This is a genomic window from Oribacterium sp. P6A1 (genome assembly GCF_000702885.1).
Taxonomy (GTDB): domain Bacteria; phylum Bacillota; class Clostridia; order Lachnospirales; family Lachnospiraceae; genus Oribacterium.
The window spans coordinates 1-44,747 of record NZ_JNKO01000022.1 but is presented as its reverse complement, the minus strand read 5'-3'; the positions used below and the strand labels follow the sequence as shown (position 1 = coordinate 44,747).

General features: G+C 41.8%; 40 protein-coding genes, 1 other RNA gene and 1 pseudogene. 3 read left to right on the top strand and 39 right to left on the bottom strand.

All coding sequences use genetic code 11. The features are described 5' to 3' along the window. From T515_RS12510 to T515_RS12425, 18 genes and pseudogenes are all read right to left on the bottom strand, one after another. Positions 1-546, bottom strand: a pseudogene (locus T515_RS12510) (VirB4-like conjugal transfer ATPase, CD1110 family); the annotation flags it as partial. Between the two features lie 7 nt (positions 547-553). Then, positions 554-1,006 (bottom strand): PrgI family protein, encoded by a 453-nt coding sequence (locus T515_RS12505; protein ID WP_036611706.1) that lies wholly within the window; start codon positions 1,004-1,006, stop codon positions 554-556. A 13-nt stretch (positions 1,007-1,019) separates the two neighbouring features. Continuing rightward, positions 1,020-1,886, bottom strand: coding sequence for a VirB6/TrbL-like conjugal transfer protein, CD1112 family (locus tag T515_RS12500; RefSeq protein WP_036611703.1), 867 nt, complete (start codon positions 1,884-1,886; stop codon positions 1,020-1,022). Positions 1,887-1,985: 99 nt separating this feature from the next. After that, on the bottom strand, positions 1,986-2,201 hold the full coding sequence (locus T515_RS12495; RefSeq protein ID WP_036611700.1) for a Maff2 family mobile element protein: 216 nt from the start codon (positions 2,199-2,201) through the stop codon (positions 1,986-1,988). 237 nt (positions 2,202-2,438) lie between these two features. Next, a complete protein-coding gene (locus tag T515_RS12490) occupies positions 2,439-2,975 on the bottom strand; it encodes a hypothetical protein (RefSeq protein WP_036611698.1) in 537 nt (178 codons plus the stop codon). A 62-nt stretch (positions 2,976-3,037) separates the two neighbouring features. Then, a complete protein-coding gene (locus T515_RS12485) occupies positions 3,038-4,807 on the bottom strand; it encodes a VirD4-like conjugal transfer protein, CD1115 family (RefSeq protein WP_036611695.1) in 1,770 nt (589 codons plus the stop codon). Continuing rightward, a complete protein-coding gene (locus T515_RS12480) occupies positions 4,804-5,328 on the bottom strand; it encodes a PcfB family protein (RefSeq protein WP_051671706.1) in 525 nt (174 codons plus the stop codon). The genes T515_RS12485 and T515_RS12480 overlap by 4 nt, the downstream gene beginning before the upstream one ends. A gap of 44 nt (positions 5,329-5,372) precedes the next feature. Next, positions 5,373-5,822, bottom strand: a complete 450-nt coding sequence (locus T515_RS12475) for a hypothetical protein (protein ID WP_036611692.1) — start codon at positions 5,820-5,822, stop codon at positions 5,373-5,375. Positions 5,823-6,023: 201 nt separating this feature from the next. Continuing rightward, complete coding sequence (locus T515_RS12470) at positions 6,024-7,088, bottom strand: DUF5688 family protein (protein ID WP_036611690.1); 1,065 nt, start codon at positions 7,086-7,088, stop codon at positions 6,024-6,026. Positions 7,089-7,385: 297 nt separating this feature from the next. Continuing rightward, positions 7,386-7,700 carry a hypothetical protein gene (locus T515_RS12465; protein ID WP_036611686.1) on the bottom strand — a complete coding sequence of 105 codons (315 nt, stop codon included), beginning with the start codon at positions 7,698-7,700 and terminating at the stop codon, positions 7,386-7,388. Continuing rightward, positions 7,697-8,233, bottom strand: coding sequence for a hypothetical protein (locus T515_RS12460; protein ID WP_036611683.1), 537 nt, complete (start codon positions 8,231-8,233; stop codon positions 7,697-7,699). The genes T515_RS12465 and T515_RS12460 overlap by 4 nt, the downstream gene beginning before the upstream one ends. Positions 8,234-8,333: 100 nt before the next feature. Further along, complete coding sequence (locus T515_RS12455; protein ID WP_036611680.1) at positions 8,334-9,269, bottom strand: DUF6017 domain-containing protein; 936 nt, start codon at positions 9,267-9,269, stop codon at positions 8,334-8,336. Positions 9,270-9,316: 47 nt separating this feature from the next. Beyond that, positions 9,317-9,676 (bottom strand): replication initiator protein A, encoded by a 360-nt coding sequence (locus tag T515_RS12450; RefSeq protein WP_036611678.1) that lies wholly within the window; start codon positions 9,674-9,676, stop codon positions 9,317-9,319. A 21-nt stretch (positions 9,677-9,697) separates the two neighbouring features. After that, positions 9,698-10,597, bottom strand: coding sequence for a ParB/RepB/Spo0J family partition protein (locus T515_RS12445; protein ID WP_036611675.1), 900 nt, complete (start codon positions 10,595-10,597; stop codon positions 9,698-9,700). After that, the gene (locus T515_RS12440) at positions 10,587-11,372 is read right to left on the bottom strand and encodes a ParA family protein (protein ID WP_036611672.1); all 786 of its coding nucleotides are present in this window, start codon (positions 11,370-11,372) and stop codon (positions 10,587-10,589) included. The genes T515_RS12445 and T515_RS12440 overlap by 11 nt, the downstream gene beginning before the upstream one ends. Beyond that, positions 11,365-11,802 (bottom strand): plasmid mobilization protein, encoded by a 438-nt coding sequence (locus T515_RS12435; protein WP_242839376.1) that lies wholly within the window; start codon positions 11,800-11,802, stop codon positions 11,365-11,367. Before T515_RS12435 ends, T515_RS12440 begins: the two co-directional genes overlap by 8 nt. Beyond that, positions 11,780-12,880 carry a site-specific integrase gene (locus T515_RS12430; protein ID WP_036611669.1) on the bottom strand — a complete coding sequence of 367 codons (1,101 nt, stop codon included), beginning with the start codon at positions 12,878-12,880 and terminating at the stop codon, positions 11,780-11,782. Before T515_RS12430 ends, T515_RS12435 begins: the two co-directional genes overlap by 23 nt. Before the next feature lie 21 nt (positions 12,881-12,901). After that, a complete protein-coding gene (locus tag T515_RS12425; protein ID WP_036611666.1) occupies positions 12,902-13,090 on the bottom strand; it encodes a hypothetical protein in 189 nt (62 codons plus the stop codon). Between the two features lie 178 nt (positions 13,091-13,268). Here T515_RS12425 and T515_RS12420 point away from each other — a divergent pair, with 178 nt between their 5' ends. Continuing rightward, positions 13,269-13,892 carry a helix-turn-helix domain-containing protein gene (locus T515_RS12420; RefSeq protein WP_051671705.1) on the top strand — a complete coding sequence of 208 codons (624 nt, stop codon included), beginning with the start codon at positions 13,269-13,271 and terminating at the stop codon, positions 13,890-13,892. Positions 13,893-14,097: 205 nt separating this feature from the next. On the opposite strand, the gene guaA is transcribed toward T515_RS12420, so the two are convergent. The 3 genes from guaA to ssrA all read right to left on the bottom strand — a co-directional run bounded on the left by guaA (position 14,098) and on the right by ssrA (position 18,258). Further along, complete coding sequence (guaA, locus tag T515_RS12415; RefSeq protein WP_036611663.1) at positions 14,098-15,639, bottom strand: glutamine-hydrolyzing GMP synthase; 1,542 nt, start codon at positions 15,637-15,639, stop codon at positions 14,098-14,100. Between the two features lie 370 nt (positions 15,640-16,009). Further along, positions 16,010-17,383, bottom strand: coding sequence for an NCS2 family permease (locus tag T515_RS12410; protein WP_036611661.1), 1,374 nt, complete (start codon positions 17,381-17,383; stop codon positions 16,010-16,012). A 529-nt stretch (positions 17,384-17,912) separates the two neighbouring features. Continuing rightward, positions 17,913-18,258: a transfer-messenger RNA gene (gene ssrA / locus T515_RS17150) on the bottom strand. Between the two features lie 282 nt (positions 18,259-18,540). Between ssrA and T515_RS12405 the strand changes: the two genes are divergently transcribed. Further along, the gene (locus tag T515_RS12405; protein WP_036611660.1) at positions 18,541-19,044 is read left to right on the top strand and encodes a helix-turn-helix domain-containing protein; all 504 of its coding nucleotides are present in this window, start codon (positions 18,541-18,543) and stop codon (positions 19,042-19,044) included. 290 nt (positions 19,045-19,334) lie between these two features. Here the strand turns inward: T515_RS12405 and uvrA are convergent, their stop codons facing one another. The 18 genes from uvrA to T515_RS12305 all read right to left on the bottom strand — a co-directional run bounded on the left by uvrA (position 19,335) and on the right by T515_RS12305 (position 43,161). Then, complete coding sequence (uvrA, locus tag T515_RS12400; RefSeq protein ID WP_036611657.1) at positions 19,335-22,166, bottom strand: excinuclease ABC subunit UvrA; 2,832 nt, start codon at positions 22,164-22,166, stop codon at positions 19,335-19,337. A gap of 133 nt (positions 22,167-22,299) precedes the next feature. Then, on the bottom strand, positions 22,300-22,803 hold the full coding sequence (locus tag T515_RS12395) for a Gx transporter family protein (protein WP_242839375.1): 504 nt from the start codon (positions 22,801-22,803) through the stop codon (positions 22,300-22,302). Between the two features lie 199 nt (positions 22,804-23,002). Then, positions 23,003-23,200, bottom strand: coding sequence for a cold-shock protein (locus tag T515_RS12390; RefSeq protein WP_036611654.1), 198 nt, complete (start codon positions 23,198-23,200; stop codon positions 23,003-23,005). Positions 23,201-23,370: 170 nt separating this feature from the next. Continuing rightward, on the bottom strand, positions 23,371-24,312 hold the full coding sequence (gene hslO, locus T515_RS12385; protein ID WP_081832818.1) for an Hsp33 family molecular chaperone HslO: 942 nt from the start codon (positions 24,310-24,312) through the stop codon (positions 23,371-23,373). Further along, positions 24,312-24,866: an SEC-C metal-binding domain-containing protein gene (locus T515_RS12380; protein ID WP_036611652.1), complete on the bottom strand. Its 555-nt coding sequence runs from the start codon at positions 24,864-24,866 to the stop codon at positions 24,312-24,314. The genes hslO and T515_RS12380 overlap by 1 nt, the downstream gene beginning before the upstream one ends. A 90-nt stretch (positions 24,867-24,956) precedes the next feature. Then, positions 24,957-25,802, bottom strand: coding sequence for a 5-dehydro-4-deoxy-D-glucuronate isomerase (kduI, locus tag T515_RS12375; protein WP_036611649.1), 846 nt, complete (start codon positions 25,800-25,802; stop codon positions 24,957-24,959). A gap of 296 nt (positions 25,803-26,098) precedes the next feature. Beyond that, a complete protein-coding gene (locus T515_RS12365) occupies positions 26,099-27,418 on the bottom strand; it encodes an AI-2E family transporter (RefSeq protein WP_051671704.1) in 1,320 nt (439 codons plus the stop codon). 779 nt (positions 27,419-28,197) lie between these two features. Beyond that, positions 28,198-28,932 carry a thiamine diphosphokinase gene (locus T515_RS12355; protein WP_036611643.1) on the bottom strand — a complete coding sequence of 245 codons (735 nt, stop codon included), beginning with the start codon at positions 28,930-28,932 and terminating at the stop codon, positions 28,198-28,200. Then, on the bottom strand, positions 28,929-29,450 hold the full coding sequence (locus tag T515_RS12350) for a nucleoside deaminase (protein WP_155988375.1): 522 nt from the start codon (positions 29,448-29,450) through the stop codon (positions 28,929-28,931). The genes T515_RS12355 and T515_RS12350 overlap by 4 nt, the downstream gene beginning before the upstream one ends. Positions 29,451-29,455: 5 nt before the next feature. Continuing rightward, the gene (gene udp / locus T515_RS12345; RefSeq protein WP_036611640.1) at positions 29,456-30,229 is read right to left on the bottom strand and encodes a uridine phosphorylase; all 774 of its coding nucleotides are present in this window, start codon (positions 30,227-30,229) and stop codon (positions 29,456-29,458) included. Position 30,230: 1 nt separating this feature from the next. After that, positions 30,231-30,932 carry a purine-nucleoside phosphorylase gene (gene deoD, locus T515_RS12340; protein WP_036611639.1) on the bottom strand — a complete coding sequence of 234 codons (702 nt, stop codon included), beginning with the start codon at positions 30,930-30,932 and terminating at the stop codon, positions 30,231-30,233. Between the two features lie 82 nt (positions 30,933-31,014). Further along, complete coding sequence (gene cdd / locus T515_RS12335) at positions 31,015-31,434, bottom strand: cytidine deaminase (protein ID WP_036611638.1); 420 nt, start codon at positions 31,432-31,434, stop codon at positions 31,015-31,017. 53 nt (positions 31,435-31,487) lie between these two features. After that, the gene (locus tag T515_RS12330; protein WP_036611637.1) at positions 31,488-33,902 is read right to left on the bottom strand and encodes an AAA family ATPase; all 2,415 of its coding nucleotides are present in this window, start codon (positions 33,900-33,902) and stop codon (positions 31,488-31,490) included. 13 nt (positions 33,903-33,915) lie between these two features. Next, positions 33,916-34,713 (bottom strand): hypothetical protein, encoded by a 798-nt coding sequence (locus T515_RS12325; protein ID WP_036611636.1) that lies wholly within the window; start codon positions 34,711-34,713, stop codon positions 33,916-33,918. A 91-nt stretch (positions 34,714-34,804) separates the two neighbouring features. Then, positions 34,805-37,891 (bottom strand): HD domain-containing phosphohydrolase, encoded by a 3,087-nt coding sequence (locus T515_RS12320; RefSeq protein WP_036611635.1) that lies wholly within the window; start codon positions 37,889-37,891, stop codon positions 34,805-34,807. A 234-nt stretch (positions 37,892-38,125) separates the two neighbouring features. Then, entirely contained in the window at positions 38,126-39,013 is an 888-nt protein-coding gene (locus T515_RS12315) for a class C sortase (protein WP_051671703.1), read from the bottom strand. Next, on the bottom strand, positions 39,003-40,916 hold the full coding sequence (locus tag T515_RS12310; RefSeq protein ID WP_036611632.1) for an isopeptide-forming domain-containing fimbrial protein: 1,914 nt from the start codon (positions 40,914-40,916) through the stop codon (positions 39,003-39,005). The genes T515_RS12315 and T515_RS12310 overlap by 11 nt, the downstream gene beginning before the upstream one ends. 166 nt (positions 40,917-41,082) lie before the next feature. Then, the gene (locus T515_RS12305; RefSeq protein WP_197026445.1) at positions 41,083-43,161 is read right to left on the bottom strand and encodes a SpaA isopeptide-forming pilin-related protein; all 2,079 of its coding nucleotides are present in this window, start codon (positions 43,159-43,161) and stop codon (positions 41,083-41,085) included. A gap of 279 nt (positions 43,162-43,440) precedes the next feature. On the opposite strand from T515_RS12305, the gene T515_RS12300 reads away from it, so the two are divergent. Further along, entirely contained in the window at positions 43,441-44,616 is a 1,176-nt protein-coding gene (locus T515_RS12300; RefSeq protein WP_036609367.1) for an IS110 family transposase, read from the top strand. The last annotated feature ends 131 nt before the right edge of the window (positions 44,617-44,747 follow it).

The following is a 44,747-nucleotide window of genomic DNA, read 5'->3' as shown; positions in this document are numbered from 1 at the left end:
ACTGTGCATGAGTTCGAGACGCTCTGTGCCGTTCAGTGTCCGGGCCCTGACACCTATCCTTTTAAAATTATTCAGGATGTCTATCTCAAGATGTATGAGCCTTGGTTTCGCTGTCTTTATGGACTCTGCATGTATTCCGAAGGTAAGGTATTTGGTCTTTGTAAGGCCATTGTTGCCGGCTTCCATCTGATGCTTGAGCATTCCGGTGTATTCGTCTCTTACATCATTAAAGGAGTCTCTCTGATGAGGGATGGCGATGCTCTTCTCAAATTTCTCTGCATCAGTTGCCATGTTCATGAAGCTGAGCTGAAAATGCACCGAACTGTCAAAGAAGTTAAGGAAGGAACACCATTCTTCAAATATCTCTTTCTGATCCTCCTGCTGAGCCAGCTGATAATTGATATCCTGAAACTCTATGGTCTTCGTGTAATAATCATCCCCTATCCGGCAGATACCGTCCTGGAACATCCTGTCAAAGGGTATGCTGTCCTGAGCGGTCCTTGGAATACCGTCATCATCAGATATGGACTTTATGATGGCCCGTATCCTTTTCTTATCTTCTTTGCTCAGATCTTCCGGTATGGTCAGGATTCTTTCTTCTTTTTTTCTCAGTCCGAATATCGTTAATATCTTTCTTATGAGATCTGACAATCTTCTCTACCTCCTTTTCTGCCTTTGCCTTTTTATGTAAAAGGTCGTAATAGTTCCTTGTTCTGTAGACCCGTATCTTGGGTCTTATGAAATTAGCCTGAATGAAATATGACAGCGTCACTTCCAGCGGCTGCCCGTTCTTCTGATACATCCCTACGAAAAAGAGCGGCATCATGAGGACCATCATCCCCATTGCCGCAAAGCTGGTGTCTCCCACTTTTTTGAGCAAAAAAAATGACGGTACTCCGATGAGTGCCGCCAGTGAGAAACATACGAGCTGTCGTTTTGTAAGGTTGAAAATGAATTTACTTTTTACCTTCGTGAGATCACGAGGTACTGATATGTATGATGCCAAAATAAACCTCCTGTCAATGTCCCTGGAGCACTGCTTTTGCTATGGAACCTGATTTAAAGAGCATAAATGCAAGAAGAAATGTGATTGCCACTGCTCTCCAAAGTGATCCCATGATATCCGATGTGAACATTACCTCATGTATGAGTATCGCATAAATGCCGATACACACCATGATCATGAATCCCTGAAAGCCCAACGCAAATAGGGATCTCAGATAGTTCTGCCCCATCATGCTCTGCTCTCTGTTTCCAAATGTCGCAAATGGTATCGGTGCAAGACTTATGGTCAGGTATATCTCTATCATTCTGCCGTATACGATTACATAAATGACTATCGCCATGATGTTGAACATTAGCTGTACTATGAAAGTCCCCAGGAATATGGTGAACAATGGTCCTATATCCATTCCTTCCAGTGTTGTCTGCATGTTAGCAAGGTCTGCTGCATCAATCGTTGCCGAACCGGTGATCAGGTTACTGCTCTCAGATATGACATGCTGGGCTACATCGAATACTGCCATTGTAATATCAAATGTATGTGTGATCAGCTCTACTGCTACAAAGGTCTTAAAGACCCATTTGAAAAAGATCCAGGTCTCGAAGTTCGCAAGATTATTATGTGCTATGACGAGCTGTATCAGTTCATAGCACGCTATGAATGTAAGTAATATCCCGGCAATCGGCATGATGACATTCTCAGAAATATTCCTTATCATACTGAAGACTGCGGGCTGAAAATCCGATGGGGACTGGCCTAAACAGTTTGAAACTTCATCGATTCTTGAATTAAGAGTGTTGAAGGTATTTGTAAGGATATCCATGATACCCGAGACCAGGAGTCCTTTTATAAATTCGTTTATTTTCTCTATTAAGGTATCCAAACAGGACCTCCTCTCTGATTTGTTGAAGGGCCGGTGGTCTTAGATCCTGACCACCGGCCTTATCTTCATCTTTCAATATTCAGTTGTAGTTTTTCCGTATCAGCCGAAGAGACCGGAAAGAAGAGGAACAAGAGTTGTTCCGATGAGGGCAACTCCGCCTCCTGCCATGAGCTGCTTCATGCCCTGGGACTTAGCGCCGGGGTTGTCATTCCCGTAACCTTCCATGAGGTTTACTACTCCCCAGATTCCAAGACCTGCTCCAAGTGCGACTACGAGTGTCTGAAGTACCTGAACTGCGCTGTTAAAAAATGCCATAAATATTCCTCCAAAAAAGTGTAATTAAAAACGGACAGCCTCTGCTGCCCGACCCAATATGATTTATATAGTTTCAAAATATATTCCGATGACATGCTAATCGCCATCTTATAGAGCATTGATATGTACTGACAAAAAGCTTTCTGTTGGTGCTCTGGCCCAGTGTTTCATATTTCACTCCTTTTCATTCTGCATTTACATCAGGGTATTCCAATCATTTCTCTTCCACATCTGCTTTCAGACAGCCATTTCACTTGATTTAGTCTTTCCAGCTGCTTTCTTTACCGGCTGCCTGGCTGACTCCTTTTTCTTGTCTTCAAGGTTTTCAAGGAGTGATTCCTTGTTTCTTGTCTTGTAGACTTCCATCATTTCTTTCAGTTCTGTATTCGGGACATCTTTCACGTCTTTGTCCCACTCCTTCTTACCATTCTCCTTGGTTCCCACTACAAACGGCTTGCTGATCCTGGTCTTCCCATCTTCAGGAAGCTTCATCCATACACCATTTCCAAACTTATTGTCATGGATCATCTTTGGTGAAATCACGAAAGATGCCCATGGTGTCTTGTCCTCAGGATCCTGATTCGGTATCTTGACCTCTACAAATTCATTTCCGCTTTTTGATGTAAACGGCCTGCCTACGAGCCCTTTTCCGAACTTGATGGTAACCTCCTTCACTTCTTTAGGTTCGGGGATCTCTCCATTGGCAACCGCTCTTTCAGCTTCCTGGATCCACTCCGGTAGATCACCTGGCATGATAGGCTTTGCTTCTGCCATATTTGTTTCTCCTTTCCTTTTTTGCATTAAAAAAAGATGTACGATTTACGCACATCCCGTTCTTACTCGTTTGATTCTGTATCCGCTTCAATGACCTGATATTTATCATCCGCATGCAGCACCAGCTTATGACTAAGGAACTTCTCTATGTCGAACCAGTTCTTCCTGTCAAAATCAGCTGTCAGTCTGTAGTTCGGATGCTGTGTCAGGTCATATTTGTCAGAGAAGAATGGTCTCACACCTCTTACCTGCACTATACACTTCGAACCGTCCATAACTGCCAGCTGATCCATGCTCATTAGGTCATGTCCCAGCTTCTGATAATTCATGTTGTAACTTTGGGACTGTCCCCGGGTCTCACCGGTGTTGTACATATCTATGGTCTCTTTGCCAAGGATTTCATTGAGCTCCTTTAATGTTGATTTCTCAGAACCTCCCAGGAAGATCTGAGAATCACAGTTGCCGATAATGGTGTCGGCATTATCCTTATAGATTGCTTTTAGCTGTGACTTTGCCTGTAATACAAGTGCCGCCGAGATCTCACGGCTTCGGATAGTTGCCATAAGTTTCTCTAGGTTTGGTATCTGTCCGATGTTCGCTGCCTCATCTATGAGACATCGTACATGTACCGGAAGTCTTCCACCGTATACATCGTCAGCCTTCTCACATAAGAGATTAAAGAGCTGAGTGTAGATCATGCTGATCAAAAAATTAAATGTTGCATCCGTATCCGACATGATCAGGAACAGAGATGTCTTCCTGTCTCCAAGGGTATCAAGCTCCAGTTCATCATATGCTGTGATCTCACGCAGCTCTCTTATATCAAACGGAGCAAGTCTGGCACCACAGCTCACAAGTATGGATTTTGCTGTCTTGCCGGCAGCTAATTTGTACTTGGAATATTGCCTTACAGCAAAGTGATCTGGATCCCTTTCAGCCAGCTCATCAAACATCAGATCTACCGGATTTTTGAATTCCTCATCGTCTTCCCTGACTTCCATAGCGTTGATCATCTCAAGGAGAGTTGAAAAGTTCTGTTCTTCCTCCGGTGCTTCATAGTGGATATACCCTATAAGAGCTGAATAAAGCAGCTTTTCGGCCTTCTCCCAAAATTCATCTCCGCTCTTGCCCTCACCTTTGGTATTAGCGATCAGGGTTGTCACCATCTTCAGGATATCCTTTTCATCATGAATATAGGCGAAAGGATTGTAATGCATGGATCTTTTGAAGTTTATGGTATTGAAGATCTTTATCTCATAGCCATTCTTCAGTAATGCTAGACCACATTCGTTCACTACAGTTCCTTTAGGATCAGTAACAACATAGCTCGAATGCATCTGGAGGAGGTTTGGCTTCAAAACAAATCTTGTTTTTCCGGAACCACTGCCTCCAACAATTAGCAGGTTCTTATTTCTGGCATATTTCGGATTCTTTGGTCTGCTGCTCATGGTGATTCGCTCTGACTGTGAAAGGATCACATTGTTCTTAAACTCAGGGTCTAGAAACGGCTCGATGTCCGCATGTGTTCCCCACCTGGCTGAACCATATTCTTCGTTATGACGATACTTCTTCGCGTTCTTGCCCTTCATATACACTGCGAGTCTTAATGCTCCTGCAACTGCTGCTCCAACGCACAGGTCCGCAGGATGGATGCTGGGAAGAGGATTTGCAAATGCCGCACCGAAACAGCCATCCATTACCAGACTCTGTAACTTCTCAGAAGCATTGGCTCCTGATGCCAGTCTCCATGCTTCTCCGATGTTAGTTGCCAATAGTCCCAGAGCCGCATAAGGAACATTAAGGATCAGTTTCTTCTTTAGCTTACTGTTCATAGTTCCCGGTCCTTTCTTTTTTCTGCGACCTTCTTTGGAAGCGACGCAACAATTTCCTTGAACTTTCTTAGCTTAGCAAGAATGCTGGATCTGCCTTCCTTCTGGATTCTGAGTTTCCTTGCAGTATATTCATTTACCACCGCGGTTATAGCATCCGCATCTCTGGCTTTAAAAAATACCGTGTACTTGGGTGGATCCAGCTCTGTACTCTTAACTATGGCAAAATCAAGTCCATATTTATTTGCTATCTTTTTGAAATCACCAAGTCCTAACTCATCAATATCAACTGACTGAGCTCCCTGATCCTTTCTTATAAGCTGTTTTACAGACATTTCACCATGTTCAGGATGGATCTTGTGCCTTATAGCCTTAACCGGGAAACCTCCAACTATCCTAAGTGTTTTTATGAACAATTTTACTGTAGGCTTTGTTGCGCCGCTCCATGCAAATCTTATTGCTTTTTTTGCAATTCTATTTTTTGCATACCCCATTGCTTCCTTCGACAGTTCTTCATTGATCATTCATAGCCGCCTCCTTCCCTAACAATAGCAATTTCATTTTGCTGTTAGTTCAAAACCAATGCTGAAAACCTCTGTTCACCGGAAACTAATGTAGCCATGCGACCTTCAAGTAAGCGTTGAACTGTCAGGATTTCCTCTGCAGAAAGCATTAGTAATTGCTGACCGTTGAGTTTCATTACCACCATACTTCCGACAAAGTATTTCCCATCTTCAAGATCAAACGTTTTATCATCGTTGAATAAAACGATAAAATCTGAATTTCCAAGTATAAGATACGCACCACAGGTTTTTAATCCATCAAGTATTATTTTTACTTCGTTATAATCCGTTAGTCGCATTTCTCCGTTTGTAGCAATGATTAATGCATGTAAATCTGTTTGAATTGAGGCTTCTTCAAATTTATTTTCAACAAAACCATCTGTAAGAGGGTTAAGATTGATCTTAATTTCTTTGAGTTTTTGTAAGTCACCTCTATAAAAATAGTCGAATTCCATAGATTTATTCCTCCATGCCGGTATCATGATTATTTATCATTTTTTTGATACATGGCCAGCAAAAATTCCGTCCTTTGCCATAACAACAAGGTGTCTTACAATTACAAGGAGAGGGCGCAGAGCCCTCTCTCATGTATGGTGAATGTCCACCTCTTTTTGTTCCTGAAGACACTTGATGGATTAAGAGGATTGATCTGTTTCTCATAGTGCCTCACCTCCTCTATCCTTCTTTATCGAAGCTTTCACATGCTCTCCAGATGAATCCTTGGCAATTCCCTCTTTTTTTTCTTTTAGATCTTCAAGTACAGAACCTCTGGCAGCTTCATTTTTTTCGGCTATTTGTTCTGCCTGACGTTCCTCAAATTTGTCAGCCATTTCAAAGATATGTTCTTTTGAATCATAATGGTATACATGGTTAGTGAGCTGTTCTTCAGGGGCAACCTGTGTAGCATTTACTTCTCTTACCATTGTCTCCAGATCAGCTGCATTCATTTGACCGTTATCTTTTACAAGGAGGATTTCATGAATGCTGCTTGGGAGAATATAGTAATCTCCACCGAGTTTTTCAGCTGCCTGCTCAAAGAAATTTGGATAGGCTATAACACCAGCACCGTGGATGTTGTCGGATACTCCGGCTACGAACATTTGCTCCTCTTCAGGAGGAATTTCCGGAAACATACCTTGCCCCATCATAGAAGACATTACTTCTGACATTCCTCTGATTTCGGAAGGTCTGATTTCCGGCGCATTGGTCATCGCATCTTCATGAAGCTTTTCATGAGTGATTCCAAACTGATTCATAAGATTATTTGTGACCAGGATTGAACTTCTTTCTTCACCGTTCGATTCAAGAATGAACTTATAGACTACTGCCATGTCTTCCATATTTTCATGAGGAACATTTTTTAACATATCCGCATTACGTTCCGCTGAAATGACTTCCATCGTCAGTTTGTCTTTCATCACATCGTAATTTGTAAGATTATCCATATCTATTACGGGAATATTGTTTAAGCCTGCTTCAATAGCTTTTGATGCATTATTAACAACGGTACTGTAATCTGATCCATTGATATATGACTGAAAAATAGAGTCCAGGTTGACATTTACCCCAATATGGCTTCCTTCCGGAGTTGCGGAGATAGCTTCATAAGACTGATTTAGTTTATCGATATGATGTTCGGAAAGTGCTGCGTTGATTCCCAGCTCGCTCAGTTTGTTCTTTAGATCCTCTTTGAAGGTTTCTTTAAATTCATTAAAGTCCATTATTATGATTCCTTTCTTCTTTACGCTTAGTAGATTGATTTTTTCCTATAGGAAATTTGGGTAAAAGAAAAGCGCCAGCCCGCAATCATTTGATTGCTGACTGACGCTACATATAAGTTTCATTTTTTAATTCTTTTGCAAAAGAAAAACAAAGAAGAATGGAGGTTGTATCCGCTCTTCTTTGTCCATCATAATAATATCATGCTCATATTCTTAACAAAAGCCACCCAAATAGGAAAAATCGAAGAAAAAACAGAGAAAAATAGGGGAAGAAATGACAACTATCAGTTTTTTCTATCATATATCCATAAGTGCGTGGGTGACTCCATTGAGAATTTCTGTGCCAAAATCACACAAGAATTCCGTTAAGCTCCCCAATAGTATACCCATAAGAATAAACGTCCACGCTACATGGGAAATATTAGGTTCACAGATTAGTGTTACTACCCCACCTAAAACAAAAAAGCCACCTATGATTTTTGAGAGAAAACATATTATATTGCCTGCGAAGCAGAACATATAATTAATGATGGTCAAAACAATTGCGATTGGGAATAAGATAAATAGTTTTATCGTGAAATATAATATTTTTAAAATGATTTCCATCATCATGAATCCCTCCCGCTTTTAACTTCAAGAAGCAGTCTGTATATTTCAGTCAATTTGCTGTCTATGTCCAGAGCCTCAAATTTTTCAATAGAAGAAGTCTTTTTTTCAGTTACAGAAATTATGTAATCTGATGCCACACTTGGGTTATTATGAGAATTTGCAATCATATGGTAGCCGTTTTCAATTCTCTTAAGCTGAAGCTGATGGATAGTCCATGCAAGGCAGATGTACAAAACCCTTGAGAATGTAATCTTGGATGTACCTGCATATTTTTGATAGCTGACCTCAATAGTTGTCCATTTATCGTCTGCGATTGTTATAGTTCTTGTTGCTGGATGATCTTCTCCACTTTTACAAGGGAGATTAAACTTGATAGCCTCTTCCCAATTAAAATTACCGTTGTCTGTGATCTGTTCTGCTACAGACTCAAGAGCATAACTATATGCTTCGGTTTCTTTCCTGAGAAATGGATTTAATATCATAATCTCTCTTGCTCCTGATACAAGGTCATCTGATTCTCGTAATCCCTTCTGCATACTATTATCTCCTTTGTACAAAAATGTGCTTTTTGTGCTTATCTGTTTTTATTATATCTGTTTTTGATTGTTTTACAAGTGCTTTTAGTGCTTTTTGTGCTTATGCATTACTCATATCAAAGTTCACAGCTTGTTGATAATAGCAGTTGACTGTGGTCGTCGAATTGAAAAGAACTGCCAGCATATATTTTTTTATATTTCTTACCTTAGTGGTATTATCCTTCAAACAGGTTAGGACATATTCGATATGATCATAACCAAGCTTTAGAAAACGAGATTGTACCATTTCCAAGGGATATTTGGACTGTGCTATCACTATTTCTGAGTTTTTGGTCATCATGGTTTCGATAATCAGGCTATACAGTTCATCAATTATGTCTTTCTCAAAAGGATGTTGCTCCATAAGTGTGTCATACTCGATATTGTCTTTAATCAACTTTGCATAATCCTGCATTTTTGACATAGCATCTGATCGTTCCGTTTCTTTTTCGTTGGAAGTGATAAGATAAGATGATTTATTATACTCAGTATTATTAAACTCAGTATTATTAGGGTTTGTTTTTTCAACCTCTAGAGGTTGATTTTTTAAACCTTTAGAAGTTTGAATTTCCAACCTCTTGAAGTTTGTTTTTCCAACTTCAGAGACAGTCTCAATTGTATCTTCATCCGGCATGTAAAAGTTTTTTACATATATTCGTGTAGGTTTTCCCTGCCCCTGGCGCTTTTTTTCAATCAGTCCGATACCGGTTTCTATATCAAGCTCTGCAATCGTCTGGATTGCCTTATTCTTTTTACAGTTCAGAAGCTCCATAGTATCATCTACTGAAAAGAAGATAAAAACTCTGTTTTGATCGTCCAGCCAGCCGTTTTTAACAGATAATGAGATTCTATCAAGCATGAGTCCATATAAGACTTTGGCATCTGTAGATATTACCTTGAAATAATTGTTTGTAAAAAGCTCTTTTGGAATTTTGTAAAATGTAAACAGATCAGCTTCTTTACCTGTGAAATATTTCATTATTGGCTTCTCTTCCACAATCTGCTTCTCCTTTCCTGAAGTGCGGTTTTCGATACTTCAAAGCTCTATAGACTATTCCCTGTTGCGAAATTTTTGACATATATGATACTCGGCAGACCACATCCGCGTTTCCGTTTTTCAATTAGACCGATGTTTTCAAGTTCAGAAAGACAATCCAGGGTCTTTCTCTTTGATAGGTTCATATCCGTTTGAATCTCGGATATCGGATAGACTATATATACTCGTCCGTCTTCATCCAGCCATTTATTCTTTATTGAGGCACCCATCTTATCAATCATCATTCCATACAGTATCTTTGATGGAATGGATAGTTTTGCAAATACCGAGCTTGTCATAAGTATCTTTGGAATGCGGATAAAACTATAGTTATCTGCTTCATCTCTACATATAAAGCTTAATCCCATATTAATCTCCTTGTCGTGGTTTTAAGAATTATGAGTCTCGCTCCATTCTTTAAGGAGTTGAAGTATAATCTCTTCACGCTGTTTTTTACTGTAGCCTTTTGGGAAAAATGAACGGAGCTTTGACTCTGAAAATGTTATCTTTCCGTTTTCTTTAGGTTTTGGCAAGGCATCGTTCATGAGCTGTATTAAAGAGAATTGAGTAAGGTCTGATGGATTTGCTATACTGCGTACTGCCTCAATCTGCTCTTTTTTAAGGAATCCATTATCTTTTATATATTCACTGACCCATTGTTGTATTTTTTTATCCAGATAGGAAATCTCAACTGCAATTGTAAAGGCTATTTTCTTACAATCAACGTAATCTAAAAGCTCAGGAATTATCTCCGTCAACCGTATATATCTTTTGACCTGAGTCCCGGAGATACCCATGTCCTTACCGGCTTTCTCGGCAGATAACTTCGGACCATCATGGTCCGAAGTTAAATCTGTTCTGGCCCCCTGTCTTCTCAGAGCATCCATTTTCATCTTGAGTGAAAACGCCCGTTCTGATGGAAGTATCTCTTCCCTCTGCATATTTGCATCCACCATAGCAATGGTAGCTTCATCATTTGTCATTGGTTTGATGATAGCCGGTATCGTCACCAGTCCTGCCAGTTTAGCTGCATGCATTCTTCTGTGTCCTGATATCATTTCATATGTACCTTCATCATCTGGGCGTACTAATACAGGAACCAGAACACCGTTGTTGCGTATACTTTCAACAAGTTCTTCCATACTTTCGTTATCCAGGACCTTGAAAGGATGATTTTCAAAAGGATAAATTTGATCGATTCGTATCTCAGAGGTGGCATCTTTATCTACAGGAGCACCTAAAAGTTCCTCGACCGTTTCAAAATGTACTTTTTCACGTTTAACAGCCATTGTTTAACACCTCCATGGATAATTCACGATAAGCTGATGCAGCCTTACCTTTTGGATCATATTCAAAAATGTTTTTCCCGACCTGACTCGTTTCTGATGCCCTGACAGACATGGGTACTTCTATTTGAAATACTGGAATTGCTTTACCATATACTTGATTTACTTCTTGAACGATTTCCTTTGCATATGTGGTTCTTCGGTCCACCATAGTAAAAAGAATTCCTTCAATCTCCAAATGATTATTAAGTCGTCTCTTAACCGTATAGATTGTCTTTATTAGCTGCTGTAATCCCTTTACAGGCAGATATGCTGCCTGAACCGGAATAAGTACGCTGTCTGCACATGCAAGGGCATTTACGGTCAAAATACCAAGTGATGGCATACAGTCTATCAGTATGTAGTCATAATTTGCTCGTACATGATCCATATAAGTTCTCAATACAAGTTCTCTGCTCATTGCACTAACGAGTGATACTTCAGCAGCTGATAAATCAATACTTGCGGGTAGAAGATCCAGGTTATCTGTAATATGAAGAAGTCCATAATCCGGTTCAATACCTTTGTCATTTACGATCTTATCTATCACATCGGTAACAGTTGCCTGAAGAGTATCCGGTTCTCTGTAGCCCATACACAATGTAAGAGACGCCTGGGGATCCAGATCTACCAAAAGAACTCTTTTTCCTTTATCCGATAGACCTGCGCTCAGATTGACTGCAGATGTTGTTTTTCCAACCCCGCCTTTTTGATTTGCGATTGCGATTATCTTACCCATGTGTTTCATCCTCCGTTTTCGTGGATAACAGTTTTTTTAATCTTTTCAGATGCATCATCTGGTCATATTGGAGTTTGGGAATCCTAACCTTTTCTGACTTAGATTCATCCTTTTCCTTGATTGCCTCCATGATTTCCAACATAGTCCTAATAGGTGTCATGAGATCTTCACTCATTTCTTCACACGTTTTTAGTCTTTGAAGTTCACTCAGTATCTCTTCCAAGCTTCTTCTGAATTGGTAGATCATCTGCATGTTCCCCATTGCAGTCACTTTACCTTTCAGAACAGCTTCAATTATGTAGTCCTGTTTGGTTCGGTATCCGAGTAACCTGTATCTCCTATCAAGCTCTTCATTTTCCTCGGGTGACATTCGAAAAGCAACAATCTTGTTTCTCCACCTGTTTTTATCATCTTTGACTTTTTTTGACATTCATGAAACCTGTCCTTTCTCTGTTAAGCTGGTCTGCCATATCAGTCTGAACTGTAGGAAATAGGTGTGCATATCGATATGTTATTTCCGGAGATTCATGACCGACCCTTTCTCCAATTGCCAAGGCAGAAAACCCCATATTGATCAGCAACGATACATGGCTATGTCGTAGGTCATGTATACGGATACGTTTTACACCGGATGTTTTTACGCCACGGTCCATTTCATGGTGTAAAAAACTTTTACTAAGTAAAAAAATGCGTTCATCCGGCGCTATCTGATACAAATGGCTAAGATAAGACTCAATCTCAACCTTCAGGAATTCTGGTATATAGATGGTTCTATTACTCTTTGGCGTTTTTGGATCAGTAATGACATCTTTTCCTCCTATCCTCTGATATGACTTATTAATTCGCAGAGTACTATCAGATAGATTGAAATCTTCAGGTGTAAGAGCAAGAAGTTCTCCAAGTCTTATACCGCACCAATAGAGTATCTCAAAAGCCATGTAAGATTCTTCCTTATCTGCAATTGCTTCTGCAAACATCTCGTATTCCTGCTGTGTCCAGAAACTCATCTCCTTGGGGATTTCTTTTCCCATGTTGCCTACCTTACGAGCCATATTGTTTTTGAGACCATATAGATTGACTGCGTGATTCAGTATCGCGCTAAGCTGATTGTGAATAGTTTTAAGGTATGTTTTTGAGTAACTGTTCCCCATTGAATCCTTCATCTGCATCATAGTGTTCTGCCATGCAATGATGTCCGGTGCGGTAATCTCACATAGTTTCTTACTTTTGAAGTATGGAAGAATCTTTTTATTGATTATTGTTTCCTTTGTTTTCAGTGTATTTTCACGGAGCCTTGGCCTCATATCTTCAAGGTAAGTTTCGGTGAAATGCTCAAAAGTCATATCAATATCTTGTGATGCCTTCAAAAGGAAGTTATGTTCCCACTCGATAGCATCTGACTTTCGTTGAAATCCGCGCTTGGTTTTCTGCTTTTTCTCTCCTGTCCAATCAACATATCTAGCACGGACTTCCCAAGTATTCGTTGCTTCATTTTTTATAACTGCCATCTTTGCAAATCTCCTGATTTATTACTGACTGAATCCATAGAAACATTCAGAAAAATATTTTGCACTTACACGACCACTAATGGTGTAATAACCTTTTGCCTTCATTTCTTTATTAAGCTGCTGAATAATCTTGTAGGCCTTACTCTCAGAAACTCCCAATGCCTGTTTAACATCCTGTGCATTCATGAGTCTTGTTTGGTTGTTTACCATTTTTATTCCTCCCGTATTTCTTTATATAGTATTTATCAGTTCAATAATGTACTGTTTATACCTAGTGTACTAACAGTTCAGATGTGTACTGTCAATATTATGTATCAAAAACATTTCATTTGTGAACTGATAATGATATACTTAGTTCACATCAATTTAAGAAAGAAGGTTTTTTCCTATGGCTAAAGCAGAATCTAAATACATTCATCCTTTAGGCGATAAAATTCGTAAATATAGAACAGCTAAAGGCTTCACTCAGAAAGAACTCGGAGAAAAATGTCAGCTAAACGAATCTACTATTCGTAATTACGAGCTTGGTAATCGATATCCGGATGAAGTTACTCTTAATACAATTGCTGATGCTTTAGGTATAGATAAGCATGCTTTAGCTGATCCTAACCCTGCAAAGGTGTTTAGCGCTGTTCAGATTCTTTTCGAACTGGAGGACCGCTATGGAATTATTCCAAAGCTGGTTGATGGCGAAGTTCATCTTTTACAGTTTCCATTAAAGAAGGATGCTACTCCATCTGAAGAGCTGAACTATCTTCAGATGAAAGAAAGCCTTCGTCTTTGGAGCCACATTCGCAAAGTATGTGATGATGGCAATCTACTGGATGAAGAATACAGCGTTTGGAAAAGCTTATATCCCGATTACATCACCAGCGACAAACAGTTTGGCTATATAGAAGATCCTGAGATTGAAAAAAGGATTCAGGAACTTAATGAGCTTACCCAAGCTGCTATGCCAGAAGGTAAATCAGATAACAAGCCATCAAAACGGCCTAGAAAGTCTTCTCTGTAACTTGTTTGTATTAATTTGTCTCCGGATTATCCGGTTGTCATTTTGAGAGAAAAACTGCCTGAATAGGCAAAGAATATAAATGATAAAAAGCGTGGAATTATTCGGATGAATAATTCCATTTTTTAATTGGTTGTCATTTGGTTGTCACTGAAACCAAAAAGTGGATGAAAACCTTGAAATACCAAGGTTTTCATCCACTTTGAAATTATTCTAATTCTATCGTCCCAGGCGGCTTACTCGTAAGATCATAGAATACTCTGTTTACTCCCTTGACCTCATTTACAATTCTGTTCATGCACTTCTCAAGTACTTCAAACGGAATGTTTGTTACTTCTGCGGTCATGAAATCATCTGTTTCAACTGCACGAAGAACTACGGCATAGTCGTAGGTTCTGAAATCTCCCATTACACCTACTGAACGAACATTGGTAAGTGCTGCGAAGTACTGGCTGATCTTTCTGTCAAGACCGGCAATGGCGATTTCCTCGCGATAGATGGCATCGGCCTCCTGAACGATACGAACCTTCTCAGGAGTTACTTCACCGATGATTCTTACTCCGAGTCCCGGGCCCGGGAATGGCTGGCGATAAACCAGATACTCCGGAAGTCCGAGCTGAAGACCTACACGTCTTACTTCATCCTTAAAGAGAAGTCTCAGAGGCTCAATAATGTCTTTGAACTCTACCTTTTCGGGAAGACCTCCGACATTGTGATGAGACTTGATTACAGCGCTCTTTCCTAGACCTGACTCAACAACGTCCGGATAAATGGTTCCCTGACAGAGGAAATCAACAGCCCCGATCTTCTTTGCCTCGCGTTCAAATACTCTTATGAACTGCTCGCCGATTATTTTACGTTTCTGCTCAGGCTCTTCTACGCCCTGAAGCTTTTCAAAATACTCGGGACCTGCATTAACACGAACGAAATTAAGGTCATACTGGCCCTTCTCACCGAAGATAGCCTCAACCTCATCACCCTCATCCTTACGAAGAAGGCCGTGATCAACGAAGACACATGTAAGCTGCTTTCCGATTGCCTTTGACATAAGGGAAGCTGCAACAGAGGAATCAACTCCGCCACTGAGAGCGAGGAGAACCTTGCCGTCTCCTACAGTTTTACGGATTTCTTCGATCTTGTCCTGTACAAATGTCTTCATCTTCCAGCTGCCTTCGCACTTACAGACATCATAAAGGAAGTTATGGAAAAGCTTGTTTCCCTCTACAGAATGCTGTACTTCAGGATGGAACTGGACAGCATATATCTTACGCTCAGAATCTTCCATGCCTGCAACAGGGCAGTTGGCTGTATGTGCGATGATTTCAAATCCCTTTGGAACCTCTGCTATGTAATCTGTGTGAGACATCCACATGATAGTATTGTCAGATGTGCCGGCAAGAACAGAATCCTGTCTGTCAATGATCACATCAGTGCGTCCGTATTCAGATACAGGTGCAGTCTTTACAACTCCGCCGAGTTCGTATGCTATAAGCTGTGCACCGTAGCAGATACCGAGAATAGGTATACCCATATCGAAAATAGCCGGGTCAATGTGCTGGGACTCCTCTTTATATACAGACTGAGGTCCGCCGGTAAAGATGATACCCTTTGGATTTAATTCCTTGATCTTGTCAAGACCGATAGATGAAGCATACACCTCGGCATATACACCAAGGTCACGTACGCGTCTTGCAATCAACTGGTTGTACTGACCACCGAAGTCAAGTACCACAACAAGTTCTTTTGCCATGATTCCTCCAAACCTTAAAAGCCTTTAGATACTGTAATTCAATGTATAAAAAATCCACAAATAAATCAATATGCATTTACCATAATATTTTCAATGTTTTAATCAAAAAACTGTTAGCACGTTGATATAAAATGATACGAATGTCATGAAGCCTTTCTCACGCTTATGGTAAAGCATTTGCGGGTGAAGTCTTATTACACTTATAGCAATCGAGTAAGGAAAATACGCCCTACTCGATTCCACGTTGGCCTTCACATGTGCTATTGTACAAGCACAACGCACGCGTGAAGGCCTTATCGCGAATAAAACAGGCTCCGGGAATTATCCCGGAGCCTATCGGTAAATTATATATGATTCTGTATTTCGTCTATTACTGGAAGTTTGTAACCAGTGTTACGATTCTCAGACAGAAAAGAACGAATACTACCCACATGATAGGGCTAACGTCCTTTGCCTTCTTCTCAAATACCTTTACGATTACCCATGCAAGAATTGCGAACATGATACCTGTTGCGATTGAGTATGAAAGAGGCATCATAAGCATTGCAAGGTAAGCACCTACAGTATCGGCGATATCACCGTCGAAAGTGATCTTCTTTGCTGAAGAAACCATAAGCATACCAACATAAAGAAGAGCCGGAGCTGTAGCGAAACCAGGAATTGCAAGGAAGATTGGGGAAAGAAGAATAGATATAAGGAACATGCATCCTGTTGTAAATGCTGTAAGTCCTGTCTTTCCACCAGCAGCAACACCCGCGGATGACTCTACAAATGAAGTGATTGTTGATGTTCCGAGACAAGCACCTGCAACTGTTCCAACTGCATCTGCCATAAGAACATTTCCTACACGAGGAAGCTTGCCATCCTCATCAAGAAGGCCTGCCTTATCGGCAACACCTACTACTGTACCGACAGTATCGAAAAGATCAACATAAAGGAATGAGAAAACGATAGCTACGAACTGAACGATATGTGAAGCAACCCAGCCGAAATTAAACTTGAAAGCTGTGTTAGCGATACCGCTGAGCTGTAATCCCTGTGAGAAGTTAGGAATAAGGCTGTATACACCTGCGTCGATGTCAACCTTGTACCAGCCTGTCATCTCTGCACAGATTCCGAGGAGCCATGTAGCAAGGATGCCGATGAGAACCGAACCCTTGATATTGTAATGAGTAAGAACGATTATAAGGAGGAAACCGATAAGAGCAAGTGCTACTTCTGGCTTTGCAAAGCTGCCAAGTCCGATAGTTACACCGCTGTCACTTGGTGTCAGAGTTACAATGCTGGCACCCTGAAGACCGATATAAGCAACAAAAAGACCGATACCTGCGGAAATACCATTCTTAAGGTTCTGAGGGATACCATTGATCATCTGCTCTCTTGCCTTAAAGAAAGAAAGGATAATAAAGATAAGACCTTCAACAAGAACTGCAGTAAGTGCGATAGTAAATGCATTCTCAACATCTGCAAGCTCACCGAGACAAACTGTGTAAGCAAAGTATGCGTTGAGTCCGAGACCTGCTGAAAGAGCGATTGGGTAGTTGGCGAAGAATGCCATGATGAATGTAGCAAATGCTGACGCAACAGCAGTAGCTACAAAAACACCGCTTCTGTCCATGACAGAACCCAGGATGTTAGGGTTTACTGCAAGAATGTAAGCCATGGTCAGGAAGGTCGTGATACCTGCAATGACTTCGGTCTTTACATTAGTACCGTGTTCTTTGAGTTTGAAAAACTGTTCCATAAAAAATAGCCTCCTTGTTTTGAAACGTCAGTTCAGTGGATTTTTTCTTTGTACTGACGCCACATGTCGGAATCATAGTGAAACCGGCATGGTTTTAAGAGATGATCATATGTATTGGTAGTTTGGCAAATAAAACAATACATACACTCTTGTTTGAAAACATGGATAATTTTAACACATTAAATTTTAGAAGTCTTATTAAAAAAGGGTATTCCTTACAACTTTGTTATTTTTTTATAAAATGAAATATTGTAAATGATAATCTTAGGTTATTTTTTTTATAACATTTCCGGATTATGATGAAGGCGAGGACCTATCAGAAATTGAAAGAAAGGAGAAACTCAGGAAGCACTAATAGAACGCTTCAAAAAGCTGTTTTAGCGTGGGTAAATCCGTGGGCAATTTCGTGGGCAATTTTTTAGTTTTTTTACCAATCTGAACCGTTTTTTCACCCACCTCGACGTAGATAAAAAATAGGCGGAAACCTAGGAAATAAGCCATTCCTCTAGGTATTCCGCCATTTCTTGTAAAGTGGACCAGACGGGAGTCGAACCCGTGTCCGAAAACAAATTCCCTCTCCTTCTACTATCATAGTACACTTCGGAGATTCCCCACCGTGTAGAAGATGTGCACGTCTTTACACGACCGGTATCCTCTTATACGCCCATCAGGTAGAGGAGTTCCTGAAGTCGTTTCTCACATAATCGAGGCCAGATTCTCAAAGTGTGAGTGCAATGAGGCTGACCACGCAGCAATTAAGCTGCGTATGCGTAACTTGTTTCGTTAGCGTTTATATTTAAGTTTGAAGTTTAACGCGACTGTCTTTCGGATAGCTTCTAAAGCTGCATCGTCCCCGTCGAAACCGGTACTAGCCCTTATACCTGAACATCATAGCTTATAAAAACTCATTTGTAAATAAACCGTCAGTTTATAATTTGTTCTTTTACCTTTCTCTTGTTGTTTTTTTTCGGTTCATGAATAAATAGCTATCTACTGGCATATATTTAACTAAATATGTATAGTTATATTCCTTATATTATGCTGCAAGCTAAATAAATTTTATCTAAGTATACCGAATAGCTATATAGATATACCGATTAGAAAATGTTTTATTTCCATATCTTCGCTTAAAATTCAGGCATAAGGAGAAAAAAGGTATGGGGATCATTAAAAGACGAGCTAAGCATATAAAAACATACACAGAGGACCCGATTTATAACAATGCCAGTTATCGTTTTGATTGGAAGATTCTCGGTAAGAATATCGCAAGACGCAGACTGGAGCTTGGGTACACTCAGCAGGATCTTTCGGATATAACCGGTATTCCTACGGTCATGATCTCGCAGTTTGAAAATAATCTGAACGGTAAACATCCTAACAACAGTCAGATAGTGATATTGATGCATGCACTGAATATGGATGCAAATGCCATTTACAGCGGTAATGCTGATTCAGGAACTTTAAGTACTACAGATAAGAATCTCGCTGAACTTGTGGAAAACATTCGTGCTGAGATTTTTAAATCTGATATTTATAAGAGTGCTCAGATTAATGACAGAAGGAATATTCCTAAGCCCTTGGGTTTAAATAATGCAGGTCGTACCGGATACACAGCTTCGGAACGTGATATTGCTGAAAGAAATAACAACAATTATTGGTAAGTGTTAAGCCATGAGACGCTGAAGCATATATTATCGACAGAACCGGTATGAATCTGTGAAGTTTTAGATCAGTGCCTACAGGCATGACACAGAGGATGGTCATGTCAGATAAATTAATTTGTTAATAAAAGGTGGTCACAGAGTGATAAGTACCCGGAATCCCGGATACACATTTATGACTGTGATCACCTTTTTTCTTATACATATCTTGATATAAGTGAGAGTACTCCGCACGGAATGTTTCGATGTGGACTTTTGACACTCACCGCATATTTTAAAAATCTAATCCCTCATTTTTTGAGATACTGTTTTATGTATCGTCCTGTGTGGGATTCTTTTACCCTGGCGACTTCCTCAGGGGTTCCCTTTGCGATCAGGGTTCCACCCTTGTCTCCGCCTTCCGGTCCCATGTCTATGATGTAATCCGCACACTTTATGACGTCAAGATTATGTTCGATGACGATAACGGTGTTTCCTGTTTCGGCAAGCTTATCCAGCATGACTACCAGCTTATGAACATCCGCAAAGTGCAGTCCGGTAGTAGGTTCATCAAGAACGTAAATGGTTTTTCCGGTAGGTCTTCTGCTGAGTTCGGTTGCCAGCTTGATGCGCTGTGCTTCTCCGCCACTTAGTTCAGTACTGGGCTGTCCGAGCTTTACATAACCAAGTCCCACATCATATAGTGTCTGAATCTTTCTGGTTATGGTTGGAACGTTCTTGAAAAATTCCAATGCTTCTTCAACGGTCATCTCCAGAACATCGTAAATGCTCTTGTCTTTATACTTGACATCCAGAGTTTCTCTGTTGAATCTTTTTCCGTTACAGATCTCACATGGCACATATACATCGGGAAGGAAGTTCATCTCTATCTTTACGATACCGTCTCCCTGACACGCCTCGCAGCGGCCACCCTTTACATTGAAGGAGAAACGTCCCTTACTGTATCCGTGGGCCTTGGCATCCGGTGTTCCTGCAAACAAATCTCTGATGAGATCAAAGACACCTGTATAGGTTGCAGGATTGGATCGTGGAGTACGTCCGATTGGCGACTGGTCTATTGCGATGATCTTGTCAAGCTGTTTGATGCCTTCGATACGCTTATGCTTTCCTGCGATGGTTCGTGCCCTGTTAAGCTGTTTTGCCAGGGCTTTGTAAAGGATCTCATTAACCAGAGATGATTTACCTGAACCTGAAACACCCGTCACACAGGTGAATACTCCGAGAGGAAAATCCACGTCTACGTTTTTCAGATTGTTCTCTTCTGCGCCTACGACTTTAATCCAGCCTGTTGGCTTTCTTCTTATTTTGGGAACAGCGATCTTCAGCTTGCCGCTCAGGTACTGACCTGTGATACTGCGTGGATTCGCCATAATTTCTTCTACATTTCCCGTGGCGACAACTTCTCCGCCCTCTGATCCGGCTCCGGGGCCTATATCCACGATATAGTCCGCTGCACGCATTGTATCCTCATCGTGCTCAACAACGAGTACAGAATTACCCAGATCGCGAAGATGCTTTAACGTTGCTATGAGACGATCATTATCCCTTTGATGAAGGCCGATGCTTGGCTCATCAAGAATATATGCAACCCCTACAAGTCCTGAACCTATCTGTGTGGCAAGTCGGATGCGCTGAGCCTCACCTCCTGACAAGGTTCCGGCAGAACGGGCAAGAGTGAGATAGTCAAGACCCACATCAAGCATGAATCTGATACGGTTTCTGATTTCCTTAATGATCTCATCGCCTATCTTGTGCTGAATGGCTGTGAGATTCAGTTCCGTTATCCACTTGTAAAACTTTTCTATAGACAGGGTCGTTGCATCATAAATATTCAGATCCCCTACCGTAACCGCCAGGCTGGAAGGCTTCAATCTTGCCCCCCGGCAGCTTGGGCAGGGGGTGATGCGCATGAACTGCTCGTACTCCACCTTCATCTTATCAGAGAAACACTCCTTGTATCGGCGGGCAACATTGGCAACGAGTCCTTCGAAAGCAACATTATGGACATTTCCTTTTCCGAACTGTGACTCGTAGTAAACAGTGACTGTTTCATCACCGGTGCCGTTTATAATGATATCTCTGGCTTTTTTGCTGAGATCACAGAACGGAGTGTCGAGGCTGAATTCGTATCTTTCTGCCAATGCCTTCAGCATGGCATGGGTGTAGCTGCCTTCATCTTTTGAATTCATCCAGCCCATTACGGAAATTGCGCCCTGATTGATGCTGAGTGTCTCATCAGGAATCATAAGTTCAACGTCAAATTCCATCTTGTAACCTATACCGAAGCATTCCGGACAGGCTCCGAAAGGGTTATTGAAGGAAAAGCTTCGGGGTTCGATTTCTTCTATGGAGATACCACAGTCAGGGCAGGCAAAGCTGGTGGAGAAATTGATAGGCTCACCGCCGATCAGGTCAACAGTCAGTCTTCCGTCACTCAGCTGCATAACCTGTTCTATGGAATCGGCAAGTCTCTTTTCTATACCTTCACGAATCACCAGTCGGTCCACTACTATCTCAATGGTATGACGAATGTTTTTTTCGAGTTTAATCTCCTCTGACAGCTCGTACATATTTCCGTCGATACGTACACGTACGTAGCCTGAACGTCTCGCACTGTCCAGAACCTTCTCATGCATGCCCTTCTTGCCCTTTACTATGGGGGCCAGAAGCTGTATACGTGTGCCCTCTTCCATGGTGAGAAGCTGGTCAACTATCTCATCCACAGTCTGACGTCTTATCTCCTTGCCGCAATTGGGACAATGGGGCACACCTGTACGGGCATATAGCAGTCGCATATAATCATAGATCTCGGTTACGGTACCCACTGTAGAACGGGGGTTACGGTTCGTCGACTTCTGATCTATGGAAATGGCAGGACTGAGACCCTCTATCATGTCAACCTTTGGTTTCTCCATCTGACCAAGGAACTGACGGGCATAAGATGAAAGGGACTGCATATACCGACGCTGACCCTCTGCATAAATAGTGTCAAAAGCAAGCGAAGACTTTCCCGAACCGGAAAGACCTGTCATAACTACCAGTTCTTCTCTGGGAATGTCTACATCTATATGCTTTAGATTATGTTCACTTGCACCGCGGATTTTTATATAATTTTTACCCATAGTGACCTCATATTCTATATGATTAAAAGTAAAAGAAAATGATAATAAATTAACCCGACAAACATTTGTTTGCCGGGTTAATTTTAACATGACTGTGATTTTAAATCAATAATACGAATATATGTTTTGATATTTAATTTACTGTTCTTAGATAAGTCTGAATTCTGTCTGTAACAAGTCCGGATACCAGACCGATAACCGCCCCTGCTGTTACACCTGCAATCATAAGAACAGGAAGATAAAGAAGCAGTATCTCACTGTGAAGCAATAAAATGGCTGCGGTAAGCTGTCCTACATTGTGCATGACTCCGCCGGTAACACTTACTACCGTCATATGGAATCCCCCTATCTTTAAAAGGATAAGCATGGTAAGAAAGCTGAGGGCAAATCCCGAAATGGAATATGCAAGGGTCATGGTATTGCCAAACATAAAGCTCACCAGAATGATACGGAGAAAGCTGATGATAAGTGTAGGTACAGGTCCCAGAGAATACAGACCTATAACCGTAACTATATTCGGTAATCCCAGCTTGACTCCGGGAACTCCTATATTAATTGGAATAAGCGCTTCTACATAGCTGAGTATCATTGCCAGGGCAAGAAGCATGCCGTATAAACTTGTTTTTTTCGATGTCATTTTCATAACGGTTATTATAATTGACGGTACAGCTCTCTGCAAGGTAATGTGCATATGACCGTACCGGTTTTTCTTTAAATACAAAAAATGCAAAGTAAAAGCGGTATCCGGATGGATACCGCTTGCTTTCATTTAGTTCTCTATACTTTTCTTGCAAATAATATATTAATTACAATTAAGGTACTCTGAAATCTAAAAATTAAAGCTTAATTACGTTTACTGCCTGAGGTCCCTTAGCGCCATCCTGAACGTTGAATTCTACATTCTGGCCCTCTTCAAGTGACTTGAATCCATCACCTGCAAGTCCTGAATAGTGAACGAAAACGTCCTTGCCAGCTTCATCAGAAATGAAACCATAACCCTTCTGATTGTTGAACCACTTAACTGTACCCTTCATTGTATATACCTCCATAAAGTACCTGCAGAATTATTTCTGCAACAGGAACAATCTTAGCATAAACAAAAATCGAGGTCAATCAAATGTCGTACAACTTGACATACATTTTTTATTTAACCAGGTATAATAAAAATAAATATCACTAAATTATGCCAGCAATTTTAATAAAATCACTTTGCATTGTCATACAATTTTTGCAGTTCTGCTGTGGAAAAGCTATAGTGCTTCTCGCAGTAATCGCAGAATACATCCTGAGGCTTTCCGTCCTCTATCAGCTGCTTCAATTCCTTTTTGCCCAATGAGATAAGGGCCTTTGAAACCTTGTCACGGCTGCAGTTACAGTGGAACTGTACAGGTATATGATCATTTATCTCAAGATCCATATCCCCAAGAATGAAATGAAGCATTTCTTCAGGTGTCATTCCCTCATCAAGCATGCTTGTAACAGACTTTATACCGTTGAGTTTTGCCTCAAGCTTTGAGATCACATCTTCTGTGGCATCAGGCATAAGCTGTATGATGAAACCACCGGCCTGTTTTACTGTGTTGTTCTTGTTCATGAGAACCCCGAGACCTACAGATGAAGGTATCTGCTCGGAAACAGCAAAATAGTAAGTAAGATCCTCTGCTATCTCACCTGTCTGAAGATCAACGGAACCGATATAAGGCTCCCTGAGACCGATATCCTTGATAACACTGAGCTTGCCCTGTCCGATAGCACCTCCGACATTGAGATGACCTGACTCGTTGGGCGGAAGCAGAACGTTGGGATTTGAAACAAAGCCTTTAACGTTTCCAAGATTATCAGCTGTGGCTGTAAGGCCCTTTATGGGTCCTTCGCCTTTGACTGTCAATGTGATCACAGATCTTGCACCCTTCAGGTCTACACCCATCATCAGAGCTGAGCTCATTAGTCTTCCGATGGCTGCTGTGCATATAGGAAAAGTATTGTGAGTTTTTCTGCACTCTTCCACAAGATTCCTTGTTGTACATGCAAATGCACGTATCAGACCGTTGGAGGCAGTTGCTCTGACCACATAATCATGATAAGTGCCGGTGGAAGCATTAACCTCCTCACCGGCACTTGTATTTACACGAATCTTATCAGACATTACTGATTAGCTCCGGCCATTGCCTTGAGCTCATTTTCCTGATCGATGCGCATATGACACTTCTTGTACTTCTTTCCTGAACCGCATGGGCACTGATCGTTAGGGTAGATCTTCTTGCCTTCACGACGAATGGTGCCGGATGCCTTCTGCTGACGGTAAAGCTCATGGCGCTTCTCCTCTGAAAGGATAGACTCCCATGCAGGAAGACCATAGAGCCAGCTTGCCTTTGCCTCTACCATGTTGTAGTAAAGCTTCTCAGGATCGATCTCGATCTTAACCTGAGTGTTCTCGTCCATTGAGTCGATAGGATTGTGATATCCCTTGAGTGACTCATCGATACCGTCAAGTACACCTGTGAAGTGGAATACATCAATATGGAAATGATCAGCAAGTTCCTTTACTGTTCCCTCATATACATGTGAAGGATCCTTGAGGATTTCCTCGTAGAAGCCTTTCTCAAGTGCGAAATACTCCTGCCAGAGCTGCTCCTGCTCTGCCTTTGAAAGTCCGTTGCCGTAAGCCTGGGTTCTCCAGGTTTCAAGTAATGTTGCCATAAAATTTCTCCTTACCCCCAAAGGGGGTTTCTTTCAAAAAATAAATATATGTGAATACCGCTGTTGCGGCATATCATCATCTACAGAATATTATCTTAAATCAGGTGTGTATATGTTGTCCATATCGTCAAATTCCTGATTTTCACCGCCCATTGCCCAGATAAATGTATAGTTATGTGTAGCGGATGCACAATGTATGGACCATGAAGGTGAGATTACGGCATCGTAATTACGCATAACGATGTGTCTTGTCTCCTGAGGCTCTCCCATAAAATGGAAAACAACCTGATCCTCCGGAACCTCAAAATATGTATAAATCTCCATACGTCTCTCATGTGTATGGCATGGCATGGTGTTCCATACCGAACCCGGTTTAAGTTCTGTCATTCCCATACTGAGCTGGGCTGTTTTCAGTACATCAGGATGAATGAACTGATTGATCACACGCTGGTTTGCAAGCTCCGGCTCACCACAGGGCCTGTGATTTGCCTCCGCCATGGTGATAAGCTTTGTTTCATAGCTTACATGTGCGGGAGCCGATACCATATAAAACTTTGCAGGCTTGTTCTTGTCATCTGATGAGAAAAGAACTTCCTTTGCTCCCATAGTGATGTAGAGACAATCCTTGTATCCAAGGCTGTAAACTGTTCCGTCTACAGAAATCTTTCCGTTGCCTTCGCCAATGTTAAAGATACCTATTTCGCGGCGTTCCAGTACATAGTGTGTACCGAAATTATGCCAGCAGTCTATTCCTTTGTCCAGAGGCACTGTCTCCTCCACCGGCATACAGCCAAAGGTAACCATACGGTCTACATGCGAATAAACGGCTACTACTTCATCGGGCTTATAAAGTCCGGTGATCAAAAACTCATTGCGGAGTTCTTCAGTCGTATATCTCTTTACGTCTTTCTGATTAGCGCTATAACGAATATCCATAAAAGCCTCCTGAATTAACAAAGTTAAACCTTATTAATTATACATTAGAATTGAGGTTTTGCAACAAGATGACACGTGACATGAAGCCCCGGATACTGTTCGCTTCTTCCCATGAAAATCGGGCAGAAAAAAACTCAGCCATACAGGCTCTAAGGCTGATGGCTGAGTTTAAGACGCTTTTAAAACCGGTTTCCGGGAACCGGTATTATGTATTTTGCTTCATAAATATTTTTATCCGCGATCAGTTTCTTCAGGAACTTTTAGCTGTCGGGTATTTTTCATCATGAGCATTCTCATCATGGACTTTTTTCTTCTTGAACAATTGTCTTAAGAACAGTTTCATCTTGAACAATTGTCTCATGGACTGTTTCTTCAAGAACAGTTTTATCCTGAACTGTTACAGGATCTCCATTTTCATTAAGTGTCAAATGTCGTTTGGAAAGAAGATTTTTGGTGAAACGCTCTGTCATCTTCAGTATGATTCCCCAGATAGGAACACCCACTATCATTCCTATAAAACCGAAAAGTCCTCCGAAGAGCAGGATCGAAAACAGTACCCAGAAGCTGCTGATACCGGTGGATCCGTGAAGGATGCTGGGGCCGATGATATTACCGTCAACCTGCTGAAGGATCAGTATGAAAATGGCAAAATACAGTGCCTGTATAGGACTTGAAATCAGTATAAGTATGATGGAAGGTATGGCTCCGATGAAAGGTCCGAAAAACGGAATGATGTTGGTAATGCCTACAATTACGGATACCAGCATGGTGTACGGCATATTCATGATGGAAAGAACTATGAAGCATATCACGCCTATGATAAGTGAATCTATGATCTTTCCAAGTATAAAGCCACCGAACATCTCGTCTATTTCATGAAAGGTATCCAGCATGGTCTTTCCTATTTTTTCCGAAAATACCGCATAGATGATTTTCTTTGCCCCTACCGCCAGAGTACCTTTGGTGTTCAAAAGATATATCATTACGATGACACCGATTATGATATTCTTCACCCAGTTGACCATGGACCAGATTCCGGATCCAAGAGGCGCAAGGGATGCAAGCAATGATGCAAGGTTTCTGAAATTCGGCATCAGCTGTTCAAAAGAAAAGTTATTTATGAACTTGTAGGCATCACTGAATGACTGACTGAGATAACCTGCAATCTCCGGATTTTCATCAAGCACCTTCATGATGTTGGCATATATTTTATTAAGGTTTGAGGGAAGCGAATATGACAGGGTCAGCAGTGATTTGTGAAGCTCAGGTATGATCATGGATACCAGGCCTATGATCAATAAGAGCAGAAACAGGACTGCTGCTATGGTTCCGGCTGTTTTTGACATGCTGTCTGACATCTTTTCAAGTCTGGTCTTATCCAGAATCTTATCCAGAAATTTCTTTGTATATCTGAATACGAAATCATAGACTGGATTAAGAAGATAAGCCATCACTATTCCGTATATTATAGGTGTGAGTATATCGAACAGTTTGGAAAAGCCTTCCCGGACTGTGGCGAAATTCTGAATTGCCATGATGACCAGAGCCGTGCAGCTTAATGTTAAAAAGACTGTAATGCCCCAGCGTATCTGAATGTCCCATTTATCTTTTTTCAAAACTACCCTCCTGTAAAACCATCATATGATGCACTTGATATGCGGTGGATGACCCGGCTTGTTACCGGTCATGACAGCATGATGTGAGTGTCAAAAGTCGATATCGGACCGCTTCGCGCTATGCGCTCACTGGGAACGTCAGCCCATTTGAATTCGCTTCGCGAAGGGCTGACGCTACATGCCAGGTCCTTCGGACCTGCCACAAAAAGCGTTCCTCCCACATTCCGCACTCTCAGGCCGATAAATCGTCCTTTCGTGCTCCATGTGGGGCGTGTCATGAAGTCTATCCTCCACTTTTGTGCAAGCACAAGTGGAGGATAGACTTCATGACACTTATATCATAACATAATATTTTCAAGAAATATTGCAAAAAGTGAAAATAAGCTGTCTTATCTGTGGCAGCCTTATGACAAATAAAAAAACCGGTGAATAAATCACCGGTCTAAAATCATACGATTTTTATGGAGTAAGACCAAAACGCCGTACCACACGCTTGACTCCTAGCCTGTATGCTAGGTGGGAGACCTCACGAATACCGCTATAGTCCTTGACCAAATGGAAGGCATTATATGAGCATTCAAATATTGGAATCCCGTAGGTCTTATTTGTAGGTTCAATTTGTGCGGCCTCGAACGTTCCAGCTATTTACTTCTTGAATGGATTATATCAAAGCAGCTTTATCTATTCAAGTAAAGTATTACTCAGTCATGAAAAATTTATAAATGAAGAATATTTTTTTATTTTATGTATTATTTTTAAGAATCCGGTATGATTGTGCTTTAAAACCCGTATACGAGAATCAGAGTTCCTTCCCTAACACTTATCTCGGCTTCTGTTCCCACAAATTCGTTGCTGAGCCCTGTGGGAGTCAGATTATTCAGCGTGACATCCTTTATGATGTATTTGAATCCCTTTTCCGTGACTCCCAGGGAACGGTCGGAATAGGAAAAAGCCGAGAAATACCCTTTCATTTCTTTGGGAAATCGAACAGTGGTATTTCTTATGGCTGTTGTGATCTGGGATGAGCTGTACAGATACCCTCTTGCGCCCTGCATGGCAAGGAAGGCAAGTATCTGGAGATTGGCAATGCTATGATCTATACGTTTTCCCGTTCCGCCGATGATGTGAAACTCCCTGATTCCTTTTTCAAGACCTATTCTGACACAGGCCATCATATCGGGGTCGTTCTTTACAGGATCAATGACTCTGGTCTCTACTCCGTCAAGATCCAGCTTTTTCAAATGATGGATATATTCTGCGGTTTCCGCATCAGCGAAAATATCCAGATCCTTCACATCTCCGGTGGTGCCTTTGACACCGGCCACATGCATGGAATCAAAGTCTCCTACTATAAGATCCGGTTTGATACCAAGTCGTTTGAGATTTTCGTATCCGGCATCTGCGGCGATGACATAATCACCCTCTCCGGGGAGTACGGGCATTCCGAAAAAATCTCCCGCACCTACTATTATGCATTTTCTCTGCTGTACTGTCTCTTCTGCTACCTGCATCATTTTTTGTTCTTTTCCCGCAATCCCTTAAAAAAATCTGTCATTAGTTTTGTGCAATCGTCGTAAAGAATATCCTTCTTCACATCACACTGATGATTGAACCGGCTTTCATGGAGCATATCCAGCACCGAGCCGCAGCATCCTGCCTTCTGGTTCATTGAGCCCATGACAACCCTGGGGAGTCTTGCCTGAACTATAGCTCCCGCGCACATGGGGCAGGGCTCCAGTGTTACATACATGGTACAGTCTTCAAGCCGCCAGTCCTCAAAAGCCTTACATGCTTTTTTTATGGCTATGATTTCTGCATGCATGAGAGAATTATGCTTTTTGTTTCTCTGATTGTAGCCCCGGCCTATGATGGTGCCTGGCTTTATATTGTGGGCTTCAGCATTTTTATCTGCCTTGCTGTCCGGTTTTGTCCCATCATAAACGATGACGCACCCTATAGGTACGTCACCGTTTTTATGTGCTTTCTTCGCTTCCCGTATGGCAAGCTGCATATATTTTTCTTCCTGAGTCAACTGGGTCATTTCGAATCCTGCTTTATAAGTAATCTTAATGCCTCGATGGCGGTCTTTATGGCCTTATCGGTGTCGTGTTCTATCTCATTGCTGAGACCCTGTTTTACACGCTCCTGATTGGACATGATGAAAAGAACCGAACCGACTCTGACCTTGAGGTAGGCAGCAACTGTAAAGAGGGCTGCTGACTCCATTTCGGAAGCCTTGCATCCCAGCTTAAGCCATGACTGCCACTTGTTAAGAAGCTCATAGCTTACAGGAAGATCTTCGGGCTTATGCTGGCCGTAAAAGGCGTCTTTGCACTCCACTACTCCCACATGATGACGGAAACCCAGATTCTCAGCCGCCTGGTTAAGCACAGAAGTAATCTCAAAGTCTGCTGCTGCCGGCCACTCTATGGGAGCATACTCCTTGGAGGTTCCCTCCATGCGGATGGCAGCGTTTGCGATAACCACATCACCGGCCTGAACATTCAGATCCATGCCTCCGGCTGTACCGATGCGGATGAATGTATCCGCTCCGCACATCTTAAGCTCCTCCATGGCGATGGATGCGGAAGGTCCTCCTATGCCTGTTGATGTCACGGATACCGGAACTCCGTCAAGCTTACCTGTATAAGTCACATATTCACGATTATCAGCCACAAAGACCGGATCATCAAAATATGCGGCTATTTTTTTACATCTCTTCGGGTCTCCGGGAAGAAGTACATATCGTCCCACCTGTCCCGGTGCCACACCGATGTGATACATGGTCTTGTCTTCACTGTAATTAATCATATCATGCAAGCTCCAGTGCAATGCGCATCATGTCATTGAAACTCTTCTCACGTTCCTCAGGTGTAAGCTCACCCTCCTTGAAAAGATGGTCTGAAATAGTAAGTATGCAAAGGGCATGCTTGTGTGCCGCAGCGGCGTTCATATAGAGACCTGCTCCCTCCATTTCGCAGGCAAGACAGCCCATATCTCTCCACTTCTCGTTTCTTTCCTTACGTCCGTCGTAGAATACATCCGATGACACGATGTTTCCGACGCGAACATTGACACCTAACTTATCTGCCGCTTCCACAGCCTTTGAAAGAAGACCGTAATCTGCTATTGGTGCAAATGTTCCGGGAAGCTCAAACTGTGAAGCATAGTTTGAATCTGTGCAGGCACCCATGCCTATGATAACGTCGTTGACATTGACATCCTCCTGCAGACCGCCGGCTGAACCGATACGGATGATGTTGTCGACATCATAAAAATGGAAAAGCTCATAGGAGTAGATACCGATTGACGGTATACCCATTCCGCCGCCCATAACGGAAACCTTTTTGCCTTTGTATGTTCCTGTGTATCCGAACATGTTTCTTACTGTATTGAAACAAACCGGATTCTCAAGATAAGTTTCTGCGATATACTTTGCGCGGAGCGGATCTCCCGGCATAAGTACGGTCTTTGCAATGTCTCCGAGTTCTGCTCTGTTGTGTGGTGTTGACATAATATTTTCCTCCAAAATTAAAATCAATTAATAACTGCATACATCCTGTTTCAGAGGGTTTTGTGGTCCCTGTGAAACACTTTTACAGCAGGTTCTCCGGTCCGAAACTTTCCGGAAGAAGCTGTGCCAGAGTGAATATCTTGTAATCCCCGGTGCTCTTTGCGAGTATTATCTCGAAGCTCTCAGGATCACAGAATTCTCTCATGACCTGACGGCAGATGCCGCAGGGAGTGGCATACTGAAGCTCTCCATCATCAGGGCCGCCGGTTATTACGATACGTTTGAAATCATGGACGCCTTCGCTCACAGCCTTGAAAAAAGCTGTTCTTTCGGCACAGTTGGCTGCTCCATAGCTTGAGTTCTCTATGTTGCAGCCGCTGAAGATCTGTCCGTCCGAAGCTTCAAGAGCTGCTCCCACTTTATAGTGTGAATAAGGCGCATAGGATGAATTACGCATATCCAGCGCCTTTTCGATAAGTTTCTTTAAATCTTTTTCTGCCATAAAAAATTCCTTTTGTTTTTTGTATGTGTCTGAAAATTATAGCACATTCTCAGTCAAACAGCATCTATCTGGTCTGCAGGATCAAGTCTGAATCCCAAAGGATATTTTCTGGGCTCTTTTTTATTAAGAAGTTCTGCGCTTTCCGCTGCGGCAAGACGGAAATCCTGCATAGTGATCTCCCTTCCGTCCTTCTGATCTATCTCTGCCCTTAACAGGGTCTTTGACCAGGTACGGTCGAAAAGATTTCTTACATACCTTGCATTTGTGAATTTTCCGGATTTGGTGACATTCTCCGGCAGTTTATCAAAGTAATTCATGATCTCCTGCTTCAGGCTGTCTTCGAGATGGAATTTGTTCCGCCTGCACATGCGAAGAAAAATTTCCCCAAGCTCCTTTCTGCTGAAATCCTTGAACTCTATCTCTCCCGGCATGAATTTGTCTATATCAGGAGCATCTTTTCTGACCTTTTCCAGTTCTTCTTTGGTAAGGGACAGAACAACCAGGATGTTTTCATTGGCCTGCATTTCAGAGATGAGGGTTTCCAATGCTTCTTTATGGAAGTCATAATCCGGCTTCTGCTTGTAATCTTCCGGAACTTCGTAATCATCATAGTCCTTGCCCATCTCATCCTGATCAGGCACTATTTCCTTTATCTCTGGATAAGGCTCGTCTATAAAGAGAACCGAATCCGTGGCATCACGGCAGATGCTCAGGGTCTTAGGTACGGTCTCCCCGGGTACGGTTCCCATAAGATCCTTCATACTGTGTTCAATGATATCCCCCTTTTTGAGGATGCCTTTCTCCCTCAGTATCTCACCAAGTATCCTTGCAATAACAGTTCTTCCCGTTCCCGGATTTCCAACAAACCTGAGACATTTAGGCTTTCCCTCGGCGGTCATTTCATCTATAAGTGAATCAAGCTGTTCTCTTACCTCTTTAACGCCGATCATGTCGGAAAGTTCATTTTCGGGATCGGAGTGATCATGATGCCGGTTTGAAATCAGGTCCTCAAGGTCCGCCGAAGTTATCTCCCTAAGCTGATCTTTTTCGGGTTTATCAAGCACGGTCTCTTTATCCAGTTTCTTCAGGACCATCTCTTTTACAACTTTTCCGATTGTATTCATACCGTAGAAACGGCCATCGGATTTTTCTTCTGCAATCCTTTTTCTGAAAAGTGTGAGTGCCTCCGGGGATATGCTGTACCCGTAGCTTTTAAGCTGCGAAACTGCGGTTTCTTCAAGGAGATTTTGATTCAGGGGCGGCAGTGTGACCACTTCCACGGTAAAGATATCTCCTATAACATCAGCAACCTGATTGAGCACCTTTTTTTCCACATAGGGGATTCTGAATACATATCTGTACATATCCTTTTGTCCATAGAGGAAAAGCAGGAAGTCTCTGAACTCCGGATCATCTATCTGACCTACCCATGTGCTGATGTCTATGCAGAACATACTCGCTTCCGTCTGGGCTATGAACTGCTTGGCCATGGAGGTGGGCAGTCCCACGGATCTTCCGCATGCAAGCTGTATCTCGCAGCCTCCGAACTCTGAAGGAAGAAGGTCCGCATCTCTCATGAAGTCAAAGAACATGGACACTCTTGCGTTTATTCCTATATCCTGCTCTGCAGAGAAGAGAAAAGCCCTGTCCTCAAGCACATCCACAAATTCTTCAGTCTGAAGTACAGGCGCAAGCTTTTGCAGCCTTTCACATAAATGAATGAGACTGTCGCTTCCCTTCAGTTCCCTGATTCTTTGGAATGCCGGAGCTATGTCTTCTTTATCATCTCTCTTTCCGCCGAAGGAAATGGGATCCTGTCCCAGCTTTTTATCACCCTTCTTTTTGCTTCCCGTATCCGTATCCTTGTTTTTCTTTGAACGCTTTCCGGATGACGTTCCGCCCTCTTCGCCAATGGTTACTATATCTATTTCTCCGTTTGAATCCTCATCCTCATCCTTTGAAGAGATATCAGGAGCTGTACGCATACGTTTTCTGGAGGGCTTTTCACTTTCACTCTTTTTGCTTTTTTCCGGCCCTGTTCCCGATGCTTCCGAAAATTCTTTTATTGTGCTGTTTTCTTCCGGGATCCGTCCTGAAGAAGCTTTGGGCTTACTGCCCCGTGCTCTGTCCTCATTATCCACTTCTGCCCCTGAGTCATCCTCGTCGGAAGTCTCGTCATCATCTTCTTCGGACAGGAGACTGATCCTGTAATTCACTATGGCTTCCTGAACATCGTAGCTCATGTCAAAACGTTTCTCCAGGATCCTGCGGAGACAGTAGACCATTTTTTCCTCATCCAGCTCGTTTTCGTCATAGATAAAGGTGGTTTTGGTGACCCCCTGATACTGTACTTCCACGGGAAGACTTTCAGTCATATCTTCGGCGATGATGCTGCAGGGAACGCCCATATTCTTTTCCGATACTGCAGCCAGCCACTGTTCGTCAATGAAAATAGTTAATGCTCTCATCTGTCCCCCTTTCTCAGCCTATCTTCATAAGCTGTCCGGCGAGATTGCCATCATAGTCGTAAAACACTATGGAGTTATATCCGTAAAACAGCAGGTACTCATCATTCTTGGATTTTTTGGATTTCCACATGGTTACACCATTGTGTAAGGTATTGAGTCCTGCATATTCGTAATCCAGGGTTTCGGCTCCGTCATCGTCGCTGACAGTAACGCTTAATTCGGTTACTGATTTTTGAGATACCGTCATGGTTAGATACTTCTGTACAGTTACCTTCTTAGTTACGTCTTTTGTGCCGGTTTTGGTTGCCACTTTACCGGTATTTTTTACCTCGGTGGTAGTGATGAGTCCCGAGTATATTCCATTGAAACTATTCCCATACTCTGCCTGGGCTCTCTGTATAGCAGCATTAACAGCATTCCGGTCATCGGCCATGCGGTGCATGACCATTCCGTCCACTGTCCACTGTCCCAGTGAGTTCACTGTCTTTCCGTCAGGCATGATTCCGTTTATAAGATATACATTGGATTTTATAAGATAATATCTTTCTGCCACACCATCATAATCCGTATCTATCCATGCCCACGCCCCCTTTGAATCTTCAATCTGCTGGAGAGTAAGCTCAGAAGCTTCTATTCCGTAGGCACTCATGGAAGAGCCGGGGACAGAATCGTAGGTGTAGGAAACGGCGCCTCCTACGGAAGATATGGGGGTTACACCCTGTCCTGCTACGGTATAGGCATATAAAGGTAATGGGTTTGAAATGGTCAGAGCCGCTATCATCACTGCGGCCTGAAGGATTTTTTTGTTCATTCTCAATTTATACTCCTTTTCAGGAATCTGTTTTATGGGAGACCCGGTTCTTGTTTTTTTGATTTTGTGTGATTGCATCGTTCCGGGTCGGTTATTTTTTAATGTTTACGATATCTTCGGTACTTCCTCCGCCGTCATCATCCGGAGCGCGGAACTCACCCTTATCCACAAGCCGTAAAAATGCATCCACAACATCACTTGTGAGCTGGGTTCCGGAACCATCTTTAATGATGGAAACAACCTTATCGAAATTCATTCTGTTTCTGTAAGGACGCTTTGAGTACATGGCGTCAAAGCAATCCGCTACTGCAATGATCTGAGCCACTCGTGGTATCTCCCCTTCCTTCAGGTGATTAGGATATCCTTTTCCGTCAGGTCTTTCGTGATGAGCCTGTGCGCCCACCGACAGTTCCGGCATGATGCTGATATCCTTCAGAGCTTCATAACCCTTGGTGGTATGGGATTTGATTATTTCAAATTCCTCATCCGTAAGTTTTCCGGACTTATTGAGCACAGAGGAAGGTACTCCTATTTTTCCTATATCATGAAGCAGGGCTATACGGTAATATTTATGAACTGTTTCATCGTCGTATCCCAGCTCCTTTGAAAGCATAGCGGTATAATGGGCCACGCGGGAGGAATGACCGTTGGTGTAACGGTCCTTCATATCGATCATCTTTGCAAAAGCTTCGGTGATCTCTTCAATAAGAGTCATGGTTTCCTGATTTTTCTTTTTCAGTGCACGCATCTGTTGGTTTATATACACCTGAACCAGATAACAAAGCACAATGGTGATAAATATTAAAGAAATCACATAGAACCATAGCTGTTCGTAAAACGCCTTTTCTTTAACTATTTTTACCGAAAAGGCATTTGTTCCTCTTCCCATGGAATCCTTTATTTCTATAACAAAATTATAAGCTCCTCCACGTAAATTGGTATAGTCCACGGGAACCAGACTGCTTCTGTCAACCGTTCTTCCATAAGAATCGAACCCCTCAAGATAGTAGGTCACCTGAGGATTGATGAGGGAATAATTATAAACAAAGCTGTTTATGGTCAGCTTCTGAATATCGGAAGGAAGATTGAAAACTCCATTTTCATCCGGATAAAATCTGCGGTTATCGGCATCCACGAAAGGCACCGCTACCTTCAGCTCGCTGACATTTTCAAAGTTTTTATTTATGTTTACCTTAACTACCGTCTCCCCGGAAGCTATGTAAAGCTCTCCGTTATCAGTGAGTTCACTGTAAGAATTGGCCGTTGAGATACAGGGAAGACCGTTATCAAGGCCATAGAACACGGTATCAGGTTTTTCGTCTCCCATAAGCTCATCTGCGGAAACCACATAGATTCCGTTGCTGGAAAGAACCCACATATCTCCCGAGCTGTTTTCATACAGATCATAGTTGTTTGAATACGGGAAGTCTTTTATGGTGTGAACCTCAAAGTCTTCTGTGATATAGGTAAGAGAATTACTGGTAACCAGCCAGTAGACTCTTCGTTTATCGTCACGCTTAATGCGCATGATGATTCCGGAACTGAGTCCGTCACGTGTGGTGATATTTCTGGTTTCTTCATCGGTTATGATGAAAACACCGCCTCCGTTGGAACCGAGAAGGATTTCTCCGTTAAATCCCTCAGTTACGGTAAGATTCTCGGGAATAGTTATTCCCGTTTCCTTATCATAGTTTTTTACTACTTTGTCACCTTTAATGATACTGACTCCGCCGGTATTGACAACCAGCATGGAACCGTCTTTTTTCTCACTCACAGCCCGGATCCGGGCGGACATAAGTCCGTCCTTTTCGGTAAATACCATAAGCTCTCCATCATCATATCTTAGGAGTCCTTCGCTGTTCCAGGTGGAGATCCAAAGTCTGTCCTTACTGTCACGGATGATGGAACGTATACGTTTCATGCTGAGGAGACTGATAAGATCCTTCGACTGAAGTTCGATGCCGGATGCTGTTTCGGCTTTAGTAAGATTTACCGAATTAAGGATTTTTCCGTCCTTCTCATCCAGAACCACAAGCCCTGTATCCGACCCCATGAATAATCGGTCTTTATATAGGCAGGTTGTATTAACAACACTTGACGGTATACCGTAACGCTTAAAAAGATCAGTGAAACGATTTGGTACTATCTTCATCACACCCTGTCTTGAAGATGTGAACCAGAGGTTTCCGGAGTAGTCGGTTATCATTTTCTCTATGGAACTGTTCATAGGGATATTGTGAACACACTTTAACTCATCGTCGCAAAGCTTACCGATTCCATTCTGAGCGCATATCCAGAGAGCGCCGTCTATATATTCAAGACTTGAAATGCTGAATATGGGAGACACGTCCCATTCCTTTAAGATTTTACCCTTCCCCCGGAGATCAAAATGATAGATTTTGGATTCATCGGTGGCCAGATAGACATAACTTTTGTTTTTGATATCGGGAAGTATATAAGAAAGATTTGAAAATCCACTGTCTTCATGGCTTATAAAGCTTAGGATATGTCCGTCCTTCACTGTGAATATATCACTGTGATCCGTTATTCCGAAAATCAGCCCGTCTTCATCATTTCGAAGAGCCTCCACGGAAGAATCCGCCACTCTCGGATCATCAAGATACCGAAGCTTCAGGTTCTCATCTATCATGGCAAGCCCACTGCCTGCGGACACGTAAATGGTTCCGTCGGAACCTTCTGTTATGGAAGTTACCCTGAGATAATTCAGACCGTCGCTTTCTCCCCACTGATGTAAATTATCATGTTCCATCATGGCAAGCCCGGCATCATTGGTTCCTATCCACAAACGATTCTTTTTGTCCACATAGAGACTTGTGACGCTGGAAACTCCGGTGGAGGAATCAAGACGCAGAAAAGTATTACCGTCATAGCGTATGAGCCCGCTGTAGCCTCCTATCCAGATGAAGCCCTCTGCTGTTTCGGTGATGGCATTGGCCTCCGAAGTCGGAAGTCCGTTGGTGTTGTTATACAGTACAGCTGTAAAATCTTCCGCTTCCCCTGTCGGATCCACGGAAAGAGGCCTGTTTATATTGCCGCTTTCATTGTGATTTGTCCTTAATTCCTCCGAAAAGGCAGAAAATGACAGCATGATAACAGCAGTCAGTATAATAGAAACAGATATAAGAATTTTCCGTAAACTGAAAAAGGGTTTATTCATAGACCTGTACCTCTGTAAAAATCTTTTATGTCAATACCTTCACACTGATACTCTGCGGCGTAAATCCTCTTGTCATAACGTTTTTGAAGATCACAAAAAAACACTGCTTATTTTTAAAGATTTTTATAAGTTGATTATACATTTTTATTCGTCAATAATCACTAAACAAAAAGAAAAGCCGAAACATTTATGATTCAAAAATCATAAATGTTTCGGCTTTTCGCTAATTATAGATTAACTTTTTTCCTTCTTTACAGGTGCAAATAATGCAAATCCAAGCACAAGTACCGCAAATCCTGCAAATGCTATAGGAAGATACTCCGGAATCTCATGCCCCTGGGAATCATTTGTCTCATCTGAAGTCACTGTAGACACGGCAGAGCCTTCATAATTTCGTGAAGCATATTCCTCTTCACTTATGGTCTCCGTATGTTCACCTCTCACCAGCATGCGGTGGGTATTTACTCCGTAAGGAGTACAGGTAACCAGAGTGCAGTAGTCCTTTCCATCTTCGATATTTATGCTGTTGATTTCATCCGGAAGGACAATGCTTATATCCTCTACCTCGTAAATGAGAACTTTTCCGAGAACGTGAAGTGCAAATATATCCGACTTTGCCATTTCATCAAGTCTTGTGAAGAGCTTGGCTGAAGGAAGTCCACGGTGCCCTGACAGCACAGTGTGACAGCTTTTGCCTCCGACGGGAAGTGATGACCCGGGAATATGGCCTACACCTATCTGCAGTACGGATTCATCTGTGGAATGATAAACAGGCAGCTTTACATCTATCTTCGGTATGGTTATAAATCCCATGATTCCTGTGCCTGTTGTATCAAGGAGTTTATTGTACTCATCTGTATCCGACTCGGACATCTTGTAGCGGTCTGCCTTCAGGGGAAGAGCTTCGTTATAGCTTACGGCATCATTCCACTCTTCTTCAATGTGCTTCGAATCATCACTTGCAAGCTGTTCGGTGTAACCGGCTATGATACGTGACTGATGAAGTGCATTCCACTTTTCACTGATGGTGGGATAAAGCAAAAGCCCTATTCCCGCCACCATGATGATAGCTATAAATCCGGTAATTAAATTTGAAAGTACAGATTTTTTCTTATTCTGCATCTGATCTTCTCTTTATGATGATAGCTGCTCCTCCAAGGATTACAAGAAGTCCGCCCACAGCATACATAATGGTTGTACCTATGCCACCGGTTGAAGGAAGTGTTGAACCTGCAAAGTTCACGATTTCAGTCTTTACGATACCAAGATTTGAATCTGAATTAACAGTTGTCTTGTCATCGAGCGTAACGGTAAGGGCCGTTTTAATTACATTGCCATCTTTGTCTGTTTCTGTTTTCTTTAATGCGTCCTCAGGATCCATGCTCTCCCATGACTGATTGTTTACGGTTTCTGCTTTGATTTCAAGCTTTACTCTATTTGTAAGCTTATTGTAACCGCTTGGCGCCTCTGTCTCTTCAAGATAATAAACTCCGGAATCGAGCCCCTTGATCTTTATAAGACCATTTTCATCTGAAGCAACTTCTGTAGCCTTTGAAACATCATCCCAGCCCATGAAAACACCATTTTCTATCACAGCACCCTTGGCGCCTGTGTCTTCGTTATTGCTTGTTGTGAAGAGCTTGAACTTGGCGCCGGTAAGTGTTCTTTTGTATACCGTTTCAGCAGTTCCGTCACCGTTCAGATCGTATTGAAGCTTCGTATACTTTTTGTCTTTATCGTCATCAGTAATGGCATTATATTCAGCCTCTGAGATATATGTGATCTTTTCGTTATCAAGCTCATAGGTGAAAACTATGTTCTTATCCTCGGGAGTTGTTCCCTTGCCATCTCCGTTAGGGTTGTTGGAGTACTCAAGGTGGAACTCATTTGTATTTCCCGGAAGACCTACAACGGCATTCTCATTGAGAGTAGCTTCGTATCTTACGATAAATATAAATTTCTCTGTGGCCTCTGGTACAGCAGCTTTAAGATCGCTGAAGCTTACGTTAAGACTATGCAGATCTTCTGAGACATCAACTGATGCCTTTGAAGTAACCTCTATTTCCGAAGACTGATTAGAATCTACAGAAGGTCTGAAATAAACCTTCACACTTTCTTTGTCAACATCCAGACCAGAACTCATGGTATCCACAAAAGAATACTGGTAAGTAGTATACTTGGCGTAGTTTGAAGGAAGTGTTCCAACAAGCTCGTAAGGAATTTTTTCTCCGATGCTGTAATCGGCCACATCATTGAAGTGATCTCCTACCTCGAAGGAAGAGAGTCTTGAGTCTGTTGTTCCTGTTACTTCGTGGTCATCCTCTTTAACCTTCTTTAATGATGTAGGAGCATCAAGCTTGGTAGTTGTTTCAGTATCGGCTGTAATCTGAAGAAGATACTGGGTGTAAGAACCTTCAGAGGTGTTCTGAGATCCCTCACTGTCTCTTACAAAATAGTAGCCTGTAGGAAGCTTCAAAGTCGCATTATTGTTTGCAATGATTTTAGCTTCAGCAGTTTTCACGCTTAAGGCCTTGCTTATGCCCTTAGCAAAACTCTCTGCGTTTTCATTTGTAAGACCGTTAGCTACTTTCGCTGCATCCTCTTTGATATCATCATCCGAAAGTATAACTCCGTTGCCCCACACTACATCTTTTAAAGCTGATGGAAGATCATCTATTGAAATGCCATCTCCCCATTTTATGTCTGACAGAACTTTTTTATCATCGCTAAGTGTTCCCTTAAAGATCTGGTAAATCTCAAAGGTGTGAGTGGTTTTACCGGTATTATTGATTTTTAAGGTATAAGTACCTTCTGAAGCTCCGTTTGTGTATGTGACTTCATTCTTCTCGGATGATGTATTTCCTTCTGAAATTGCTGCTGAACCGGCTTCTGATCCTGTCTGTGAACCTGCCTCAGAACTTGTTTCTGAACCGGTCTCTGCATATGCTGCAAATCCCTGTGAAGTTACAGTCCCAAGAGTCATGCCTGTCATCAGTGCAATTGTTAAAAATCTGTTGAATTTCATCGTTTCTATACTCTCCTGTTTGCTATAATAATAAATTTTATTCACTCTGCTATTACCAAGCTCGTGTATGATATAACTATCTGACTTATAAAACCGCTTAAATCACCTGGCCGTTTTGGCTTGCTAATACATATTCGTTAAAATTAATACGCCTTCAGCAATTTCATCAGACTTTTTTATACCTTTTCAACAGAATGAAGGTACTGCCTAAAAGTATCATGATGAAGCCTGAGATATAAAACATAGTGGTACCGTTACCGCCGGTAAGGGGAAGCAGCACACCCCAGAATGATCTGTTGGAAATGGTTAATACATATCCGTTTTGATATACAGCATTTTCCGGGTCACATATATTCTTTGAGTCGTTATCTTTTGGAGCAACCAGTGTAAAGTAGTAAGCATTTTCACTGTTCACTGTATAACCCTTCGGTGCCGTTGATTCCACGAGGCAATACTGCTTATTGAAAAACAGCTTCTGCCCGGTTGTGGAATAGTCAAGAGCTACAGTGGCTGTTCCGTCAGAACCTGTGGTGAACTGTATGATGTTGTTGTTTTTGTCATTGACAGCCTTTTTTTCTCCGTTTTCAATTACGTAAAGGTCAAAGACAGCTCCCGGAAGCGGGGTCTGAATATCCCCCTCCTTGTACTTTATAAGCTTTAGCTTTGCTATACTTCCGTTTGCCTTTGCAAGGGCATTGAAGTAGGCGTCAAAGGCCGTCTCGTCACTGTAAGTCATGAGGGTAGCCTTGTTTGTCAAAGAAGCCTTGTTGGATTCATATGAGAAAACAGGCAGGGCCTCATATTTGATAACCACCTTTGTTTCATCAGGAATATTCTCAAAAGTAAGAAGGTTTCCCTTCATTGAATAGCTGATCTCAGAAGCTCTGTTTTTGCCTGATTTATCCTCTGCGCTTATTTTGATGGAGGAGATATCTATAACCTGATTCTCAAACTCGTCTTCCAGAGTCATGGCTTTGCCCTGGTTTAGAACATCCTTTGAAGGGTTCACAGTGATGGTGTAATAAGCAATACCCTTATTAGCATCATAACCGTATTCTTTCTTTATAGGATTGTGTTCGTAGCTGATGTCCACCTGGGATTTTTCGGAATTCCAGTATGCAGTGTTTCTGATAGTGGCCTTTCCCCCGTTTTCAAGAGCCAGGCGTATGGCATCGGACTCCTTTATGGCAAGGTAGTAAGGTATTCTGTAAAATGAGTAGTACTCTCCGTCAGCTTTTTTAGGAAAATCCTCGATATGAATCTTTATTCCTGAATCAGTTTTTGTTATTTTTGCTTTAACTGTGGTTTCATTATCCGGCCAGTGCTGATTATCACCTCCGTAAATCAAGGCTGTAGTTTTTTTGATCCAATCGTCTGATATATCATCAACGTATGAAAGATGTTCAGTATCAAAGATGTCGTTAATAGTAACATCGCCACCTGTAACACCACCTATGATAAGGCTATACGCGTATATCCGTTTCCCGGAATTCTCATAATTACTGGTGCGAAGCTCTCCTTTCTTTATCAGCTTTTCAACAGGCGGAAAGGCTTTTGCTGATATAGGTGTAGGCTTACCGTTAAGTTTTACTTCTGCCGTGTTTTCATGTTCTAAATACCAGGTGTTTGTGGTTGTTTTTGCGTAATCCAGCCACTCTTTGCTGTTCTTTGTTTTATAAACAATAGTCACTTTTCTATCTGAAGCTGTAGCATTAAGTCCTTCAACCGTTTGGGCTTTATCCTTATAAAAAGTAAAGAAAAGTGTACCTTTGTCTGCATCCAACTTGTAACTTTCAGAATCCAAAAGACCGTCAATACTGACAAGTTCCTCAAATTCATCAAACATATGTATTTTGGGTTCATTTTCAGTCCATACATTCGGAAGAGAATCATTAACTGTAAAGGTATTTACTCCCTCGGCAGGAATGGTCACCTGTATGATCCAGGTTACTTCGTTTAATGTCACCTTTGCTGCCTGCTTTTTGGCATCAACAGTGGTATTTTTATGAGGAGTGGTGGTGACGTCTAAAGGAAATGAACTATTATCATAATTGGTCTCCGCATGGTTCTTCACCGTAAGCTTATTGACATTGTCATAAACGGTGACAGAGGTGGTGTAAGTGACCATGTAGGAAGCTTTGCCATCCTCTTTAGGAACATAATAGGTCCAGTCGTAGTCATGTTCTCTGCTAAGGCTGCTCCAGGGTATATCTCTTGTTTCGGTAGAACCATTTTCAAAAGTCACGTATAATCCAATCATATTAGAAAAGTGATTGGATTATTCCTTTCTCCCAGGTTCTCTGGGCTATTTCTAATCCTTTTCTGATATATTTATTTAGGCACTGTGGATCTGTTTCTAAATCAATACAGCTTTGACTGGTGTGAGGTGACTCAGACCACAGCTTTTCGTCTAATACTGGTAATTAGTTTGTTAACGCTTGACGTTTAGATTTACGTGATTACACAGTCGATCTCTCTGTGGTAGACAACAGTGCCAACTATAATAATCAGGAGGTTATATCTAATGTCTATGTATTTTGCTGGAATTGATATTTCCAAGTACAAACATGATTGCTGCATTATAGCTGCAGCCGATCAATCTGTAGTTGCTAAATTCACTTTTAAAAACAATAAAGAAGGATTTGATCAACTATTCACAACTATTAACTCTTTATCCTCTCCCGAGGACATAAGAATAGGGTTTGAATCAACATCTCATTACGCCCTAAATCTTGAGCTTTTCCTTGAAAACGCCTCGCTAACGTTCATGGAAGTAAATCCAGTCTTGATATCGGAATATAAAAAATCAACCACTCTAAGGCGTACAAAAACCGATTCTGTTGACTGTGAATCTATTGCTCGATGGTTAATGACTGTTGAGTACAAACCCCATTCAAAAGGATTTTATCACTCTTATTCTTTAAAGTCATTAACCCGTCTTCGCGATAGGTTAGTCCGTCAAAGATCTTTATATCTTGTTAAACTCACTAATGTTCTTGACCATACATTTCCGGAGTTTAAGCCATTCTTTAATGAACGTTTTTCTAAAACAGCTCTATATCTATTAGAAAACTACGGCTCTGCTGAAAACATGTCTGCCATGAATGAAACTGACTATAATGAAATCCGTCGCATATCCCATGGTAAGTTTTCTCCTCAACAGTTCCTTGAGTTGAAGCGTTTAGCTACTAATACTGTTGGCATCAATAATTCCATATTTGATGTCGAACTTGAAAGTTTACTATCCCTTTTCAAATCCTTAGTCAAAGAAATAAATTCGCTTGAAGGCGAGATTATAAGGCTCATCAACGAAGTTCGTCCTCACTTCATGACCATTCCAGGAATTGGTCCTATTTCTGCGGCAGTAATCTACGCAGAATACGGAGACATTTCCAATTTTTCATCACCAGCACAGATGCTAGCATTTGCTGGCATTGAGCCAAGCGTAAATGATTCAGGTACAGAATCCCATGGTGGAAAGATGGTAAAGCACGGATCATCTCCATTGCGATATGTCTTGCTAAACTGTTGTCTTCCTTTAATTCGCTTCGATATGACTTTTGCAACTTACTATGCCAAGAAGCGTCATGAAGGTAAACCTCATCGGGTAGCTATAACCCATGTTGCAAAGAAACTCATACGAGTAATCTTTGCTTTAGAAAAACAAAACATAGACTTCAATTCTCAGAAATCACGCTAATTTCAAATAATATCTGATCCGTCCACCATCTGAAATACGGTATATTCAGATGGTTTATTAAAGTTACCCTCAAGTCAATTAATCCCAAATTTTCTCTAAAACCTATTGACTACTAATAGTTTGTCACCTCA

Bases quoted from the DNA above. Each gene is read 5' to 3' on its own strand.
- T515_RS12300 (WP_036609367.1), top strand. From the start codon at position 43,441: ATGTCTATGTATTTTGCTGGAATTGATATTTCCAAGTACAAACATGAT.
- T515_RS12490 (WP_036611698.1), bottom strand. From the start codon at position 2,975: ATGGCAGAAGCAAAGCCTATCATGCCAGGTGATCTACCGGAGTGGATC.
- T515_RS12430 (WP_036611669.1), bottom strand. From the start codon at position 12,880: ATGGCAGTTATAAAAAATGAAGCAACGAATACTTGGGAAGTCCGTGCT.
- T515_RS12355 (WP_036611643.1), bottom strand. From the start codon at position 28,932: ATGATGCAGGTAGCAGAAGAGACAGTACAGCAGAGAAAATGCATAATA.
- T515_RS12435 (WP_242839376.1), bottom strand. From the start codon at position 11,802: ATGTCAAAAAAAGTCAAAGATGATAAAAACAGGTGGAGAAACAAGATT.
- T515_RS12320 (WP_036611635.1), bottom strand. From the start codon at position 37,891: ATGAATAAACCCTTTTTCAGTTTACGGAAAATTCTTATATCTGTTTCT.
- kduI (WP_036611649.1), bottom strand. From the start codon at position 25,802: ATGGATATTCGTTATAGCGCTAATCAGAAAGACGTAAAGAGATATACG.
- T515_RS12410 (WP_036611661.1), bottom strand. From the start codon at position 17,383: ATGGAACAGTTTTTCAAACTCAAAGAACACGGTACTAATGTAAAGACC.
- T515_RS12475 (WP_036611692.1), bottom strand. From the start codon at position 5,822: ATGGAATTCGACTATTTTTATAGAGGTGACTTACAAAAACTCAAAGAA.
- T515_RS12445 (WP_036611675.1), bottom strand. From the start codon at position 10,597: ATGGCTGTTAAACGTGAAAAAGTACATTTTGAAACGGTCGAGGAACTT.
- T515_RS12420 (WP_051671705.1), top strand. From the start codon at position 13,269: ATGGCTAAAGCAGAATCTAAATACATTCATCCTTTAGGCGATAAAATT.
- T515_RS12380 (WP_036611652.1), bottom strand. From the start codon at position 24,866: ATGGCAACATTACTTGAAACCTGGAGAACCCAGGCTTACGGCAACGGA.
- udp (WP_036611640.1), bottom strand. From the start codon at position 30,229: ATGATTAATTACAGTGAAGACAAGACCATGTATCACATCGGTGTGGCA.
- T515_RS12315 (WP_051671703.1), bottom strand. From the start codon at position 39,013: ATGCAGAATAAGAAAAAATCTGTACTTTCAAATTTAATTACCGGATTT.
- T515_RS12450 (WP_036611678.1), bottom strand. From the start codon at position 9,676: ATGGGATTAAGCTTTATATGTAGAGATGAAGCAGATAACTATAGTTTT.
- hslO (WP_081832818.1), bottom strand. From the start codon at position 24,312: ATGTCTGATAAGATTCGTGTAAATACAAGTGCCGGTGAGGAGGTTAAT.
- deoD (WP_036611639.1), bottom strand. From the start codon at position 30,932: ATGTCAACACCACACAACAGAGCAGAACTCGGAGACATTGCAAAGACC.
- T515_RS12440 (WP_036611672.1), bottom strand. From the start codon at position 11,372: ATGGGTAAGATAATCGCAATCGCAAATCAAAAAGGCGGGGTTGGAAAA.
- T515_RS12390 (WP_036611654.1), bottom strand. From the start codon at position 23,200: ATGAAGGGTACAGTTAAGTGGTTCAACAATCAGAAGGGTTATGGTTTC.
- T515_RS12485 (WP_036611695.1), bottom strand. From the start codon at position 4,807: ATGAACAGTAAGCTAAAGAAGAAACTGATCCTTAATGTTCCTTATGCG.
- T515_RS12310 (WP_036611632.1), bottom strand. From the start codon at position 40,916: ATGAAATTCAACAGATTTTTAACAATTGCACTGATGACAGGCATGACT.
- cdd (WP_036611638.1), bottom strand. From the start codon at position 31,434: ATGGCAGAAAAAGATTTAAAGAAACTTATCGAAAAGGCGCTGGATATG.
- T515_RS12395 (WP_242839375.1), bottom strand. From the start codon at position 22,803: ATGACATCGAAAAAAACAAGTTTATACGGCATGCTTCTTGCCCTGGCA.
- uvrA (WP_036611657.1), bottom strand. From the start codon at position 22,166: ATGGGTAAAAATTATATAAAAATCCGCGGTGCAAGTGAACATAATCTA.
- guaA (WP_036611663.1), bottom strand. From the start codon at position 15,639: ATGGCAAAAGAACTTGTTGTGGTACTTGACTTCGGTGGTCAGTACAAC.
- T515_RS12425 (WP_036611666.1), bottom strand. From the start codon at position 13,090: ATGGTAAACAACCAAACAAGACTCATGAATGCACAGGATGTTAAACAG.
- T515_RS12330 (WP_036611637.1), bottom strand. From the start codon at position 33,902: ATGAGAGCATTAACTATTTTCATTGACGAACAGTGGCTGGCTGCAGTA.
- T515_RS12405 (WP_036611660.1), top strand. From the start codon at position 18,541: ATGGGGATCATTAAAAGACGAGCTAAGCATATAAAAACATACACAGAG.
- T515_RS12480 (WP_051671706.1), bottom strand. From the start codon at position 5,328: ATGATCAATGAAGAACTGTCGAAGGAAGCAATGGGGTATGCAAAAAAT.
- T515_RS12325 (WP_036611636.1), bottom strand. From the start codon at position 34,713: ATGAACAAAAAAATCCTTCAGGCCGCAGTGATGATAGCGGCTCTGACC.
- T515_RS12465 (WP_036611686.1), bottom strand. From the start codon at position 7,700: ATGATGATGGAAATCATTTTAAAAATATTATATTTCACGATAAAACTA.
- T515_RS12460 (WP_036611683.1), bottom strand. From the start codon at position 8,233: ATGCAGAAGGGATTACGAGAATCAGATGACCTTGTATCAGGAGCAAGA.
- T515_RS12495 (WP_036611700.1), bottom strand. From the start codon at position 2,201: ATGGCATTTTTTAACAGCGCAGTTCAGGTACTTCAGACACTCGTAGTC.
- T515_RS12470 (WP_036611690.1), bottom strand. From the start codon at position 7,088: ATGGACTTTAATGAATTTAAAGAAACCTTCAAAGAGGATCTAAAGAAC.